Source organism: Tardiphaga sp. (assembly GCF_044340795.1).
Classification (GTDB): domain Bacteria; phylum Pseudomonadota; class Alphaproteobacteria; order Rhizobiales; family Xanthobacteraceae; genus Tardiphaga.
Window position 1 is genome coordinate 1 of the sequence record NZ_JBIISY010000012.1, and the last position, 52,180, is coordinate 52,180.

Annotated in this window: 39 protein-coding genes and 1 pseudogene; 30 read left to right on the forward strand and 10 right to left on the reverse strand. The window is 62.3% G+C overall.

Annotation, left to right across the window (positions count from 1 at the left end; translation table 11 throughout):
• Both ACIQ17_RS03470 and ACIQ17_RS03475 read right to left on the reverse strand, forming a co-directional pair.
• Nucleotides 1–1,299, reverse strand: a 1,299-nt coding sequence (locus tag ACIQ17_RS03470; protein WP_398465414.1) for a xanthine dehydrogenase family protein molybdopterin-binding subunit, incomplete at its 3' end; no start/stop codon positions are given.
• 39 nt (nucleotides 1,300–1,338) lie between these two features.
• On the reverse strand, nucleotides 1,339–2,616 hold the full coding sequence (locus ACIQ17_RS03475; protein ID WP_398465416.1) for an amidohydrolase/deacetylase family metallohydrolase: 1,278 nt from the start codon (nucleotides 2,614–2,616) through the stop codon (nucleotides 1,339–1,341).
• Nucleotides 2,617–2,769: 153 nt separating this feature from the next.
• Between ACIQ17_RS03475 and ACIQ17_RS03480 the strand changes: the two genes are divergently transcribed.
• The 5 genes from ACIQ17_RS03480 to paoC all read left to right on the forward strand — a co-directional run bounded on the left by ACIQ17_RS03480 (nucleotide 2,770) and on the right by paoC (nucleotide 8,815).
• On the forward strand, nucleotides 2,770–3,264 hold the full coding sequence (locus tag ACIQ17_RS03480) for a MarR family winged helix-turn-helix transcriptional regulator (RefSeq protein ID WP_398465418.1): 495 nt from the start codon (nucleotides 2,770–2,772) through the stop codon (nucleotides 3,262–3,264).
• Nucleotides 3,265–3,978: 714 nt separating this feature from the next.
• On the forward strand, nucleotides 3,979–4,875 hold the full coding sequence (locus ACIQ17_RS03485; protein ID WP_398465420.1) for a LysR family transcriptional regulator: 897 nt from the start codon (nucleotides 3,979–3,981) through the stop codon (nucleotides 4,873–4,875).
• 155 nt (nucleotides 4,876–5,030) lie between these two features.
• Nucleotides 5,031–5,675: an aldehyde dehydrogenase iron-sulfur subunit PaoA gene (gene paoA / locus ACIQ17_RS03490; protein ID WP_398465422.1), complete on the forward strand. Its 645-nt coding sequence runs from the start codon at nucleotides 5,031–5,033 to the stop codon at nucleotides 5,673–5,675.
• Nucleotides 5,672–6,622 carry an FAD binding domain-containing protein gene (locus ACIQ17_RS03495; RefSeq protein ID WP_398465424.1) on the forward strand — a complete coding sequence of 317 codons (951 nt, stop codon included), beginning with the start codon at nucleotides 5,672–5,674 and terminating at the stop codon, nucleotides 6,620–6,622. Before paoA ends, ACIQ17_RS03495 begins: the two co-directional genes overlap by 4 nt.
• Nucleotides 6,623–6,625: 3 nt before the next feature.
• On the forward strand, nucleotides 6,626–8,815 hold the full coding sequence (gene paoC / locus ACIQ17_RS03500) for an aldehyde oxidoreductase molybdenum-binding subunit PaoC (RefSeq protein WP_398465427.1): 2,190 nt from the start codon (nucleotides 6,626–6,628) through the stop codon (nucleotides 8,813–8,815).
• 509 nt (nucleotides 8,816–9,324) lie between these two features.
• On the opposite strand, the gene ACIQ17_RS03505 is transcribed toward paoC, so the two are convergent.
• On the reverse strand, nucleotides 9,325–10,131 hold the full coding sequence (locus ACIQ17_RS03505; RefSeq protein ID WP_398465429.1) for a GntR family transcriptional regulator: 807 nt from the start codon (nucleotides 10,129–10,131) through the stop codon (nucleotides 9,325–9,327).
• A 361-nt stretch (nucleotides 10,132–10,492) separates the two neighbouring features.
• Here ACIQ17_RS03505 and ACIQ17_RS03510 point away from each other — a divergent pair, with 361 nt between their 5' ends.
• The 8 genes from ACIQ17_RS03510 to ACIQ17_RS03545 are packed head-to-tail and all read left to right on the forward strand — an operon-like array spanning nucleotide 10,493 to nucleotide 22,073.
• Entirely contained in the window at nucleotides 10,493–11,542 is a 1,050-nt protein-coding gene (locus ACIQ17_RS03510; RefSeq protein ID WP_398465492.1) for an ABC transporter ATP-binding protein, read from the forward strand.
• The gene (locus ACIQ17_RS03515; protein WP_398465431.1) at nucleotides 11,542–12,588 is read left to right on the forward strand and encodes an ABC transporter ATP-binding protein; all 1,047 of its coding nucleotides are present in this window, start codon (nucleotides 11,542–11,544) and stop codon (nucleotides 12,586–12,588) included. Before ACIQ17_RS03510 ends, ACIQ17_RS03515 begins: the two co-directional genes overlap by 1 nt.
• Nucleotides 12,579–14,132 carry an ABC transporter substrate-binding protein gene (locus tag ACIQ17_RS03520; protein ID WP_398465433.1) on the forward strand — a complete coding sequence of 518 codons (1,554 nt, stop codon included), beginning with the start codon at nucleotides 12,579–12,581 and terminating at the stop codon, nucleotides 14,130–14,132. The genes ACIQ17_RS03515 and ACIQ17_RS03520 overlap by 10 nt, the downstream gene beginning before the upstream one ends.
• Before the next feature lie 52 nt (nucleotides 14,133–14,184).
• On the forward strand, nucleotides 14,185–15,138 hold the full coding sequence (locus tag ACIQ17_RS03525) for an ABC transporter permease (RefSeq protein ID WP_398465435.1): 954 nt from the start codon (nucleotides 14,185–14,187) through the stop codon (nucleotides 15,136–15,138).
• Nucleotides 15,138–16,019: an ABC transporter permease gene (locus tag ACIQ17_RS03530; RefSeq protein WP_398465437.1), complete on the forward strand. Its 882-nt coding sequence runs from the start codon at nucleotides 15,138–15,140 to the stop codon at nucleotides 16,017–16,019. The genes ACIQ17_RS03525 and ACIQ17_RS03530 overlap by 1 nt, the downstream gene beginning before the upstream one ends.
• Before the next feature lie 21 nt (nucleotides 16,020–16,040).
• Nucleotides 16,041–17,756 carry an AMP-binding protein gene (locus ACIQ17_RS03535; protein WP_398465439.1) on the forward strand — a complete coding sequence of 572 codons (1,716 nt, stop codon included), beginning with the start codon at nucleotides 16,041–16,043 and terminating at the stop codon, nucleotides 17,754–17,756.
• A 36-nt stretch (nucleotides 17,757–17,792) separates the two neighbouring features.
• The gene (locus ACIQ17_RS03540) at nucleotides 17,793–21,098 is read left to right on the forward strand and encodes a carboxyl transferase domain-containing protein (RefSeq protein WP_398465441.1); all 3,306 of its coding nucleotides are present in this window, start codon (nucleotides 17,793–17,795) and stop codon (nucleotides 21,096–21,098) included.
• 24 nt (nucleotides 21,099–21,122) lie between these two features.
• Entirely contained in the window at nucleotides 21,123–22,073 is a 951-nt protein-coding gene (locus ACIQ17_RS03545) for a hypothetical protein (protein ID WP_398465443.1), read from the forward strand.
• 63 nt (nucleotides 22,074–22,136) lie between these two features.
• On the opposite strand, the gene ACIQ17_RS03550 is transcribed toward ACIQ17_RS03545, so the two are convergent.
• Nucleotides 22,137–24,839, reverse strand: coding sequence for a LuxR C-terminal-related transcriptional regulator (locus ACIQ17_RS03550; protein WP_398465445.1), 2,703 nt, complete (start codon nucleotides 24,837–24,839; stop codon nucleotides 22,137–22,139).
• A 211-nt stretch (nucleotides 24,840–25,050) separates the two neighbouring features.
• Here ACIQ17_RS03550 and ACIQ17_RS03555 point away from each other — a divergent pair, with 211 nt between their 5' ends.
• Genes ACIQ17_RS03555 through ACIQ17_RS03580 form a run of 6 tightly spaced genes read left to right on the forward strand, consistent with a single transcriptional unit; the run spans nucleotide 25,051 to nucleotide 30,579 of the window.
• Nucleotides 25,051–25,902: an alpha/beta fold hydrolase gene (locus ACIQ17_RS03555; protein ID WP_398465447.1), complete on the forward strand. Its 852-nt coding sequence runs from the start codon at nucleotides 25,051–25,053 to the stop codon at nucleotides 25,900–25,902.
• Nucleotides 25,903–25,904: 2 nt separating this feature from the next.
• Nucleotides 25,905–27,197 (forward strand): MFS transporter, encoded by a 1,293-nt coding sequence (locus ACIQ17_RS03560; RefSeq protein ID WP_398465449.1) that lies wholly within the window; start codon nucleotides 25,905–25,907, stop codon nucleotides 27,195–27,197.
• Between the two features lie 49 nt (nucleotides 27,198–27,246).
• The gene (locus ACIQ17_RS03565; RefSeq protein ID WP_398465451.1) at nucleotides 27,247–28,431 is read left to right on the forward strand and encodes an LLM class flavin-dependent oxidoreductase; all 1,185 of its coding nucleotides are present in this window, start codon (nucleotides 27,247–27,249) and stop codon (nucleotides 28,429–28,431) included.
• Between the two features lie 27 nt (nucleotides 28,432–28,458).
• Nucleotides 28,459–28,902 carry a cupin domain-containing protein gene (locus tag ACIQ17_RS03570; protein ID WP_398465453.1) on the forward strand — a complete coding sequence of 148 codons (444 nt, stop codon included), beginning with the start codon at nucleotides 28,459–28,461 and terminating at the stop codon, nucleotides 28,900–28,902.
• A gap of 46 nt (nucleotides 28,903–28,948) precedes the next feature.
• Nucleotides 28,949–29,566, forward strand: coding sequence for an NADPH-dependent FMN reductase (locus ACIQ17_RS03575; protein WP_398465455.1), 618 nt, complete (start codon nucleotides 28,949–28,951; stop codon nucleotides 29,564–29,566).
• Nucleotides 29,563–30,579 carry an alpha/beta hydrolase gene (locus tag ACIQ17_RS03580; protein ID WP_398465457.1) on the forward strand — a complete coding sequence of 339 codons (1,017 nt, stop codon included), beginning with the start codon at nucleotides 29,563–29,565 and terminating at the stop codon, nucleotides 30,577–30,579. The genes ACIQ17_RS03575 and ACIQ17_RS03580 overlap by 4 nt, the downstream gene beginning before the upstream one ends.
• 97 nt (nucleotides 30,580–30,676) lie before the next feature.
• Here the strand turns inward: ACIQ17_RS03580 and ACIQ17_RS03585 are convergent, their stop codons facing one another.
• The 4 genes from ACIQ17_RS03585 to ACIQ17_RS03600 all read right to left on the reverse strand — a co-directional run bounded on the left by ACIQ17_RS03585 (nucleotide 30,677) and on the right by ACIQ17_RS03600 (nucleotide 35,014).
• Nucleotides 30,677–31,426, reverse strand: a complete 750-nt coding sequence (locus ACIQ17_RS03585; protein ID WP_398465459.1) for a LuxR C-terminal-related transcriptional regulator — start codon at nucleotides 31,424–31,426, stop codon at nucleotides 30,677–30,679.
• 299 nt (nucleotides 31,427–31,725) lie between these two features.
• On the reverse strand, nucleotides 31,726–32,400 hold the full coding sequence (locus tag ACIQ17_RS03590) for a LuxR C-terminal-related transcriptional regulator (RefSeq protein ID WP_398465461.1): 675 nt from the start codon (nucleotides 32,398–32,400) through the stop codon (nucleotides 31,726–31,728).
• Between the two features lie 586 nt (nucleotides 32,401–32,986).
• Nucleotides 32,987–33,994 carry a UDP-glucose 4-epimerase GalE gene (gene galE / locus ACIQ17_RS03595; protein ID WP_398465463.1) on the reverse strand — a complete coding sequence of 336 codons (1,008 nt, stop codon included), beginning with the start codon at nucleotides 33,992–33,994 and terminating at the stop codon, nucleotides 32,987–32,989.
• A 12-nt stretch (nucleotides 33,995–34,006) separates the two neighbouring features.
• A complete protein-coding gene (locus tag ACIQ17_RS03600; protein WP_398465465.1) occupies nucleotides 34,007–35,014 on the reverse strand; it encodes a glycosyltransferase family 2 protein in 1,008 nt (335 codons plus the stop codon).
• A gap of 597 nt (nucleotides 35,015–35,611) precedes the next feature.
• Here ACIQ17_RS03600 and ACIQ17_RS03605 point away from each other — a divergent pair.
• Nucleotides 35,612–37,036, forward strand: coding sequence for a hypothetical protein (locus ACIQ17_RS03605; RefSeq protein WP_398465467.1), 1,425 nt, complete (start codon nucleotides 35,612–35,614; stop codon nucleotides 37,034–37,036).
• An 8-nt stretch (nucleotides 37,037–37,044) separates the two neighbouring features.
• Here the strand turns inward: ACIQ17_RS03605 and ACIQ17_RS03610 are convergent, their stop codons facing one another.
• Nucleotides 37,045–38,259, reverse strand: a complete 1,215-nt coding sequence (locus ACIQ17_RS03610) for a GNAT family N-acetyltransferase (RefSeq protein ID WP_398465469.1) — start codon at nucleotides 38,257–38,259, stop codon at nucleotides 37,045–37,047.
• A gap of 388 nt (nucleotides 38,260–38,647) precedes the next feature.
• On the opposite strand from ACIQ17_RS03610, the gene ACIQ17_RS03615 reads away from it, so the two are divergent.
• The 8 genes from ACIQ17_RS03615 (at nucleotide 38,648) to ACIQ17_RS03650 (ending at nucleotide 48,132) form a co-directional block, all read left to right on the forward strand.
• Nucleotides 38,648–39,913: an NAD(P)-binding domain-containing protein gene (locus tag ACIQ17_RS03615; RefSeq protein WP_398465471.1), complete on the forward strand. Its 1,266-nt coding sequence runs from the start codon at nucleotides 38,648–38,650 to the stop codon at nucleotides 39,911–39,913.
• Nucleotides 39,910–40,710, forward strand: coding sequence for a glycosyltransferase family 2 protein (locus tag ACIQ17_RS03620; RefSeq protein ID WP_398465473.1), 801 nt, complete (start codon nucleotides 39,910–39,912; stop codon nucleotides 40,708–40,710). The genes ACIQ17_RS03615 and ACIQ17_RS03620 overlap by 4 nt, the downstream gene beginning before the upstream one ends.
• 87 nt (nucleotides 40,711–40,797) lie before the next feature.
• Complete coding sequence (locus tag ACIQ17_RS03625; RefSeq protein ID WP_398465475.1) at nucleotides 40,798–41,937, forward strand: glycosyltransferase family 4 protein; 1,140 nt, start codon at nucleotides 40,798–40,800, stop codon at nucleotides 41,935–41,937.
• Nucleotides 41,934–43,904, forward strand: coding sequence for a hypothetical protein (locus tag ACIQ17_RS03630; protein ID WP_398465477.1), 1,971 nt, complete (start codon nucleotides 41,934–41,936; stop codon nucleotides 43,902–43,904). Before ACIQ17_RS03625 ends, ACIQ17_RS03630 begins: the two co-directional genes overlap by 4 nt.
• Nucleotides 43,891–44,637, forward strand: a complete 747-nt coding sequence (locus tag ACIQ17_RS03635) for a hypothetical protein (RefSeq protein ID WP_398465479.1) — start codon at nucleotides 43,891–43,893, stop codon at nucleotides 44,635–44,637. The genes ACIQ17_RS03630 and ACIQ17_RS03635 overlap by 14 nt, the downstream gene beginning before the upstream one ends.
• Nucleotides 44,638–44,654: 17 nt before the next feature.
• Complete coding sequence (locus ACIQ17_RS03640) at nucleotides 44,655–45,926, forward strand: glycosyltransferase family 4 protein (protein WP_398465481.1); 1,272 nt, start codon at nucleotides 44,655–44,657, stop codon at nucleotides 45,924–45,926.
• On the forward strand, nucleotides 45,917–47,347 hold the full coding sequence (locus ACIQ17_RS03645) for a lipopolysaccharide biosynthesis protein (protein WP_398465483.1): 1,431 nt from the start codon (nucleotides 45,917–45,919) through the stop codon (nucleotides 47,345–47,347). The genes ACIQ17_RS03640 and ACIQ17_RS03645 overlap by 10 nt, the downstream gene beginning before the upstream one ends.
• Nucleotides 47,344–48,132, forward strand: coding sequence for a methyltransferase domain-containing protein (locus ACIQ17_RS03650; protein ID WP_398465485.1), 789 nt, complete (start codon nucleotides 47,344–47,346; stop codon nucleotides 48,130–48,132). The genes ACIQ17_RS03645 and ACIQ17_RS03650 overlap by 4 nt, the downstream gene beginning before the upstream one ends.
• A gap of 196 nt (nucleotides 48,133–48,328) precedes the next feature.
• Here the strand turns inward: ACIQ17_RS03650 and ACIQ17_RS03655 are convergent, their stop codons facing one another.
• Nucleotides 48,329–49,924 (reverse strand): polysaccharide biosynthesis/export family protein, encoded by a 1,596-nt coding sequence (locus tag ACIQ17_RS03655; RefSeq protein ID WP_398465488.1) that lies wholly within the window; start codon nucleotides 49,922–49,924, stop codon nucleotides 48,329–48,331.
• A gap of 430 nt (nucleotides 49,925–50,354) precedes the next feature.
• Between ACIQ17_RS03655 and ACIQ17_RS03660 the strand changes: the two genes are divergently transcribed.
• Nucleotides 50,355–51,737, forward strand: coding sequence for a hypothetical protein (locus tag ACIQ17_RS03660; RefSeq protein WP_398465490.1), 1,383 nt, complete (start codon nucleotides 50,355–50,357; stop codon nucleotides 51,735–51,737).
• 61 nt (nucleotides 51,738–51,798) lie between these two features.
• Nucleotides 51,799–52,180, forward strand: a pseudogene (locus ACIQ17_RS03665) (C4-dicarboxylate ABC transporter substrate-binding protein); the annotation flags it as partial.

The window sequence follows — 52,180 nt, forward strand, 5'->3', positions numbered from 1 at the left end:
CTTGAGCGCGCGGCGCATCGCTTCGGGATAATCGCCGCTGTCGAAGTGCTTCTTGGTGATGTTGTCGAACGGCATCTGCTCCGGACCGGGCAGATTGCGCAGGCGAACGTCGCCGGGCTCAAGGCCTGCTTCCGCAGCGACGAGATCGAGCATCAGTTCGAGTGCAAAGCAGACGCCGGTGCGCGCGACGCCGCGATAGGGCAGGATCGGGCATTTGTTGGTGGCAACCGAGAAGGTGCGGCACCGATAGGCCGGCATCTTGTAGGGGCCGGGCAGGATACTGACCACCTGCGCGGCTTCAAGGCAGGCGGAGAATGGGTAGGATGAGTAGGCGCCGGAATCCACCAGCGCCTCGCAATCGATGCCGCGCAGCGTGCCATCGCGATCGGCATAGACGGTGATCTTGTAGAAATGCTCGCGGCAGTTCGCTGCGGCGGTGAGGTGTTCGCGGCGATCCTCGATCCAGCGCACCGGGAAACCGCGCTTCATGGTCAGCCATGACAGGCAGACTTCTTCCGGAAGCAAAATGCCTTTATGCCCGAAGCCGCCGCCGACATCCGGCGAGACGATCCGGATCTGTCCTTGATCCATCTCAAGGCAATCGGACAGGCCGTTGCGCACGATGTGCGGCATCTGGCTTCCCGAATAGAGCGTGAGCTGATCGAGACGATGATCGTAAGTGGCGACGACACCCCGGCCTTCGAGCGGCGACATGCATTGCCGCGCGGTCGAGATTTCGCGCGTCACCTTGATCGGGGCGTCGAAAGCGGAGTCGATATTGGTCTCGAAGAAGCTTTCGAGAAAGACGTTGTCGCCCCAGTGCTCGTGCAGCAGCGGTGCGCCGGGCTCCAGCGCTTTGCGCATGTCATAGACAGCGGGCAGTTCCTCGAGATCGAGCGTGACGGAGGCCGCAATGTCTTCTGCCTCCGCACGCGTCGGCGCAACGCACATGGCGATCAGCTCGCCCACCTGGCGCACTTTTCCGGTGGCGAGGATCGGTTGATCGGAGACCTTGAAGCCATTGAGCGACGTCACCGCGCGGATCGGCTTGATGCCGACCAGATCCTCGGCCGTGAACACCACGTCGCGGTAGCGTTCCGGAACATGAATGCCCTTGATCCGCGCATGGGCGAGGGGACTGCGCACGAAAGCGACGTCCTGCAATCCGGCCAGCCGGATATCGCCGACGAACTGGCCGCGGCCGCGCATCAGGCGATCGTCCTCCTTACGGGGTACGCGTGCGCCCACACCCTGCCTTGAGGCAGGGCTGGCTGGCGCGATGTCACGCTCGTTGCGCATCGACGAACTCCCGGTATCTTCCGATCTGACTTGCAAGCCTCAGGCCGCGATGGCTTCGGGCAGGATCGGTGCAACGGCGTCGTAGCGGGTGCCGGCGCGCAGGCAGAAGGCTGGCTGCAACAGGCCGTCCGAGACGGTCTTGGTGTCCTCGTTGTCGCGCAGGATGAACTTGCCCGGCACCTGCGAGAGTACCGAGACGTCGGCGTCGAAGCCGACTTTGAGCGAGCCGATCTGGTCGGACATGCCGATCATCCGGGCCGGGTTCGCCGTGACCATCGGCACCACCTGCTCGAGCGTCAGGCCGAGCGCCATCATCGAGCTCATCGCCTGCACCAGGCTGAACTTCGCCTGGCCCTTGAACGGGTGGTTCTCGTCATCCTCATGCTCTTCCGGCGTGCCGGCAGGCGCGGGCATATGCGTGTTGTAGCCATGGATGTCGGCGCCGAGCGTGTTCGGCACGATGCCGGCGGCGATCGCCTTCTTCGCCAGACGATAGGAGAAGTGGCTGCCATGACCGACATCGACCTTGAGGCCGCGATCGATTGCCGCCTGGATGACCGGATGCACCTCGCCCTCGCGATTGACGAAGCCGCCGGGATGCCGCGTGAACGGATGCGCCAGCACATCGCCTTCCTTGAGCAGCGGGATCACGCGCTCGAGGATCGTGTCGACGTCCTCGCCATTGTTGCCGCTTTCGGGCAGGCCCCAGAGCTGGCCAAAATGCACATAGACCGGCAGCTTGGAGCGCTTGCCGATTTCCGCCGCCATCTCGATGACGCGGATGCCCCATCGCGCGAAGCCGCCGATTTCCGCATGGGCCTTGATGCCTTTCACGAGATCCGGATTGGCGACGGCAGACCTCACGGTCGCATCGATGTCGACGCAGTCCGGGCTGTAGAGATTGGGATAGAGGTGGCCTTCGAGGCCGCCGACGAGATAGGCGGAGAGAAATGCATAGACGCGCGACTTCGCCGGCTCTGCGATGAAATGACGGAAGCCCGGCAGCGTCATGCAGGACGGGCCGCCCTGATCGATCAGCGTGGTGACGCCGGACTGGACGCCCACCATGTCCGGATTCATGCCGAAGCGGCCGGAGACATATTGGAACACATGACCATGCGTATCGATCAGGCCCGGCAGAACAAGCTTGCCGGTGACGTCGATCACCTCACGCGCGCTGGTCGGTAGAATGTCGGACTGAACTGCAGCGATCTTGCCGTTGCGAATGGCGACATCCTTCATGCCGTCGATGCCGGCTGCGGGATCGATGACGCGGCCGCCGCGCAGCAGAGTGTCATATGAGGCAGTAACGGACATGATCAGTCTCCAAATTCCTGGCGCTTAGTTCGTCCCGTCCGGCATTTACGTACCGAAAATACGAAGCATGCTTCGTATTTGACTAAAGCAAGGGGTGTGCCAAGATTGATCAAACGCAATTTGCCGGCGCGAGTCGGCCATCGGAGATGCGAGTTGTCGGCTAAGAAAACGACGCGTGGTGCTGCCACGCACAAACCCTGGCCGCTGGAGCAACGGCCCGGTTACCTGATCCGCCGGTTGCATCAGATCCACGTCGCCCTTTTCCAGGAGGCGTGTGCAGGCTTCGACATGACGCCGCTACAATACAGCTTGCTGTCGGCGCTAGCGGTGCGCGGAACGGCCGATCAGACCAGCTTAGCTGCTGATATTGCTCTGGATCGTACGACCACGACCGGCGCGCTCAAGCGGCTGGAAGCGCGTCAGCTGGTGGAGCGGCCGGTGAGTGACGACGATCGCCGCGCGCGTGTCTGCAAGCTGACACCTGCCGGCGTTTCGTTGCTCAGCCGGATCGAAGGTGCAGCGCGTGAGGCCCATCGCCAGACGCTCGCTCCCCTCAGCCGACCGGAACAGGAGCACCTGGTCGCCATGATGCAGCGCATCGTGACCGTGCACGCGGAAGATCTGGGGGATTCTTTCTCACCAGAATGACGTAGATCTGCGTTTAGAATGACTAAAAAGTTGTCACCTCTGTCATCAATTCAGGCAGGGAGGCAGCAGCGAGATCGGGAGGCGGTCAATAGGTGCCGTACAATGCCATCAAGAAATTTGGCCGACGGTTGCATAAAGTTGTTCCGAACCAGCTATGGGGTCGTGACGAGGGGCGATGTCGTTACGTCGACCGCTCGCAATGGCGGCGGTTCAAGTAACGAGCCGTACGAGGAGAGGGAGAAAAGTCTGAACGTCGCGCCGAAACGGAGCGCCAGCAGGGTCCCGCGAGCCCGGTTCAACGGCTTGATCTGGCGACTTGTCACGCGCGCAACGCCAGAAATTCACGGCAACAGAACGCCGGAACTTCTACACTCGGTAGTCGCTCATTCCACTCTGCGCTCTCCAAGCAGGACGATCACGATGTCCGCTCATAGCGGAAAGCGGACGTTACTGCATCTCCACCAGCTGACGCTGCGACTGCAATCCGGTGGTCGGCGTCCTCAAAAATTGCAGCACACGCCGAACGTATCCGTCCCGGACGCGAGGTGCCGCATCGGCACCTCAGAGAGGACAGTTGTGCGACGCGCGGTGTCTGCCGTTCACTTCGTTGTCATTGTAATTCCGGCGGAAAGTACCGATAGCCTAAGAATAGTCCTGACCAGATTGAAGGGTTATTCGATATAATCGGCATGAGGTCATATTCGGAGTTCATGAGTGCGCCGAGAAGATCTGGTTGACCTGTACGCCTTCATGGTCGTTGCCGAGGAGCAATCCTTCACCCGCGCCGCCGTGAAGCTCGCAACCTCGCAGTCCGCGCTTAGCCACACAATCCGGCGCCTTGAGACCAGTCTCGGGGTGCGACTGCTTACGCGAACGACGCGCAGCGTTGCGCCGACCGACGCTGGTGAGCGTTTGCTCAAAACGTTGTCGCCTGCGCTAGAGAATATCTCCGCCGAGTTCTCAAGCGTGCGGGAGCTTCGCGAGAAGCCGGCTGGAAATATCCGCATCACAGCATCGGATCACGCGGTGAACACGATCCTGTGGCCTGCACTCGAAAAGTTTTTGCCGAAATATCCGGACATCCAACTCGAGATTGATGTCAATGCGGGTTTCAAGGACATCGTGACGGATCGTTTCGACGCGGGGGTGCGGCTGGGAGAATCAGTCGCCAAGGACATGGTCGCGGTGAAGATCGGGCCCGAGCTCCGCATGGTTGTTGTCGGCGCCCCTTCATATTTCGCTCGCTGTGCGAAGCCCCGTAATCCGCAGGACCTTTCTGATCACGCTTGCATCAATCTGCGACTTCCAACATCAGGCGGCCTGTATGCCTGGGAACTGCAGAAGGGAAGGCGTGAGACGAAGGTGCGGGTCGATGGCTCTCTCGTCTTCAGCAACACGGCGATGATTGCCAAGGCGGCCGCGGCCGGTTTTGGTCTCGGTTTCGTGATGGAGGACACGGTCAAGGATCATCTCTGCGACGGTAGTCTGGTTACGGTGCTCGACGAGTGGTGCGCGCCGTTCGATGGCTACTTTCTCTATTATCCCAGCCGACGACAGCCGACTGCAGCGTTTTCCTTGCTGGTTGAAGCATTGCGGTACCGCGGTCCATGAGTGTCCGCGACAGAAGCACGCAGTATTGATGAAATAACGATATAAGTTCATGCGGTGTACGGCGGCTATTCCGCTGCTGCACCGCGAAACTAATCTGGCCTTCAAACGGTTCTAATCCGGCGCCGTAAGCGCACCGTTCGATGAAAGGTCCAGATATGCAGAAATCCGTCCTGGAGATGTCCAGGCGCGATCTCATGATCGTAGCCGGCGCATCAGCCGTAGCCTCCACAGTACCGTCTCGCGCCGGCGCTCAGTCTTCCCAACCGATCCCGACCGAAGCGCTCGCTCCACCCACCAAAGTCACCTTCGAGGTGAACGGCCAGGCGCGGGATCTGGCGCTCGACAACCGGACCACGCTTCTCGACGCGTTGCGCGAGCATATCCACCTGACTGGCACGAAGAAGGGCTGCGACCACGGACAGTGCGGCGCGTGCACCGTCATGGTCGATGGTCAGCGCATCAACTCCTGCCTGACGCTCGCCGTCATGCATGAAGGCAGCAAGATCACCACCATCGAAGGGCTCGGCTCCCCGGAGAACCTGCATCCGATGCAGGCCGCCTTCATCAAGCACGACGGCTATCAGTGCGGCTACTGCACGCCCGGTCAGATCTGTTCGTCCGTTGCGGTGCTCGAGGAGATCAAGACCGGCATCCCGAGCCATGTCAGCGCCAGCCTGACCGACGCGCCCCAGTTCAGCGAGGTCGAACTGCGTGAGCGCATGAGCGGCAACATCTGTCGTTGCGGCGCCTATTCGAACATTGTCGAAGCTGTCACCGAAGTCGCCGGGAGGCGCGCATGAGATCCTTCACCTATGAAAAGGCCAAGGGCCCGGCCGAAGCCGCCCAGGCCGCGGCCACCAAGCCGAACGCAAAGTTCATCGCTGGCGGTACCAATCTTCTCGACCTGATGAAGCTCGAGATCGAGACGCCCGCCCACCTGGTCGATGTCAACGGGCTTGGTTTCGACACGGTCGAATCTACCACGGAAGGCGGCCTCCGGATCGGCGCTCTGGTCCGCAACACGGCGCTTGCCGCCGACGCGAGGGTGCGCCGCGACTATGGCCTGCTGTCGCGGGCATTGCTCGCTGGCGCGTCGGGCCAGTTACGAAACAAGGCAACGACCGCGGGCAATCTGCTGCAGCGGACGCGCTGTCCCTATTTCTACGACACCAACATGCCGTGCAACAAGCGCACGCCTGGCAGCGGATGCTCGGCGATCGGCGGGGTGACGCGCACGCTCGGTGTCATCGGCGTCAGCGATTCTTGCATCGCGACCCATCCGAGCGACATGGCAATCGCCATGCGGGCGCTCGACGCCACCGTTGAGACTATCGATCCCTCCGGAAAGACGCGTTCGATCCCGATTGCCGACTTCCATCGTCTGCCGGGCGACACGCCGCATATCGAAACGGCGCTCACGCCTAACGAACTCATCACATCGGTGACGTTGCCCAAGCCAGTTGGCGGCAAGCAGATCTATCGGAAGGTCCGCGACCGCGCGTCGTATGCATTTGCGCTGGTATCGATCGGCGCGATCGTGCAGCCGGACGGCACCGGACGTGTTGCGGTCGGCGGCGTTGCACACAAGCCCTGGCGCGTGGAAGCGGCAGAAGCCGAATTGCCGCGCGGTGCAAGGGCGACCGCGGCCCGGCTGATGGATGGTGCCAAGCCCGCTCACGACAACAAGTTCAAGCTGGCGCTCGTTGAACGCACGCTTGCGTCCGTCCTCGCCGAAGCGAAAGGCTGAGCCATGAAATTCGATACTCCCGCCACCACCAATCCCATCGACCAACTCAAGGTCGTCGGTCGCGCGACTGACCGCATCGATGGACCGCTCAAGACGACGGGACGGGCCCCATATGCCGCCGAGCGCCATGACGTCGCGCCAAATCAGGCCTACGGCCACGTCGTCGGCAGCGCGATCGCCAAAGGACGCATCGAGGCGATCGACGTTTCGGCAGCGAAGGCCGCGCCCGGCGTCGTCGCGGTGGTGACGACCCTCGATGCGTCTCCGCTCCCGAACGGACCGATGAACACTGCCAACCTGTTCGGTGGCGCTGACATTCAGCACTACCATCAGGCCGTCGCGCTGATCGTGGCGGAGACATTCGAACAGGCGCGTGCGGCGGCGGCACTGGTCCGGGTCAAATACAGCGCCGCGCCCGGCGAGTTCGATCTCGCCGAGGCAGCGCCTGGGGCGCCGATCGTCAAGGGAAGCGAGCAACGGATCGGCGAATTCGAAGGTGCCTTCGCCGCAGCGTCCGTTAAGCTCGACGAGACCTACACGACGGCCGACGAAAGCCACGCGATGATGGAGCCGTTCGCGTCGATCGTGTCCTGGCAGGGCGAGAAGCTGACGATCTGGACGAGCAACCAGATGATCGCTTGGGCCAAGCGCGACATTTCCAAGGCGCTCGGTCTGAAGCCGGAAAATGTCCGCGTGGACTCGCCGTATATCGGCGGAGGATTCGGCGGCAAGCTGTTCGTGCGCGCGGACATGGTTCTCGCGGCACTGGGTGCCCGCGCTGCCAGGAGGCCGGTAAAGGTCGTGTTCAGCCGTGCCCTGATCGCCAACAACACAACGCACCGCCCGGCTACCATCCAGCGCATCCGGATCGGCGCAACGCCGGACGGCAAGATCTCGGCGATCGCTCATGAAAGCACGTCGGGCAACTTGCCGAAAGGTAAGCCGGAGACCGCGGTCAATCAGACAAAACTCCTCTACGCCGGAGCGAACCGACTGACGGCCATGCGGCTTGCGGAAATCGATCTGCCGGAAGGCAACGCCATGCGCGCGCCGGGCGAGGCGCCCGGTCTCCTGGCGCTGGAAATCGCCATGGACGAGATGGCGGAAAAGCTGAAGATGGATCCGATCGAATTCCGGATCCTCAACGACACGCAGGAAGACCCGCAAAAGCCGGGGCGCAAGTTCTCGCAGCGTCAGCTCGTCGAGTGCCTGAGGCTCGGAGCCGAGCGTTTCGGCTGGAGCCAACGCAACCCGAAGCCGGGATCCGTGCGCGACGGACAGTGGCTGGTCGGCATCGGCATGGCGGCCGGATTCCGGAATAACCAGCTCACCAAATCCGGCGCGCGCGTGCGCCTCGACAAGCGGGGCATCGTGACGGTCGAGACCGACATGACCGACATCGGCACGGGCACCTACACCATCATCGCACAAACGGCCGCCGAGATGATGGGCGTCGGCCTCGATCGCGTCGTCGTCAAGCTCGGCGATTCCGATTTCCCCGTATCTGCCGGATCTGGTGGTCAGTGGGGGGCGAATAACTCAACTGCTGGCGTATACGCCGCCTGCGTTAAAATGAGGGAGGCCGTGGCGCAGAAGCTCGGCTTCAACTCGGCCGACGCGACGTTCTCGGACGGCCAAGTAGAAGCCGGCAATCGCAGCGCCGGTCTCGCCGACGCAGCACGGGACGGCGAGCTTTTGGCGGAAGATGCGATCGAATACGGTGATCTGTCCAAAACATACCAGCAGTCGACGTTCGCCGGTCATTTTGCCGAAGTAGCGGTGGACCGTTTCACCGGGGAGAGCCGCGTGAGGCGGATGCTCGCTGTCTGCGCGGCCGGCCGTATCCTGAATCCGAAATCGGCGCGTAGTCAGGTGATCGGTGCGATGACGATGGGCGTGGGCGCGGCGTTGACCGAGGAACTGGCCGTCGATACCCGACGCGGATTTTTCGTCAATCACGACCTTGCTGGCTATGAGGTTCCTGTCCATGCGGACATCCCGCATCAGGAAGTGATCTTCCTAGATGAAACCGATCCTATCTCCTCGCCGATGAAGGCCAGAGGAGTCGGAGAGCTCGGCATCTGCGGCGTCGGCGCGGCGCTGGCCAACGCGATTTACAACGCAACCGGCGTCCGTGTGAGGGACTATCCGATCACGCTGGACAAGCTGCTCGAGCACATGCCAGCGGCCTGACGCCATCGGCCAGAGCCACTGTCGTCCCGCGCGACGGTGGCTTCCGCGCTGCTCGTGGAGCCCATTAGTGAAACTCATGATGCTGTGCATGGCGGCTCGCTATGATCGTCAGCGAAGCTGCGGCGCAGTTCCGGAAGCGACAGCCTGCGGTTAAGTCGCCGCCCGATGTGCCGTAGTCATTGTCAAGGTGCTGAGCAATGGCGGCGATGAGGGATGATCCTAACTAGGAGGACAATCGCTGCCGCAAGAGGAGAACATCAATCCTGTGACACGGACAGGAATATGCGCGCGCTCGGCCACGCGAATTTCACGCCCTCGGAGATGGCGGATTTAACCGAAGCCGAGCGATCGGGAGTTAGGCGGAGCCGCGCAAGAACAGCGAAGGTTGGAAACGACGCACGTCTTGGTGCGTTGCCCGTCACTAGCTTGATGTCCAATCTGGTGCAAAGCGGACGTTCTCGCATCGTCTTCCCGGATGTCGAACGTGGAAGTCGCGGTGGGCGGCGCTCCTACGCCGATAATGGAGAGGCGAGGACATATTCTGTCGTCACGCTATTCTGTTGATCGTCACGCGATAGCGCATTCAGGATTAGGTTTTCGCCGCGAAGGCGCGATAGCGTGGCCAATGCGCGGTCGCGGTCGCCTTCCAGCAGTTGACCGAGATTGCTGACCGCGGCATTCGGCTTGCGTTGGCGGATCGCCCTCAGCGTGGCTGCAATGAAGTCCGAACTCATGCGGCGGAGGTCGCTGTTTTGGTAATCGAGCGGGGTTTTCCAGATCGTGGTCCAGACTGTGTGATTGGCGAGATCGGTTAGCAACTCCACCAGCAGCTCATTGCCCGAGCCGCGCGCGATCGTCTTGACGGCGCGGGTCATTGTGCGTGCGAAGGCGATGGGGTCGTCGACCTCGATCAGTGCTTTCAGTTCGTCGCTGCGGCGGGCGAAGGTGTCGATATAACTTTCGATCGGCGTGGTCGCCATGGTGCGCACGGCCAGCATCGACAATGCGGTACGCACATTGAACAGATCGGCCACCGATTTCAGCGACAGCGGTTTGATGTAAGCGCCGCGGCGCGGCCGCAATTCGACGAGGCGGCGGCGCTCAAGGATACGGATGGCTTCGCGGATGGGGCCGCGGCTGACGCCGAAATCGCGTGCCAGATCGAGTTCGACCAGACGCTCGCCGGCCTTGCGTCGGCCGGACACAATCTCGGCACCGAGTTCTTCGGCCACCTGGTCGGGCAATGTGCGCGGCGCAAATCTGCGTTCACTCCCGCGGTCTTGTTCAGTCGATGGCGTGCGAAGTACCGCGGCCATGACGTTCTCCTTCGCAAATCGTTCCGGATCGCGGAATGCCCGCGGGTCATGCGACAACAATCTCTTCGTACCGCGGAAGTCAATTGTTGACAATTGACAATCGGTGACCTTTCATCGGTGCATCGTCGCGCAAACGATACCGGCACGAAGCTGGATGCGCGACACGAAGTCCCGGCGACAGATCGGGACGTCAGGGAGGTAACGATGGCAGCAACGCCTGTGCTGGCTTTTATCCAGCCGATTACGCTTCAGCCGCATTGCGTTGGCGGTCTTTCATGTGCGCGCTACTGTCCTGCGGAAGGCGTGGCGCCCGTCGAAAGTCATCTTCATTCACACGCCGATTGATGTCGCGATGATGGGCATGGCCGACATCTCGACGGCAACTGATCCGGGTACGCGCCGAAGCGAGGCAGCCGCCGCGTCTGCTCAGCCTTTGCTGGATGTGCGCAATCTGTCGCTGTCCTTCGCCACGGCGCGCGGAGCACTGCCGATCACACGGAATGTGAATTTCACTATCGCGCCGGGCGAGCGTGTCGGTCTGGTCGGTGAGAGCGGTTGTGGCAAGACCGTGACGGGGCTGTCGTTGTTGCGGCTGCTGCCGCCGCAGTCCGCGCGCATCGAAGGCGAGATTATCTTCAACGGCGTTAACTTGTCCTCGCTGTCGCCGCGAAAACTGCGCGCCATTCGCGGCCGCGAGATCGCGATGATCTTTCAGGAGCCGATGAGTGCGCTTGATCCGGTGTTCACGGTGGGGGACCAGATCGCTGAAGCCTATCGCATTCACTTCCCTGTCAGCCAGGCGGAAGCGCGCGAGCGCGCGATCCAGGCGTTGCGCGATGTGGGCATTCCCGCGCCGGAGCGGCGCTGCGATGAATATCCGCATCAACTGTCCGGCGGCATGCGTCAGCGCGTGATGATCGCGATGGCACTGATCTGCGAGCCAAAACTTTTGATCGCCGATGAGCCGACCACGGCGCTCGACGTGACTGTCCAGGCGCAGATCACCGATCTGTTGCGCTCTCTCAGCGAGCGCACCGGAACCGCATTGATCTTCATCACCCATGATCTCGGCGTCGTCGCGGAGACATGCACGCGCATGATCACCATGTATGCCGGGGAGGTGGTCGAGGACGCGCCGGTGGACGACGCGCTGATGCGGCCGCGCCATCCTTATACGTCGGGCCTGCTGCGTTCGTTGCCGAGCCTCAGCGAGCGCCGTGGTGTTCTGGCGTCGATCCCTGGCCGCGTGCCGTCGCCCAATGCTATGCCCGCGGGCTGCCGGTTTCGCGCCCGCTGCAAGCATGCGGCCGCCGGCTGCGAACGCGAGCAGGCGATGGTCGAGACCAACGCGCTGCGCACTGCGCGCTGCTGGCGCGCACCCGAACTCGAACTGCCGGGAGCGGTGAACTGATGGCACCGCAGAGTAAAGATCACGGCGTGCTCGCGGTTCGCGATCTGCGTATCCTGTTCCCGACCCGCGACGGCCGCGACACGGTCAAGGCGATCGACGGCATGGATTTCGACGTGCAGGCCGGTGAGACCTTCGGCATTATCGGCGAATCCGGTTCTGGCAAGACCACGCTTGGCCGTGCGCTGGTGTCGCTGTTGCCGCCGACCGAAGGTCAGATACTGCATGACGGGACCGATACCGCGGGGCTCGGAACAGGTGCATTCCGCAAGCATCGACGCGACTATCAGATCATTTTCCAGGACCCCAATGCCGCCCTCAATCCGCGCATGACCATCATCGACAGCGTCGTCGAGCCGATGGAAATCATGCGGGAGGGCAATGCGGAATCGCGCCGTCGCCGGGGCATTGAGGTGCTGGAACGTGTCGGCTTGTCATCCGAAGCGGCGGATCGCTATCCGCACCAACTCTCGGGTGGCCAGAAGCAACGCGTCAACATCGCCCGCGTGCTGACGCTGCGGCCGAAAGTGATTGTCTGTGACGAGGTGGTGGCTGCGCTTGACGTCTCCATTCGCGGCGACGTGCTCAATCTGTTTGCCGACCTGCAGCGCGAATTCGGTCTGACTTACGTTTTCATTACCCACGATATTTCGGTGGTGTCACATATCTCCGATCGCATCGCAGTGACCTATCTCGGCAAGCTCATGGAACTCGGTCCGGCGGAAGACGTGGTCGAGCGTCCGCTGCATCCCTATACGCGCGCGCTGCTGTCGGCCGAGCCCGTCCCATTGCCGGCGCATCTGCGCGTCGATCGCCGCATCATTCTCGAAGGCGAAATTCCGAGCCCGGTCTCGCCACCTTCCGGCTGCCGCTTCCGCACGCGCTGCCCATCAGTTCAGCCGCGCTGTTCTGCAGAAATCCCCAAATGGCGCGAGGTCAAATCCGGGCATCGCGTTGCCTGCCACTTTGCCACGGCCGATGGGCCACCACCGAATAATCAGAAGACGCCAAACGCGTCATTGCCATTGGGAGAAACAGCATGCGTGTGATCGATCTCGGGAGTCGGCAATTGCGTCGTCGTGACATTCTGGCGCTGATGGGCGGCGTTGCTGCCGCCGGCGCGCTGGGCATGCCGGCTTTTGCGCAGGAAGCGAAGAAAGGCGGCGTGCTGAAGGTCGGCGCTCCCGCCAATCCGTCGTCGCTCGATCCCGCCACTGGCGGCGCCGGATCTGATCACAGCATCCTCTGGACCATGTATGACACGTTGGTGGAATGGGACTACGACACGCTGAAGCCGAAGCCCGGCATGGCGAAATGGGCATTCCCTGATCCCAAGACCATGGTGCTGGATATCACCGACGGCATCAAATTCCATGACGGCACGGCCATGGATGCCGAAGCGGTCAAGTTCAATCTCGAACGCAGTCGCTCGGACCAGCGCTCGAACGTCAAGCCCGATCTGTCGAGTGTGGACACGGTCGAGGTGACGGGCCCGCTGCAGGTGACGCTGAAACTGAAGAACCCAGATACCGCGCTGCCGGCGATCTTGTCCGACCGTGCCGGCATGATGGTGTCGCCGACCAATATCAAGGCGCTCGGCAACGACACCGATCGCAAGCCGGTCGGGGCAGGGCCGTGGAAGTTCGTGAAGTGGAATGACAACGAGATCATCGTCGTCACCCGCCATGAAAACTACTGGCGTAAGGGCCGCCCGTATCTGGACGGTATCGAGTTCAACATCATCACCGAGAATGCCACGGCATTGCGTTCGGTGGTCGCCGGCCAGAACGATATGGCGTTCCAGCTGCCGGCGCGCCTCAAGCCGGTGATCGAGCGCGCCAAGAATCTCGAGACGGTGACGTCTCCGACGCTGTATTGCGTGCAGCTCTACTTCAACTATGCCCGCGCACCGCTCGACAATGTGAAGGTCCGGCAGGCGATCAATTTCGCGCTGGATCGCGATGCCTTCGTCAAGGCAACGTTGAGCGGCCTCGGCGAGCCCGCCCGGATGACTCTGCCAAGTTCGCACTGGGCCTTCAACAAGGCTGTCGCCAATACCTATCCGCATGACCCCGAGAAGGCCAAGAAGCTGCTTGCGGAAGCCGGCTTCAAGGATGGGCTGGAGCTGACCATCGGTGGCTACACGGATCAGGACTCGGTGCGTCGCGGCGAGGTGATCCAGGAGCAACTCGGCAAGGCCGGCATCCGCCTGAAATTCACCCGCGGCACCATCGCCGAAATCAGCGCCCAGTTTTTTGCTACCGAGAAGAAGTTCGATCTGCTCGTCTCGGCCTGGACCGGTCGTCCCGATCCCAGCATGACTTATGCGCTCGGTTTCGATCAGGGGGCCTATTACAATGCCGGTCGCACTGCCGATCCCGAACTGTCAAAGCTCATCAAGGAGAGCCGCGAGAGCGAGGACTTGGCCAAGCGTGCGGAGGTCTTCGCCAAGATCCAGAAGATTACGGTGGAGACCGCACTATCGGCGCCGCTGGCGTTCCAGTTCGAGCTCGATGCGCTGTCCGCCAAGGTCAAGGGCTTCAAGCCCAATCTACTCGGCAAGCCGAAATTCGCAAACATCTCCCTCGGATAACGCGACGGGGCCGCGCCTTGGCGCGGCTCCATCCTCCGGAGTGATCTGCTCTATGAGACATTCAGCACGGCTCCGTATCGTCGGTCGTCGCCTGTTACAGGCGATTCCGGTGATCGTGTTGTCCACCTTCATCGTGTTCGGGCTGCTCAAGCTGGTGCCGGGCGATATCGCGGTCACGCTTGCGGGCGACAATGCGTCCGATCAGCGCATCGCCGAGATTCGCGAGATCTATGGGCTCAATCAGCCGTTCCTGGTGCAATACGGCGCGTGGCTGTTCAAGGCGCTGCATGGCGACCTCTCGAATTCGCTGATCTCCAACGAGGCCGTGCTGACCTCGATCCAGCGCTGTCTGCCGCACACGCTGCTGATCGTTACGTTGGCATTGATGATCGCGCTTATCGTCGGCATCCCGCTCGGCATTGCGGCAGCGACCAAGCCTGGCTCATGGATCGATAGCACCGTGATGGCGATTGCCTCGCTCGGGGTGGCTGTACCAAACTTCTGGCTCGGCATGCTGCTGGTGGCGTTCTTCGCGTTGCAGCTGAACTGGCTGCCAGCAACCGGCGCGGCATCGCTGCTGAAGGATCCGTGGGGTGCGCTCAGCCACGCCATTTTGCCGGCGGTTGCATTGGCCTCCGGCGGTATTGCCGAAGTGGCGAGGCAACTGCGATCGTCACTGGTCGAGATCCTGTCGTCGCAACAGGTGCGGACGCTGCATGCCAAGGGATTGCCGCCATCCTCTATTCTATGGCGACACGGCTTGAAGAATGTCAGCGTTAATTTGTTGACTGTGGTCAGCCTGCTGGCCAACCGCATGCTAGCGGCGACCGTCGTGGTCGAAGCGGTGTTCGCCATTCCCGGCATGGGTGGCTTGATCGTCAATGCCGCCATGAATCGCGATTTCCCGGTGGTGCAGGGCGTCGTCTTCACCATGGTGCTGATCGTCGTCAGCCTCAATCTGCTGACCGACATTCTCTACAGCGTCCTCGATCCGAGGATTTCATGATGACCGATGCCGCTTTGACCATGCCGCAGCCGCGGCGCCCGCGTCGTCTCGCCGGCTTCGGCCGCTGGCTCCTGACCGATATCCGTGGGGCGGTGAGCCTTGGCTTCCTTCTAGCGCTGATGCTGATCTCGGTGCTGGCACCATGGATCTCGCCCTATAAACCGACCGCGCAGGATCTCGATGCCTCGTTGGCCACCATGTCGGCGCAGCACTGGTTGGGCGCCGACGATCTCGGCCGCGATACGCTCAGCCGTTTGATCTATGGCGGCATGGCATCGCTCTATGCCAGCTTTCTTGCGGTCGCCATCGCAGTGCTGATCGGCGTGCCCGTGGGTGTAGTGGCCGGTTATCTCGGCGGTTGGGTGGATACGGTCATCAGCCGTATCATCGATAGTTTCCTCTCATTCCCGGCTATCGTGCTGGCAATTGCTGTGACCGGTGCGCTCGGCATCGGTCTGACTAATGGCATGATCTCGGTCGGCATCGTGTTCTCGCCGCAACTGGCGCGGCTCGTCCGCGCGCGCACGCTGGTGGTGCGAAACGAGCTCTATGTCGATGCTGCCCGCTGCTTTGGCGGCTCGACGACACGCATCCTGTGGCGACATGTCCTGCCCAATGCGATCCAGCCGGTCATCGTGCAGGTTACCTTGCTGCTGGCAGCTGCACTGCTCGCCGAAGCCAGCCTCAGCTTTCTTGGCCTCGGCATTCAGCCGCCGGATCCTAGCTGGGGGTCGATGCTGGCACGCGCCTATCAGAACATGGAGATCGCGCCGGAGCAGATGTATCCGCCCGGCCTTGCCATCCTGTTCACGGCTCTGGCCTTCAACACTCTGGGTGAATCGCTGCGCGTCGCCCTCGATCCAACAATGAAACGTAACTGACAAAAGCCGGGGAACACGGTGATGACCGCAAAGCTCAACGAAGCCGACTATCTCGCCAGATTGCATGACCTGTGGGCCAAGGCTTGGCCGAAGGGGACGCCGACCAAGCCGAATTACATTCATGGCGAAGTGGCGCTGACCGAGTATCTGCGCGCCTGGGCGAAGCGGCAGCCGGAAAAGCCTGCGGTGATCTTTTACGGCCATGTCACCACCTATGGCGATCTCGATCGCGAGAGCGATCGCTTCGCGGCGCTGTTGATGGAGAAGGGCGTACGAAAAGGCCACCGCGTCGCCGTGTTCATGCCGAATTGCCCGCAATTCCACATCGTGTTCTTCGGCATTCTGAAGTTGGGCGCCATTCATGTGCCGGTCAGCCCGCTCTCGCGCGCCTTCGAGCTGGCTTACGAGCTCAATGACACCGATGCCGAAGTCATCGTGGCGCTGGATCAGCTCGCGCCTGTGGTCGATCAGGTTCGCGGCGAGACCAAATTGCGCGAGGTGATCGTGACATCCTTCGCTGATGTCATTCCGGATCAGCCCACCATTCCGGTGCCGGAGTCCATCCGCGGCCCGCGCATCGCCGTTCCCGGCGCGACTGATCTGCTGCCGGCGCTGGCTGCGTTGCCCGAACCGAAGCGGCTGCCGCCGGCTGATCTCGATGACATTGCTGCGCTGAACTATACGGGCGGCACCACGGGCATGCCGAAGGGATGCGTGCATACCCAGCGCGACATGGTCTACACTGCCGCAGCCAATCACGGCATCTCCGTCGTGTCCCGCGAGGACAGCGTCTACCTGTCGTTCTTCCCGGAATTCTGGATCGCCGGCGAGAATTTTGGCCTGATTTTTCCGCTTTTCGCTGGTGCAACTCTGGTGCTGCTCGCGCGCTGGGATGCGGTCGGCGCACTGTCGGCGATCGATCGTTACAAGGTCAACATCACGGCGATGCCGGTCGATGGTGCTGTGGAGCTGATGGATCATCCGCGCTTCAAGGATTTCGACCTGTCCTCGCTCAATCAGGTCCGGGTCGTCTCCTTCGTGAAGAAGCTCAATCCGGACTACCGTAAGCGTTGGAAGGATCTCACCGGCATCATTCTGGCCGAAGCCTCCTGGGGTATGACCGAGACCCACACCTCGAATACATTCGTTGCGGGCTTCCAGGACAACGATTTCGATCTGTTGTCGCAGCCGATCTTTGTTGGGCTGCCGGTGCCCGGCGCCGAGTTCAAGATCACGGATTTCGAGACCGGCGAACTGGTCCCGCTCGGTGGCGAGGGCGAGATCCGCGTCCGCACGCCGTCGCTGCTCAAGAGCTACTGGAACAAGCCGCAGGCGACGGCAGAGTCGCTGGTTGATGGCTGGCTGCGCACCGGTGATATCGGCACCATCGACGAACAGGGCTTTTTACACTTCCTCGGTCGCCGCAAGGAGATGCTCAAGGTCAAGGGGATGAGTGTGTTCCCGCCGGAGATCGAGGCGCTGCTCGGCCAGCACCCGAAGGTGCTTGGCTCGGGCGTGGTGGGGCGCGACGATGCCGACAAGGGCCAGGTGCCTGTCGCCTATATCCAGCTTAAGCCGGAAGCCATCGGTAACACTACGCCGGGCGAAATCCAGGCGTGGTGCGCGGAACGTATGGCTGTCTATAAAGTGCCGGAGGTCCGCATCATCGACGCATTGCCGATGACCGCCACCGGCAAGGTCAAAAAACAAGAACTCAACGCCAACGCGCCGCTGTGAGCGGCGCGACCTTGGCGCAAAAAGTCGGAGACGCGTATGTCCTTTCGTAAGTTGCTGATCGCCAATCGCGGCGAGATCGCCATCCGTATCGCGCGCGCCGCCGCCGATGCGGGCCTCGCCACGGTCGCCATCTATCCGGCCGATGACGCGCAATCGCTGCATGTACGCATCGCCGACGAGGCGCAGGAGATCCCCGGCCGCGGTGCGCGCGCTTATCTCGATATCGAGGGTGTCATTGCTGCCGCCAAGGCAGCCGACTGCGACGCGCTGCACCCCGGTTATGGCTTTCTTAGCGAGAATGCCGATCTGGCGCAGCGCTGCGCGGAGGAGGGCATCACTTTTGTCGGCCCGTCGCCGGAAAACCTGAAGCTGTTCGGCGACAAGGTGGCTGCCAAGCAATTGGCCAAACGCTGCGGCGTACCGATCATCGCCGGCACCGCCGGGCCATCGACACTGGAAGAGATCAAGGCATTCTTCGCGTCGCTTGGCGATAGTGCCGCCGTCATGATCAAGGCGATGGCCGGCGGCGGCGGTCGTGGCATGCGCGTGGTCGAGCGCGCCGCCGATCTCGATGATGCCTATGCACGCTGCCAGTCTGAGGCCAAGGCGGCCTTCGGTTATGACGGCGTCTATGCCGAGCGGTTGATCCGCAATGCCCGGCATATCGAGGTGCAGATCATCGGCGATCGCCACGGCCATGTCAGCCATTTGTGGGAGCGTGAATGCACCATCCAGCGCCGCAACCAGAAGCTGGTGGAAATCGCGCCGAGCCCGTCGCTTACCGATGCGTTGCGCAATCGTATCGTCGAGGCGGCCAGGCAACTGGCCAGCGAGGCGAAATATGACAGCCTCGGCACGTTCGAATTCCTGGTCGATGGTGAGGCCGGGGAGGGCGATGGCGCCTTTGCTTTCATCGAAGCCAATCCGCGCCTGCAGGTCGAACATACGGTGACTGAGGAAGTGCTGGCGATCGATTTGGTGCGGTCGCAGCTCGCGGTGGCCGATGGTGCCACGCTGGCCTCACTGCATCTCGATCAGGCCGAAGTGCCGAAGCCGCGTGGCTTCGCCATGCAGCTTCGTATCAATATGGAGACCATGGATGCATCGGGCGCGACGCAACCGACCGGTGGCACGCTCGCGGTGTTCGAGCCGCCAGCAGGGCCGGGGGTGCGCGTCGATACATTCGGTTATGCCGGCTATCGCACCAGCGCGGCCTTTGACTCGCTGCTGGCGAAGGTGATCGTGCATACGCCGCTGGCTTTTGCCGATGTGGTGGCGAAGGGGACGCGGGCGCTGCGCGAATTCCGCATCGAGGGCGTCGCCACCAATGCTCCCTTTATCCAGGCGATCCTCGCGCATGGTGATTTCCGCGCCAATCGCGTCAGCACGAGTTTCATCGATCGCCATGTCGCCGATCTCGTCGGCGCTGCACAAGGGATGACTTCGTCGCTGTTCGAATCGAACGGCACCACGGCGCAGCACACGTCGACCACGGTCTCTGAACCGGTGCCAGAAGGCAGCATCGCTGTCGCCGCGCCGCTGCAAGGCACCATCGTGGCGATCCAGATCAAGGAGGGCGATATCGTGCGGCCGGGCCAGCAGCTCGCCGTGATCGAATCCATGAAGATGGAGCATCTCGTCACCGCCGGGCAGGGTGGCCGGGTCACGCACATCGCCGCGGCTGATGGCGTCACGCTGATGCAGAACGAAGCGATCCTCTATCTCGAACCGCAGGATGTCGCCGGCGACGCCGTCACCGAGGAAGCGGCGATCGATCTCGATCACATTCGGCCCGATCTTGCAGAACTGCTGGCACGGCAGGCCAACACTTATGACGAGAACCGTCCGGCCTCGGTGGAGCGGCGGCGCAAGACCAATCAGCGCACAGCGCGCGAAAATATCGCGCAGCTCGTCGATGACGGCTCCTTCATGGAATATGGCAGCCTCGCCATTGCGGGCCAGCGCCGTCGCCGGTCCATCGACGATCTCATCAAGAACACCCCGGCCGACGGCCTCATCGCCGGCACCGCCACCGTGAATGCCGCGCAATTCGGCGATCACGGGGCGCGCTGCATGGTGATCTCCTATGACTATACCGTGCTGGCCGGCACCCAAGGCCATATGAACCACAAGAAGATCGACCGCATGCTGACGCTGGTCGAGCAATGGCGGTTGCCGCTGGTGTTCTATGCCGAAGGCGGCGGCGGTCGGCCCGGCGATACCGATCGCCTCGGCCTCACCGGCCTCGATGGTCCGTCCTTCGTGCAATTCGCGAAACTCTCCGGACTTGTGCCGGTGATCGGCGTGGTGTCGGGTTATTGCTTTGCCGGCAATGCGGCGATGCTCGGCTGCTGCGACGTCATCATCGCCACCAAGAACGCCTCCATCGGAATGGGGGGCCCGGCCATGATCGAAGGCGGCGGCCTCGGCGTCTATCATCCGGCCGAAGTCGGCCCGGTCTCATTCCAGTCGCCAAATGGCGTCGTCGATATTCTGGTCGAGGACGAGGAAGAGGCGACAACCGTCGCGCAAAAATACCTGTCCTATTTCCAGGGAGCGGTGACCGAGTGGAAAGCCGCCGATCAGCGCCTGCTGCGCCGTGCAATTCCGGAAAACCGGTTGCGCGTTTATGACATCCGCAATGTCATCGATCTGATCGCGGATGAAGACTCCGTGCTGGAAATCCGTCACGATTTCGGCATCGGCATGATCACTGCCTTTATCCGGATCGAGGGCAAGCCGTTCGGCTTGATCGCCAATAATCCAAAACATCTCGGCGGCGCCATCGATGCGGAAGCCGGCGACAAGGCGGCGCGGTTCATCCAGCTGTGCGATGCCTTCGACATTCCCATCGTCTCGCTCTGCGACACGCCAGGCTTCATGGTGGGGCCGGAGGCGGAGAAGACCGCGATCGTGCGGCATGTGGCGCGCATGTTCGTTACCGGTGCCAGCATCACGGTGCCCCTATTCGGCATTGTGCTGCGCAAGGGTTATGGGCTCGGTGCACAATCCATGATCGGTGGCGGTTTCCACGCCTCCTTCTTCACGGCGGCCTGGCCGACCGGCGAATTCGGTGGCATGGGGCTGGAAGGCTATGTGCGGCTTGGCTTCCGCAAGGAGATGGAGGCGATCGCCGATCCCGTGGAGCGCGAGACCTATTACAAGAACAAGGTCGCCGAGCTCTATGCCAATGGCAAAGCCACTTCGATCGCCTCGGTCATGGAGATCGACAATGTGATCGATCCCGCGGAAACGCGGCGCTGGATCATGGCTGGCCTGCGGTCGGTGCCAGTGCCACCGGCGCGCGGTACGCGCAAGCGTCCCTGTGTCGATACCTGGTGACCAATCTCTATTTGGAGTGATGCGATGACGACTGCATTCGAGACCGATATCCAGGACAGCGACGGCGCGCTGCATGGCCCGTGGCGTCAGCCGCGGCAAATGCTGAACGCACAGACCTATGACTCGCATGCCTCGATCCATGACGATGCCACGGCACAGAAACTTGGCTTCAAAGGCGGGACCATCGAGGGCCCGACCCATTTCAGCCAGTTCGCGCCGCTCGGCGCACGCCTATGGGGCGATGCGTGGTTCGAGAGCGGCTGCATCTCCGCGCATTATCGCAATGCCGCCTATGAAGGCGACGAGGTGCAGGCGATCATCGAGAAGCCCGCGGATGGCGCGCGCCATGCGGCGATCCGCATGATCAACCGCGACGGCACCGAGATTTTGCGCGGCAGCGCATCGGTCGGCGGCGATGCGTCGCCGTCCGCGCTCGATCTGCGACTGACCGAGTTGAAGCCGCTGGCCGATCCGGTCATCCTCCGCGATGTCACTATCGGCATGACCACGGCGCCGCAGACAGTGCGGATGAATCTCGACCAGCATATGGGTGACCTTTATCCATTTTCGCTGGCGCAGAAGTTGAAAGTCATCACCGAACCGTCGCGCTATTACAGCGGCAGCGACACGCCATGGCGACGCGCCATCATCCCAATGGAAATGCTGAGCGTGCTGTTCCAGCACACGAGCAAGCAGGACGGCCTGCCGGTGAAGGGACCGGCTGTCGGCCTATTCGCGGATCAGGAGATCCGTGTGATCGCGGGGCCACTCTTCGTCGGCGAGGATTATCGCGTTCAGCGCAAGGTGGTGGCGCTATCCGGTAGCAAGCGCACCGAAAGCCTCTGGGTCCGCACCGAGGTGCGCGACGCCAGCGAGCGGCTTGTGGCAACGATGCTGCTGAATCTCGCGACGTTGAAAGAGTCATACGGACCGTATCGGACAGAGCACGCGGCGCTATACGAAACGGCAATCTGACCAATTCGGCCTGTGCTTGACATCCGCTCATGGCGCCAAGCGGACTGAGCGTGTTCAACCGTCTCAAATCAGTCCGAGCGATCGCGCGCGTTCCAGCGAGCCGGCCCGCTTGCGGATGCCGATCTTGTTGAAGATCTGCTGCATGTACCATTTGACCGAGCCTTCAGTCATGCCGACGCGCTGCGCGATCTCGCGGTTCTGCAAGCCTGCGCTGGCCATCTGCAGGATTTCGGTCTGGATCTTGGTCAGCCGATTGCCGTCCGCGGCTTTCAGATCCGGATGGGCGGCAGTATCGCTGACCTTGCTGCGGCAATCGGCGCTGGATTCCTGCAGCAGCAAGGCGACAAAGCCGTCGATCGTCCCGGTCTGAATCTGCGACGCGTTGAGCTGCTCCTTGAGCAGCCGGACGACCTGCTCGCCTTCGTCCAGGAAGCTGCGGATGAAGTTTCCGGCGACCGCACGCGCCAGCGCGCTGCGCAATTCACGCTGGGCCCTCGGGGTCTGTCCCTGGGCTGAATAGGCGCGTGCGAGCAGGATTTCCCACCGCATCGCGCAGCGCACCGCGCCGGCTTTCGCAGTAAAACGCTTCCAGACCTGTCCAAGCTCGATCGCGCCCGCGAGTTCGCCGCGGGCAATGGCGAGCCTCACCCATGACATCGCCCGCATGGCGTCGCGGGTGGTGCTGTCACCGCGCGGATGCATGCCCGCGCCCGAGCCGAGCAATGCTTCCTGACGGCCGATCTCAAGCGCGCGCTCCGGATCGCCGCTGGCCAGCAGCAGCCTTGTCCGTTCGCCGATCATGCTCTGGCGCAGGCGTTCCAGCGAACGGCTCTCAGCCAGCGCCAGTCCCTCGTCGATCCTGCGATGGGCCCCGGCGATGTCGCCGGCCAGCCAGAGCAGTTTTGCACCGACGACGAAACCCGCGACATATTGATCGATGAAGCCGACCAGCGGAGCAGGGTGATGCCGCTCGATCAGCTTTCGTGCGGTACCGAGATCGTTGCTCTCGTAACAGATCTCGGCCCGCAGCAAGGCCGGCACCGATGCGATCCATTCCGCTTCGACGAGCCCGGCTGCGATCGCCGAGGCTTCATCGAGGCGGCGCGCCGCGCTCGCCTGGTCGCCGCGCATCGCATAGGTCGGGCCCACTACCGAGAGGTGCCACACCATGCCGAGCGGACGCTCACTCAGATTGAATTCGCGGATCGCCGCCGATTCCAGGTGAGCGCCGTCGGTGAAATCGAACTGCTCGCGCCGGGCATAGAGCAACGAACCATAGATGGTTCCGCGGGTATAGTGATCGAACGTATCGATGCGGGCCAGCAGAGCGAGGCACTTCTGCCCGGCGGCGATCTGGTTGTCTTCGTACTGGGCAGACAGCATCCTGCTGTGCAGAACGAGACCTTCCACTTCGGCCGATCCGTCGGGCAATGTGGTTTCGTCGGCGAGGCGCAGGAAATCCTCGACCAGGCCGAAGCGCCAGCCGGTCGAGGCGCCGCGGGCGGCGAATACGGCCGCGCGTGGATGCTGGCGCAGCACGTCCTTTGGCAGGCGCAGCGCCATCGCGGTGACGAGGGCGCCTTGCCCGGTCAGGCATCCGCGCATGCCGAACACGTCGAGCAGCGCAGCCGCCTTGTCCCAGGCTTCGGCATGGACCGCGCAATCGAAGGCTTCGGGCAGCCGGTTGTGGCGCTCGAACCACGCGGCTGCGGCGAGCGCAATGGCATCGTGGCGTGCGCGTCCGGATCGCAGCAGTTGCGCGCGGAGAAAATCGGCGAATAACGGCAGCAGCCGGAAATCCGTTCGGCAGCCATCCACGGGGGTGATGAACAGGTTGGCACGGATCGCCCGTTCGATCATGTCGCCGCCGTCATGGATGCCCAAAGCCGCGTTGCAGGCATCGGCGGTCAATGTGCCGAGGGCTGACGCGTCGATCAGAAAATCCCTGAGGCGCACAGGCAGCGGCTGCAGAATCTCTTCTGCGAAGAAATCGTCCATCAACCGCGAGCCTCGCCGCAGTTCGCGCAACACGCCGGTAAGGCCGATCTCGCCGGCCCGCTGAAGGCAGGCATCGGCGGCGGCAGGCCAGCCCGCGGTAGCGCTCAAGATCTCCTGTGCACCATTCGCACCAAGTGTGATGCCGTAAGCGCGCTCAGCATGATCGGACAGTTCGTCCGACGTCAGCTTCAACGTGCCTGTGCCGATATCACGCACCAGTCGTTGCGCGCGTGCGCGCGCCAGCGGGACGGGCAGGGGAGCTCGGGTGGCGAGGATGAGCGAATGGCTTCGTAGCGCCATTTGCAGAAAGAACGCGCAGATCGCCTGAGCCGTCGCCTCAGGCAGCAGATGAGCATCGTCGATGAGGACAATGCCGCGTCCACGGGTATCGAGCCAGCAGCGAATGAGAGCCATGAGTGCGTGATGGTCATGCGACGGGACTGATTGTCGCTCGCCGGATGCACCATCGATCATCAGCGTTTGATCGCGGTCCGCCGTAATCTTGAGCGGCCGATGTCCTGCGCGTGTCAGCTCGCGGGCCCATTGTTGCAGCAGGCGGGATTTTCCATAGCCCGCGGGGGCGCTGATCAACGTCAATGGCAAGGGGCGAATGTCGCTCAACCTGAGCGATGCGCGATCCAGTGTCAGGTCGGTGCCGAATCCATCGACACTGTCGCCGCCTTTGGCGGGCCAGCCATCCATGCGCAGTGGCGGCGCCGGCGACGGAGATTGGAATTCCCAAATATCCTCAACGATATAGTCGGTCATCGCTTCCACCCGCAGAGATCTGGCGCTTTGCAAGGATGATGCCAGCAGGCACAGTCGCGCGCTCTTGTCGCCCATGATGACATGTGCCGCTGGCACGGCAAGCGCATTGCCGTCGCAGAAATGTCATTCGCTATCTTTCGATAGGTGACGCTCCGGTCCCGTCACCCCAAGCTTCGCATCAGGTTTCACATTGAGGCGGATGAGGGGTTCTATGGCATCGGTACTTGATCGAACGAAAACGGCGCTCGACGGCTTCGAGCGGCAGGAGATCGAGATCAACGGCATCAAGACCGTGGTCTACAGTGCAGGCTCCGGCGAGCCGCTGGTTTACCTGCACGGTTCCGGCACTTTCGCGGGCTTCGGCTTTGCGCAGCAGTGGGTCAAAACTCACCGCGTCATTCTTCCCTACCATCCTGGTTTCGGCGAATCCGCCGATGACGCGCGCATCGAGTCGATCAACGACCATGTGCTGCATTATCTCGACCTGTTCGACGCGCTCGGCCTCGATCAGATCAACCTGGTCGGATCCTCCCTCGGCGGCTGGATCGCTTCGGAGATCGCGATCGTGCAGCCGGCGCGCATCGCGCGGCTGGTGCTGATCTCGCCGGGCGGGCTCGTGATCAAGGACGTGCCATCCACCGACCTGTTCACCGTGGCTCCGAAGGACGTGCCGGCCTATCTGGTCGCCGATCCCGCCGTGCTCGCGCCGTTCATGCCGGAAGGCCACGACCTCGAATTCATGACGCTGCGCTATCGCGAGACCATCTCCTCGGCACGGCTGGTGTGGGAACGCCCCGGCAATCCCAGGCTCGATCAGTGGCTGCACCGCATTTCCGCCAGCACGCTGCTGCTGTGGGGTGAGGGCGATCGCATCAAGCCGCTCGCGCAGGCCGATACCTGGCTCAAGCTGCTACCCAATGCACGTCTCGAAGTGATGAAGGACGTTGGACATCTTCCTCTCGACGAACGGCCGACGGCTGCCGCCGGGATCATTGCGAATTTTCTGAAGGAGACATCGGGCGCGGCCACTCCGGCCGCGCGCATCACCAAGAAGGCGTCCTGATCATGCAGCCGACGAGCCCGTGGAAATCCTGGTATATCGTGTTCATGCTGACGCTGTTCATGGTGTTGGCTTTTGCTGATCGTGCGGTTCTCGGCTTTGCCGCCGTGCCGATCATGCGCGACCTCAACATGTCGCCGAGCGAGTTCGGTCTCGCGGCCGGCGCCATGTATTGGCTCTATCCCGTGGCTGGCATCGCGGGCGGTTTTGCGCTCAACCGTTATCCCGCCAAATGGGTGCTGACGGTGCTCGCCGTGATCTGGGCGGTGTCCCAGCTCCCGATGCTGTGGGCCACGACCCATACCGAAGTCGTCATTGCCCGTGCATTGCTGGGCGTCGGCGAAGGTCCCGCCTTCGCAGTGGCCTTGCATGCGTGCTTCAAATGGTTCGAGGACAAGGACCGGGCGATGCCGACCAGCATCGTCTCCGAAGGCGCAGCCTTCGGCATCATCTTCGCAAGTCCGGTGGTTGCCTATCTCATTGCCGGCTATGGCTGGCGGACCGGCTTCGCCGTGCTCGCGGCGCTGACCATGCTCTGGGTGGTGGTCTGGATCGTCACCGGCAGCGAAGGCAAGGTGCAGACAGCGACGCCCCGCGTGGCCGAGATCAAGCGCGTGCCTTATCTGAAACTGCTGCTCGACCGCACTTTCCTCGGCAACACCATTGCCGGCTTTTCGGTCGCTTGCGGCATCACCATTTTCCTGGCCTGGCTGCCGCCTTATCTGCTGAAAGGTCTGGGCTATTCGACCACTCAGGCAGGCTGGCTGACCACGCTGCCGTGGCTGACCAGCATCGTGCTGGTGCTGATCGGCAGCTTTCTGTCGCAGCGACTGATGAAGAACGGCGTGTCGAGCCGATTGTCGCGCGGCTGGATGCTCACCGGTGCGCTTGGCCTTGGCGGTCTATCGACCATCGCGATGACCCAGCTTCAGCCCGGCGCGCTGCAATTGCTGCTGCTGTCCATCGGCTTCGGCCTGCCGACGCTGGTCTGGACGCTGAGCCCGGCCATTATTGCCGAGGTGACGCCGGTGAGCCAGCGCGGCGGCATGCTCGCGGTGTTCTCGACGGTGGCCAACACCGCCGCCGGATCCTTCGCGCCGTATTTCATGGGCATTCTGGTCGAGCGCGGCGCCACCCAGGCGCAGGGCTATGCCACTGGCTTCATGATCCTCGGCGCGCTGCAATTCGGCGTCGCGCTGGTCGCCTGGCTGCTGATCAATCCGGAAGCCACGACAGCATCCTTCGCGAGGACCACCACGACGGAGCCATCTGCGGAGCCTGCGCCCGCACAGGCCTGATCAACGTTCAAATCCTGACAGCAACACCGACCAATCTCACGAGGTCACCATGCCGATCCTACCTGATACCGAATTCATGGCCTGGCATTTCATGCCGTACTATGATCTGCCGGAGAACATCGACGACTATGAATCGCTGTGGGTCGATTTCCCCAACAAGTATTTTGATCCCAAGAAGGGTCACGAATATTACGAGCGCTACCTGTCGGAGCTGGTGCTCGCCGACAAGCTCGGCTTCGACGGCGTCTGCATCAACGAGCATCACAATACGCCCTACAGCCTGATGCCGGTGCCGAGCATTCTTGCAGGCGCGCTGATCCCGCAGACCAAGGGCAAGATCTGTGTGATGGGCACGCCGGCCGGCCTCGACCATCCGCATCGGCTGGCGGAATCCTATGCCATGCTCGACGTGATGTCGGGCGGCCGCCTGGAATTCGCATTCCCGCTGGGCACGCCGATGGAATACTGGTCCAGTAACGTCAATCCGGTCACCGCACGCGAGCGCCAGCGAGAGGCGCTGGAAGTGATCATGAAGATGTGGACCCAGGAAGGCCCGATCAGCCATTCCGGACGGTTCTACAATTACCGCTATCTCAATATGTGGCCGCGGCCGTATCAGCAGCCGCATCCGCCGGTCTATCTGGTGGGATCGGGCAGCCCCGGCACCATCGAACTCGCTGCCGAAATGGGCTTTGGCTATTCGTCCACCTTCAGCCCGATCACCGCGCAGCTCGCGGCGCAGAAGACGTTGAAGGAGCGCGCCGCGCATTACGGCCACACGATCCGTCCCGCACAGGTACCGATCGTCTGCATGTGCTATATCGGCGACGACGACGAGAGCGCGCTGGCGGAGATGGAGCCGCATGTGCGCTATTTCTTCACGACATTGACCCGCGCGGGTCGCTTCATCGATGCACCCGGCTATCTGTCGATGGAGGAATTCCAGAAGCGCAACGGCCGCATGCTGCCGTCCAGCCATGGCGGCGCCTTCGACTGGACCCAGATCCGTCAGCAGTTCCGCGTTGTCGCGGGCACCGCGAAGACAGTGGCGGATAAAATCGAGCAATGGGCTGAAGAGGCCCAGACCAGCCGCATCATCTTCCAGATCCACCGCGGAAACATGCCGCACTGGAAGGTCGTGCGCACCATAACCGGTCTCGCCAATGAGGTGATCCCGATGCTCAAGGAACGGCGCCGGCTGGCCGACGCCGAACTCTCCGTCGCCGCGGAATAATATCGCTCACAGCAGAGGATCGCAGCCATGATCATGACCCCCGGCGTCACCAGCGCCACGTCGAGCGTCCAGGACATCACCTGGAATATTCTCGGCCAGACCTATGTGCCAAAGCAGCTCTCGGAAAACTCGCTCTCCTGGCACGCCACTTTCCCGCCGGACACGTTCGTGCCGCCGCACATCCATCCGACACAGGACGAGTTCATCTATATGCTGGAGGGCACGCTCGACTTCTGGCTCGACGGGACCGATGCGCAAGCGAAGCCCGGAGATCTCGCCCGGCTGCCGATGGGCATTCCGCACGGCATCTTCAACAAATCCGGCCAGACCGTGAAGTGCCTATTCTGGGTATCGCCCACGCGAAAACTGTTCGACCTGTTCAAGGCGATCCACAACGTGCCGGATCCGGCCGAGGTGGTGCGGCTCGCCGCATTGCACGAAGTCGATTTCCTGCCGCCTCCCGGCGCTTGAGACCTGACGTACGCGCCTCCCGAAAACGCTCTGGCGGAAAGACATGATGAACGCTCTCTTCAACAAACCACGGACGCCCCTGATCGTCGGGATCGGGGGCACGCATCGCCCTCATTCGTCGTCCGAACTGGCGGTGCGCTATGCGCTGCGGATCGCGGAAAAGGCGGGCGCGCGGGTGCAGATGTTCGATGGCCCGTCGCTGTCGTGTCCGCTCTACAATCCCGCCGATCCGGCGCGCGACGAGCGTGCCACGTCATTGGTGTCGGCTTTTCGCGCGGCAGATGGCATTATCATCGCGGCACCGGCCTATCACGGTGGGATCTCGGGCCTCATCAAGAACGCGCTCGACTATACCGAGGACATGAACCGCGACACCCGCGTCTATTTCGACGAGCGCGCGGTCGGAAGCATTGCCTGCGCCGGCGGCTGGCAGGCGGCAGGGGCTACGCTTGCGGCCCTGCGTTCGGTGGTGCACGCCTTGCGCGGCTGGAACACGCCGCTCGGCGTGAGCATCAACACGGCCAACAAGATTTTTGACGGCGACAGCTGTCTTGATCCCGATGTCGCGCGCAATCTCGAAGTCATGGCGCGACAGGTCGTCAGCTTCGCGCAGGCGATGAGTGCGCAGCGTGTGGACGGCGTGGCCGCAGCAGGACTGCGATGACAGGGCAGGGCGCGCCACATCCGTCCAGGGGGCCAAGCGTCACCTTTCTGCCCGACGGCACCACGCATATCGTCGATCTGCATGTGCCGCTCCCCACCAGCATCAGCGCCGCCGCTGCCGACATGATCCGGCTGCGCAACCGCATGCCCGATCCGACCAATGGGTTGACTGCGCCGATCGAGATCGAGCGCAAATTCTATGACGAGGCGCAGGCGATCCTCGAGGCGCAGTTGCTCGCCATATATGCGGTCTCGGTCGAAGACGTTGTTGTCGGCGGTGTGCCGGGGCGGCTGGTCACGCCACACGGTCATACAGCCAGGCCAACGGGTCCGATGCTGATCAATCTTCATGGCGGTGCGTTCAAGCTCGGCAGCCGCTCGATCGCCGAAGCCGTTCCGATCGCTGCGCGAACAGGCGTTCCTGTCCTTGCAGTCGATTACCGGCTCGCGCCGGAACATGCCTATCCGGCTGCCGTCGATGACGCGATCGCGGTCTATCGCTCATTGCTCGAAACCCGCACCGCGCAAGGCATCGCTATCTATGGTTCCTCGGCAGGCGCCGTTCTGGCCGCGGAGACCGTCATAGCCGCGCGACAACTCGGCTTGCCGATGCCGGCCGCGATTGGCTTCTTCTCGGGAACGGCTGATTTCGCGCGCACTGGCGATACCGAAGCCCTGTTCGGAGTGATTGGATTTGCCCCACGCGTTACCGCTGTGCTGGATCAGGCTTACGGATATCTTGCCGCGGCCATGCTGACCGATTCCGTTGTGTCGCCGACCTATGCCGATTTACGCGGCTTCCCGCCGACGCTGTGCATGTCGGGCACGCGCGATTTCTTTCTCAGCGGGACGTGTAACTTTCATCGCTCACTGTTGCACGCCGGTGTCGATGCCCGGCTGGTCGTGTTCGACGCCATGCCGCATGTGCATTGGACCAAATATCCTGATCTGCCGGAAACCGTTGAAGCGCTTGACCTGCAAGCAGCATTCTTGATGAACTACATAGAGGTCTAACGTCTCACGATGTACACCTCTGAACTGGCGAAGTGTGCGCAACGCGCGAAGGCTCTTAACTATTGGCGCAATGGCGTATCGGCGTTGATGGCCCGCGTTAGGTCGTCATGATCGCTGTTTTGGGCTGCGAGTTGCCATTGATCCCCGTGAGAGAGTCGTTGTTTACGCCCCAAATTGCCGCCTGGGTGCGGTTCTGTACCCCGATCTTTCTCAAGATCGCCTTGACGTGAACTTTCACAGTCGCCTCGGCGATGTCCATCTTTCGCGCGATCGTTTTGTTGGAGGCGCCTTCAATCAAACAGCGCAGAATGGAGCGCTCGCGCGGTGATAGATGCGGCGCAATGGCATCTTCCACCGGAAAGAAAATCGTCCGCTCAGTTTTTGGAGGCGGAGAAATAGCAATGAGACGAGAGTCGCCTGTTTCGGCCTCGTGAGCGGGCGATAGGAACTCAGGTGGGAAGATCGTCTCGCCCATCATGATGAGCTCAATGGATTTGATGAAAACTGGGCACGATGTCACGTTAACAAAATATCCGCTGACACCGGCACGGAACGCCATCAGAGGTTCGCCAGGCCGATAGCGATCGGCCACGATCGCGATGCGCGAAGCCGGAGCCCAACTCTTTAAGAATTCGATTTGCTCGAGAGAAAAATCGCGATCGCCATCAGTATGGACAAGGAGAAACAAAAGTGGAGATTTTCCTGGTCTGCGCAACCGCACCTCTTCGATCGAGGAAATAGATGCCAGCGTTCGTGAGTGTGCCGCGGCAAGGATCCTGGAGATCCCTTCTCGAATTAAACCGCTTTTCCCAATGACAATTGTGGCAAATGATAATGGCCTCGACATTGCAAATCTCCAATATCTACGCAACGGAAACGCGCTGAGCGGGCCTTAAGAACAGGAGTCGCGCAACGGTATTGCCTCCTTCGTCCGCAGTTTGGTCGCGTTCTCTTTTGAACAGGCCCGCTAAATCTAAACGCAGATTTTATATATCCATATATATCGTTGGGTATATGCATCCTCGAAATGTACGTTGGATGACACTCCACATTAGGGGAGGCGTGATAAGGCTGGATACTGAACGTGACGCTCTGAATACAATCAATGGCGTCGTGCGAGCGTTTCGTTGCTGTACCGTTTGGAACTCATTCCGGCGACGTAGGGGAAGACGCTGTCTTGGCGACGTCTCCGATGCGTTGTCTGGAGATGGCAAGGGCCGCGAGCACGGTACGATTGTTGATTTCGAGTTTTTGAAAGATGCGATGTAGGTGAACCTTGATGGTTCCGTCGGTGATGCTCAATCGTCGTCCTACTTCTTTATTCGACAGTCCTTCAGATACCAGGTGAACGATCTGGCGTTCGCGCTCTGTTAGCGTTGCCAACGCATTTCCGGTGATTGCGTTCTGCGCTCGGATGCCTTCGTCGGAGGACTGCCGCGGGATGGTACGTTGAGTATTCGCCACTTGCCGTAGCGTCTGCAGGAGCGTCTCCGGTGAAAGGTGTTTTGAAACGACGATGTAGTGTCCCGTCGTTCCGGAAATCATGTATGCGTCGGACTCATCGGATGAGACGAACAGCACAAGCCGCGTCGATAGTTTTTCAGAGTTTATAATTGAAAGAAGTTCGAGTGCGGTGACACCCGGCATCAAGACATCGAATATCAGGATGTCCGGCGCAAACTCGCGAAGTGAGTCAATGCAACTCGCGCCATCACTACAAGATGCAACTATCTTGAAGTCGCGTTGCCCTCCCAGCAGCCTACCCAATCCTTCGAGAATTACCGGGTAGCGATCAGCAATCGCGATCTTGGCGTACCTCATTGCGCAATCCTCGGCCTGACGTTCCCCAATCGCAATTGCATCAGTCGCGGGCGACGTCGCCTTCATCTCGGTCGCAATATACGAGCTCAAAGATCAAGCGGTAAAATGAATGCGGTGACTGCAATACATAAGTCCTGAGATCGATAAAATGGTTCGACCTCGCATGGTGTAAATCGTACTGCGCACGTGTCTCCAACTCAATAAAATGTGAGGGGCGTACAGGCCTGAGTTAGCAGATTTGCTATCCGATATCGGCCTTACGACGGAGCATGCCGAGATGGTTCCCGTCGCTATCGGCGCTCGTTCTTGCGTTGCGCAATCCGACCTATGCGTAAGGATTCCCAAGCGATGGCGTTGCAGCATCGAACTGAAATTCATCGTCCCGCGGTGAGGATGGCGGGCCGTAGTTCCAGTCAGATCGGAAAAAGGACGTCAGACCGTTCTCTTGCAAGTGCGCCCTGCCTCCTCGCGAATAATCCCGGGCGCGCGCGCTGACGAATCCGCGGTTGATCGCAGAGTATACCTCTGCGTCACGGGTTCCACGCTTCGTAGCTCGTCGACCAAGCCCAGGCCGCAAGGTCCAAGGTCAGGCGCTGTAGCCGGTGGGATTTCTGGATTGCCAACGCCAGTGGTCGGCGCACATCTGCATTAACGAGCGGGTCGATTTCCAGCCCATCACATTCTTGGCCAAGATCGGGTCGGCATAGCAAACGGCCACGTCACCATTGCGGCGTTCGCCCATCTCGTAAGGAACGGCTCGACCGCTGACCGCCTCAAAGGTTTGAATCACCTGCAGTACGCTGCTGCCCTCGCCAGTCCCGAGGTTGACGGTGAGAAGCCCAGGCGCCTTCAAATGCTTGAGGATACGCAGATGGCCAGCCGCAAGGTCGCAAACGTGGACAAAGTCGCGCACGCCGGTGCCGTCCGGCGTGGGATAGTCGCAGCCCCATACGGTCAGCTTTTCGCGCCTGCCGACCGCCACCTGAGCAATGAACGGTAGCAGGTTGTTCGGGATCCCAAGCGGATTCTCGCCAATGTAGCCGCTCTCATGTGCCCCGACTGGATTGAAATAGCGTAGAACGCCGATCCGCCAGTCTCCGTCGGCCGCGTGCAGGTCTCTAAGCATCTCTTCGATGAAGAGCTTGGTACGTCCGTACGGGTTGGTCGGGGCCAGGGCGTGTTCTTCGTTGAGCGGGAGATAAGAGGGGGCGCCGTAAACAGTCGCTGAGGAGCTGAAAACGATGGTTTTGACGGCAGCCCGTTGCATGGCCGACAGCAGCCGCATCGATCCGAGCACATTATTGTCGTAATAGTTGAGCGGCTGCTGGTTGGATTCACCGACCGCCTTGAGCCCGGCAAGGTGGATGACCGCGGTGACACCGTAGGTTTTCAAGGCGTCGTAGACGGCCTCCTCGTCGCGGATGTCGACCTGCCGGAATGCTACCGGCCTGCCGCAAATCGATTGTACCCTTCGGAGTGAAGCCGGACTACTGTTGGATAGATTGTCGAGCACGACCACGTCGAGCCCGGCATCGAGTAGGGCGACGGCGACGTGAGATCCGATATAGCCAGCGCCTCCGGTCAACAAGATCATTGGTTTCTCATCCTATCCAACGGTTTCCGCTTCGGCGTGAGGGGTGGGACCTACGCTCCGGGCGTGGGCCACTCCGCCGAGGCGGGTTCCCGCATAGGCGAGGGCGGTCAGTGCGAAGCCTGCCAAGATGGCGCCCGCCCGCCCAAGAGCGCCGGCATCTCCGCGGATCGCCGAGAACAGATTTCGAGCCAGGGCGCGGGGCAGCACCACGCGGACATAGCGGCCCTCCGCGCCGAGCCCGTCCCGAGGGCCGGTCAGTGTCGTTAGCACTGCTTTAGCAGTGCCTTCGACGAGACAGCGGTGGACGAAGTACTTCCAGGTGGTCCGTTGGACCGGTACGCAATGGCGGACGCGCGCTTCGCTTCGATAGGCCCAGTATCCTCCGGGATGAAGCCTTGCGGTGCGGATGCAGAATTCGGTTTCCTCGCAGCTTTCGGCTTTGCCGCCTATTCGGGCCTTGGCGCTTACGGAGAAGCCAAGCTTGCGGCGTCCGAGGTCCGAGGTAAACCCGCCCACGTTGCGCAGCACTTCGGCCCGTACAGACATATTAGCGCCGACAGGATTGCGGATGCGGCCCTCGTGGACGTGCATGCCGGAATAGGTGCAGCCGACCACCCAGAGGAATTCATCGGGAAACCAGGTGGGTGGCGGGGCCCGCCAAAGCGGCTCGACCGGACCTCCGGCACCGAGTACGGCCGGGTCGCGGTAAGCATCCAGCAGCGCAGCAAGCCAGCCGGGTTCGGCGGTGGCGTCGTCGTCGAGGAACGCAACGATGGTGCCTTCCGCATGCATTGCACCGGTCATGCGGGCGCCAGACAGGCCGGCTGGTCCCTCGCTGGCGAGCACCGTTGCCCCGACGATCTCGCGCGTCGCGCGCTCTCGCAGGTCTTCGTTGTTGTCGATGACCACGATGATCTCGCGCGGCGGCGGCATCTGACTGCGCACTGAGGCGACGGCCAGATTCAGATCATCCCAGCGGTCGATAGTATGTGCGCAAATCACGATGGAGGCGTCGATCATTGGATTAGTTCCTGGCCAATTGACCCGAGGCGGTGCGCCGCGATGTCGAACGCCTGCCGTTGAGCGTTAAGGCGATACCCGGGCCTGAAGATGCGCTCGGCACCTGTCGGTGCTTCACGCCGACAGGTGCCGATTTCTGGATCAAAGCTGACTACAGCAGGACGCGCCCGGCCAGCTGACTAGAAGGGGTACTCCGGCAGTCCTCCTCCCGGTGCCTCGCACTTCGGCGAACAAAGTGGGGAATGACCAGCAGAAAAGGCAATCTCGGCTGGACCGCCGCTCCAGCACCTCTCATGGCAGTTCACCGAATGTCAGTAAGCGAAATGAAGATGCGATCAGCCACCGCAGAATGGATTACTCCCTACGAGCTTTCGACGGGCTGAGGGTCCTCTTTAGATTGTTAGCTGCGCGCGCGTTTGTGTTACAGAATGTTTCCAGCCGAACGGTACATCCAAAATGCAAATCTGCTTTCATTTGGATCGATCGAGATTGTTTCGTTGGCACGTATGGCTAGCGGAGGCGGTTGCCGCTGTGCCGGGCCAGGAGATATCGCGGACATTCGCTGCGCAGTCCCATCCACTCCCGCGCGGAGTGTGCTTGCTGCTCGACCTTGAAAGAATGATCTACTGTCGGGAACGAGGCGGTGCCACGGATTCGGCGCAGCTCGCCATGCTCTCGCTCACGCCGCAACGAGGCGACGTGCCGGACTTGGTGATTGATCTCGGTGGCGACGGGGCGCTCCCGGCGGGACGGCGAGTTCTGACTCCGCTTTTCAACGGCATTCCCGGCGAGATCGGCGTCATGGCGGCGCTGACGGAGGAGCGGGATATACTCATCGAACTCCACGACACCGCGCGTCCGGATCGGCCGTGGACTGCTCGGCCTGCGAGCCAGGACCACGAGGTGTTTGCCATCACGCTCGACGGCGCTCTGTCCTGCACTGTTGCGCTGATCCTCAAGGCGATGCGCGAGGAGTGCGGCTTGAACGCCGCCGCCGCGGCGCCGACTGCAGCCTATGCCCGGTTCGGGACCGCAGCCTCGTTGGCTTGGGCGAGCACGATGGTTGCGGTCAAAGCTCTGCGGCTGCTCGGGATCCTGGCGAAGGGGAGGAGGGCATGGAGCATTGGTTGGCGCGTCGACGGCAGAGCCAGTCTACTCGATCGCGGAGAGGCAAAGTTTCGTGTTCTCAGCGGCGGAGTCGACAGCTATCTCGCCGACCCGTTTCCTTTCCAGCACCGGGGACGCCGCTTCATCTTTGTCGAACAGTACCTGTACTCCCAGAATAAAGGCTGCATCGCCGTGTTGCCCATGGACGAACGCGGTGCAGCTGGGCCTCCAAAAATCGTCATCGAGGAGCCGCACCATCTGTCGTATCCGATGGTGTTCGAGCAAGCCGGGCAAATCTGGATGATCCCGGAAGCGGGCGCGTCAGGGAAAGTCACGCTCTACCGCGCGGAGGAGTTTCCGTACCGCTGGAAGCGGGAGGCCGACTTGGCCACCGGCGTCGAACACTACGACGTCACTCCTTTGCCGGACGGCTCTGGCGTCTGGTTCTTTGCGGCCCAGCGATTTTGGCAGTCCTCCTCGTGGGACATTCTGAGCATCTACCGTGCCGACGGCCTGACCGGCAATTGGACGCCGCACGGCGCTGGGCCGGTGCTATTTGACGCGGCCATGAGCCGTCCGGCTGGCAACTTCATTCGCCGAGATGGACAGATACTGCGTCCGGTCCAGGATTGCGCTCGCGGCTACGGCCGCGCTGTCACGTTCTGCAGGATCGACAATCTGGACGACGTCCAGTTCGCTCAAACGGCCGTCGGCCGCATTCGTGCCGGGTCGTATGGCTGCCATACCTACAACCGCTGCGACGGCATCGAGGTGGTCGATCTTTTCGGTAGGACAGTCGATTCTGAAGAAGTAGCGGTCTCCTATGTTTCGCTACCGGCAGACCGGGCGGTTGGTCGGCCGGCCGGCGCCGTCTTGCAGGAAGAGTCCCATATCGAACTGACCGCGCCGGTCTAGATTCCCGTCTAAACCGATCTGGCGTCGCTCGCCGGTTTCATGAATTTAGCGAGCACACGCTTTGCATGACGACCCCTTGTTTCGATGCGGCGCTCGATCGTGTCGCGGCCGAACACAATCCACTTCAGGGAACGCTCTGTATTGGCGAGGCGCGATTTGTGGCCGGCCGATCCCGCCATGAAGTCGTAGCCGAGTTCACCGCGCGCAAAGCCGTCCTCGATGGCCAAGACGTGGCTCAGCAAGCCTGGCTTCAGCTTGGCGTCCTCTTCATAAAGAAAGCCGCTCTGGTAGTGCAGAACTTCGCCGCCGTGCACAAAATTGTAAAGCACACCGATGGTCCGGCCGGCGACGGTCGTGCGCGAAATCCGGACCGCGCCGGTGGGGACACCGCGTGCGATGAGGTCCTCGTGGAATGGGCGGAACGCAGGATTGGCGAATGCGCCCTTGCCGCCCCAGCGTGCGCGATGCAGTTCGGCAAGCTCGGCAAAGGCGGCGAGTGCTTCCGGGACCGTTTCCATAACCCGATATTCAACGAGGCCGCGCTCGCCATAGAGCCGCAGCGTGCGGCTAACGGCCTGACGAGTATTGCGACCAAGCGAGGCGCGGTAGTCCATACGGAGACGCCGTATTTCAGCGAAATCAACCCAATGCGCGGTTTGAACTTCTCTGACCTCTTCCAGCAGCCCGGCACCGGCGGCGGCCCTGCGTGCGACGGCTTCCACATCCGCCGTGATACCCGACAATACGAGCTGGTCGGACTTGCCGAGATAGCGGATGGCGCTGTCGAGACACGCCCTGATGATTGCTTCAGCCGCTGAGCTGTCGGCGAGGATGCCGTTATATTCGATGCAGAGCCGGTCGAATTGGGCAGCGCCGGTTTCGTGGAGTAACCATTTTGCTCGCGGACGGAGCCCTAGGCGCCATGTCTTGCGTCGACAGACAACGGCCATGCCGACTATGAGGTCGCACGTCCTTGCAGTCAGAATATGCGGTTCTGCGTCCTTCGGTAGATGAGCCAGCCACGTTCCAATCCACAGCCAGGACAGGAAGAAGGACGGGCTCGCGCGTGTCTCGAGGGTTATCCATGCGTCTTGGGTCGCAACGAGGTCCCTTAGCGGCTCGATATGCACCTTCACGGCGTCGGAGCCGCCGGCGGAAATCCATCGCGACGGCACTTGCAGCAAGCGACGGGCGGAAGCCTGGGGCAGCGACGTTTGCGTCATCGGGACAGTCCTCGGATTTTTGCGGCCGGAGTCAGGGCGTCGCTGCTCGTGATCGGGCGACAGCCTGACGACCTTCGGCTCCGATGGGCCTTAAGTGAAGGTCGCAGTGAGCTATCCAGCGGCAGGTAGCGCGGTTCATCGTGATTACTCCTTCGAGCCGCGGCATCGTGCGCCTTCGACTGGTTTGGCCACGGCGACGACCCCCGAAGGGCTACCCACCCATCGTGCTTTCAATGCCATGAGGCTTCGATGAAGCTTCTTCCATCCGCGAATGATCCGCAGACAGGATGACGAGAGCCACAGTTGCTCAGCGCCTCCACTCCTTCAAGCTCTCGCGTCGCCACCGCAAGAGCGTCCCGTTCGTTGGCGTAGAGGCTGGAGTTTTCAAATGACTTTGAGCAGCAAACCGACCGCCTCCGTGGACGTCGCCATCGTTGGAGCCGGTCCGTACGGGCTGTCGCTGGCGGCACATCTCGGAGCACGCGGCATCGAACACCGGATTTTCGGTGAGCCGATGGGAGCGTGGAAGGCCAACATGCTACCGGGAATGCTGCTCAAATCCTATCCCTGGGCGACCAACCTGTCCGACGCCGCGTCCGCCTTCACCATCAAGAATTTCTGCATCGAACGCGCGCTGCCCTATCATGACGAGCTCACGCCGCTGCCGATCGAGCGATTCCTGCAATACGCTGAAGCTTTCCACGCGCGCTACGCGCCGCATGTCGAACGGAAGCTGCTGGCCACGCTGCAGCCAGCTCCGGCCGGCTTCCATGCCCGCTTCTCCGACGGGGAGACGATCTTTGCCCGGCGCGTCGTTGTTGCGATCGGACTGCAGGCGTTCCGCCGGCTGCCGCAGGAAGCTGCGCAGCTTTCTGCCGAGATCCACTCGCACAGTGGCGACTATGGTCCGCTCGACGCGCTCGACGGCCAGGATGTGGTCGTGGTCGGCTCCGGTTCCTCGGCGACGGATCTTGCAGCGATGCTCAACGACCGCGGAATTTCCGTATCGTTGGTGGCACGCGCCTCACAGCTGGATTTTGCCGCCCGTCCGCGGACCAGGAGCCTGCTGGAGCGGACGATCGCGCCGACGAGCGGCATCGGCCAAGGTTGGACCGCAGGTGCTTGCGCTAGGTATCCGCAACTGATCCGACTGCTGCCCGACGACCAAAGGGTGCAGATCGCCAACGGCAAGGCTTGGGGCCCGGTCGGAAGCGCGTTCGCGAGAGAGCGGGTGATCGGCAAGGTGCCGTTGTGGCTCGGCAGGAGCCTGCGAAAGATCGGGACGCAGGGCGACAAGGTCGCGCTTGACCTGACGGACCAGGCTGGAGCGAGCCACACGTTGCGCTGTGACCACGTGATCTTCGCGACCGGATACGGCATCGACGCGAACCGGCTCGACTTTCTGGACCACAAGATACTGAGCCAGATGCGCCTGATCGAAAAATCTCCGGAGCTGTCGTCGCACTACGAGACCTCGGTCCCCGGACTGCATTTCATCGGTCCGGCAGCGGCCAACAGCTTCGGTCCGGTATGCCGCTTCGTGTACGGCGCGCAGCATGCCGCCGTTCACCTGACCCGGCATCTGTCGGGTGAGACGCGCCGCCAACAGACAACTTCCATTGTTCAACCTCTCTACAGCTCGGTGAATCCATGAACGCTCCTATCCCGCATCCCCTGCAGTCGGCCCAAGGCCAATCAGCCAGCTTGTACTTCCCGCCGGGCGACTACGGTCTGCCGCACACGCTGGCGCTGCCACGCGTAAGCTTCATCATCCCGACGCTCAACGAGGCGAAGAACCTGCCGCATCTGCTGCCGCGTATCCCAGCCTGGGCGCATGAGGTGGTGATCATCGACGGCAGATCGACCGACGACACGGTCGCCGTCGCCCGCGCCCTCCGCTCCGACGTCAAGATTGTCATGGAGCCACGCCGCGGCAAGGGAGCTGCACTGAAAGCCGGATTTGACGCTGCCACCGGCGATATCGTCGTGATGCTCGACGCCGACGGTTCGATGGAGCCCGACGAGGCCATCCTGTTCGTTGGTGGGCTGATGGCAGGTGCCGACATGGTCAAAGGCTCCCGCTTTCTGCAGGGGGCCGGTACCGACGACATGTCGCTGTTCCGCATGCTCGGCAATTGGGGACTGACAATGACCGTGCGGTTGCTCTACGGCGGCACGTTCTCCGACCTCTGCTACGGCTACATGGCCTTCTGGAAGCGGCACGTCGAAACGCTCAAATGCGACTGCGACGGCTTCGAGATCGAGACCCTGATCAATGTGCGGGCCCTGAAGAACCGTCTCAAGATCGTGGAGGTGGCGAGTTTCGAGGCGCCGCGCATCAGCGGGCTTAGTAATCTGCGTGCGATCCCCGACGGTTGGCGGGTTCTCAAGACCATCCTGCGCGAACGTGTTCTTACCCAGGTTTCGCCTGTCGGCTACGGGGTGCCGTAGCCACGAAAGGAGTCTAGCTCAGCATGCACGCCGTGGGGCGGCAGTTGAATCAAGATGATCTGGAGTGGAAGCTCGATGCGAATTCTGATGGTTGCCGCACGCTGTCACCCGCTCATGGGCGGCATTGAAACCCACATCCAGGAGGTCGGTCCGCGTCTGGTGGCGCGCGGCCATGCCGTAGACGTCCTCACCACCGACCCCACCGGTGAACTGCCCGTCGAAGAGGATGTCTCGGGCATGCGCGTGCGCCGGGTCCGGGCATGGCCCAAGGATCTCGATCTCTATCTTGCGCCCGGCATTTACAAGGCCATACGGGAGGGATCCTGGGACCTCATCCATTTCCAAGGCTATAGCACCTTCGTGGTGCCTATCGGCCTGTTCGCCACCGTCCAGGGCGAACTGCCATTCGTGCTGACCTTTCACAGCGGCGGACATTCGTCACGGTTGCGCAACGCCGTGCGCGGCACACAACAGGCCATGCTGCGCCCGCTGGTCTCGCGGGCCGATCGCCTGATCGGTGTCTCCGAATTCGAGGCTGAATTCTTCAGCGCCAAGATGGCCGTGCCGCGGGATCGCTTCGTCGTGATTCCGAACGGGGCGGCGATGCCTGTGCCTAGCCCAAGCGTTGAGGCCGATCCCAACCTGATCGTCTCGAGCGGCCGGCTGGAGCGCTACAAGGGGCACCACAAGGCGATTGCGGCCATGCCCGAGGTGATCCGACAGCTCCCGCAGGCACGGCTGCACATCGCAGGCGCCGGTCCTTACGAGAACGAATTACGCGGGCAGGTGCGCAGGCTTCATCTCGAGGAGCGCGTGACGATCGCAGCCATTCCCGGCGGCGATCGCCAGCAAATGGCGGACCTGCTGGCGAGCGCCGGCCTTTTCGTCCTGTTTAGTGAGTACGAGGCGCATCCGGTCGCGGTGATGGAGGCACTGGCGCTGCGGCGCCCGGTGCTGGTCAGCGATACTTCCGGACTGGCCGAGCTGGCCAGCAAGGATCTGTGCCGCGCGATCCCCTGCAATGCCACCCCGGCGGAGACCGCTGCCGCGATCGTCACCGAACTCCGCACTCGCCGTCCAATTCCCGAGCTGAGGCTGCCGGACTGGGAGGATTGCGCCGAAGCGCTGATCAACGTCTATCGCGGCGTGATGGCCGACCGCGTTGCGGCCAAGCGGGGCTCGGGAAGCGGCAGGCCGCTTCTGGTCCGTGCGGGACATCGCCCATGACGCCGGGCGACATCGCGTGGACATCCGGGCGTCCGGTCAGGAACGGCATCCGGCAGGTCCTCGCCGTGATCGGCCCGGAGCGGCGCGACGGAATGATGGCCGAGACGTCCCAGCCGTCGGCGAACCCCGGCGCTGTGGCCTTGCTTTCCCTGACCGTCGCTGCGGCTCTGCTGTTGGTGGTGCTGGGGCAGGGAGCAGGACGACGCGGAGAAGCGCAGGCGTCGTTGCTGTTCTGGGTCGGCATGGCGCTCACGGTCTTGCCGCTCAGCTTCCGCATCGCATGGCCCCAGGTCGCCCGCGGCGAACGGCTGCTGTTGCTCTCGCTGCTTGTCGTTGCGCTGTTCTATTGCCGGACGATCTATTCTCCAACGAGCTTCACGCCGTATGATGAACTTCTGCACTGGATCGCGGCCGAAGATCTGATGACGGCCCGGCGGCTGTTCCTGTCCAATCCGCTGCTTGAAGTCGGATCGACCTATCTTGCTCTGGAAATACTGGCGACCGCGCTGACCGACCTTAGTCGGCTGCCGCTGTTCGTCGCGGCGACAATGCTCCTCGCGGTGCTGAAAGTCACCTTTATCGTTGCTCTGTTCCTGCTCTACGAGAAGATCACCGGCTCGGCGCGGATCGCGGCGCTCGGCTGCCTCGCTTATATGGGCTGTTCGACCTTTTTTCTCTTCGAAGCAATGTTCTCCTACGAGAGCCTTGGCATCGTACTCTGCACGCTCGTCTTCGCGATCGAGGCGGGATCGCGGAACCTGCCCACATGGCAGAGGAGCAGGGCGCTGGTGCTGATCGGCGTGCTTCTGGGGGGCATCGCGGCTACGCATCACCTCTCGGCGGTCTATGCGGCGATCTATCTCGGCGCGGTGACGATGCTCGAATTGCTGCGACGGGGCGGGCCTCCGCGCGAAACCAAGATGGTCGTTGGTGCCGTCATCGCGGTGCTGCTGCCGCTATTGTGGATCGAGCTGCATGGCACACATCTCACGGCCTATCTTGGGCCAGTGGTCGAGAGCGGGATCAGGATACTTCTCGCCAAACTGCACGGCACACCGGCGCAGCTGCCAGACGCAGTCGCCGCCGTGGCGGCACCCTCGCAACCGTTCCTCATGCGTGTGACGACCTTGCTTGGAGTGCTGTTGACAGCGCTCGGATTGGCCACGGGTTTTTTCCGATCGCTGGCGCTCTCGACAGCCGGCCCCGGCCAGTCCGGCTGGTCGTCGATCCGCGATGTTCTCGGACGGCGCTGGAACGACAGCCGCATCGTCTTTCTCTCCTTGCTGGCTTTCGGCTTTCCGCTTTCGGTCGCGTTCCGGCTCAGCATCGGCGGCTGGGAAGTCGGAAACCGGATGGGGACGCTTGCATTCTTCGGCGTTGGACTGGTGGTTGCGATCGGTATCGTCCATTTCTGGCAGGGCCGTGCGCCGCGCGGATGGCGTCTCGTCGCGCCGCCGCTCGCGCTCGGCGTAATCGTGCTTGGCGGCGTTACCAGCGCCTCGCTCGATCCGGTACGGGGGGCCTACCGAGTGGCCGCGGATGCGCAGTCGGTCGAGGCGATGGCTGTCGAAACCGCGCGCTGGACCAAGGAATGGATGGGCGCCGGAAACCGGTTCGCCGCCGATCGGGTCAACAGCCTGTTGCTTGCCGGTTACGGGCGCCAGGACGTGAGACTCAATATCACCGAAGGGGTGAACTCAGCCCGCGTGTTCAAGAGCGAGACATTGTCGGGCGACGATTTCTGGGCGCTGGCGAACAGTCCCGTGGACTTTCTCTTGGTCGACATGCGCCTGACAACCGCGCCGCCTGTGCTCGGCTTCTATTTCGAGCCATGGGAATCCAGGACCGGCAAGCCGATCCAGCCTGCCGCGCTGCGCAAGTTCGAGGACATCGAAGGCGTCGGGCGCGTCTATGACAACGGTTTTATCAAGATCTACGACATGAGGGGAATGCATGTTCGCCCTTAACAACCGAGACCTTCTGATCGCCTGTCTGTGGTCGAGCCTCGCCGTGTTCGTGGTCGCCACCACGGACAATGCGATCCTGCGCACGGTTCTGTGCTTTCCGCTCGCGATCCTGATCTGCGGCCACACGGTGTTGCGGGCGCTTGAGATCGGCACAGCATCGACGGCCGAGCATCTCGCCTATGCGGTCGGTGCCAGCCTCGTGGTCGGGATCGCCGGCGGCATGGCGCTCAACGTGGCGGGCATGCTCTCTCCGTCCGGCTGGGCGATCTGGTTCTGGCTCGTCGTGGTCGGGTCGTCGTTGACCGCGGTTCGTCATGGCGGACTCACACGGACGTCATCCGCGTTGCCGCACGTCCGATGGTGGCATGTCGGCGCGATGGTCCTTTCGGTGCTGGTTGCTACCGGGGCCTACGCCTTGGCGATCCGAGACGAAACCGCGCAACGAGAGTTCAAATACACCGAGTTCTGGTTGCTGCCTGCCGATGACGGTAGTGAGTTGAGGGTCGGCGTGCGCAGCGGCGAGGAGAAGGAAGAGCGTTTCGACCTCGACGTCATTCTGGACGGCCGCCCACTCGCGACATTTGGATCGGTCAAGGTGACACCGGGAGAGACCTGGAAGCGAGAGCTGCCGGTCGCTCCCGCGGCGCTGCCGCGACGAGCAATCGCGAGACTTTACCGGCCGCACGACAACAGGCTGTATCGCAGCGCTTCGGCTTTGCTCACCGGGCGCTGAAGACAACGGAGCCATCGATGCGCATTCTTCTGCTGTCGCAGTTTTACCCTCCGGTGATCGGCGGCGAGGAACGCCATGTTCGAAATCTCGGTGCCGCGCTGGCGCAACGCGGGCACCATGTCGCCGTCGGGACGTCAGTGCATCCTGGTTCGCCCGACACGGAGATGGACGGCCAAGTCCGCGTCCACCGTCTGCGCGGCACGTTGCAGCGGTTGAGCGGTCTGCACGCCGATGCGGAGCGGCCGCATGCTCCGCCGTTTCCCGATCCTGAACTCGCGCTGGCGCTGAGGCGGCTGATCGTCGCGGAACAGCCCGACGTCGTTCATGCCCACAACTGGATCTACGCCTCGCTGCTGCCTCTCAAGGCGTTGGGCGGTCCACCACTGGTGATCACGATGCATGACTACGGACTGTCCTGCGCCAAAAAGAACTTCATGCATTTGGGCCAGCAACTATGCGGCGGCCCTATACCGGCAAAGTGCCTTACTTGCGCGGGCAGACATTACGGTGCCGTGAAGGCTGCTGCGACCACGCTCGGAAACTGGGCGACCGGCTTCGCGGCTCGGCGCATGGTCGACCGCTTCATCCCTGTGAGCCACGCCGTAGCTCGCCATACCGGCTTGGTCGAAGGAAGCGCGCCCTACGAGGTAATTCCGAACTTCGTGCCCGACGACGTCGGCGTTCTCGCCGCCGAGGAAGCCTGTGTGCGGGAGTTGCCGGAAGGAGAGTTCATTCTGTTCGTGGGCGACATGATGCGATTGAAGGGAATTCACGTGCTGGCGGAGGCCCATAGCCAATTGGAGCGGGCGCCGCCCCTGGTGCTCATCGGGCGCCGGGCTCCGGACACTCCTGCGGTCTTCGCGTCAAACGTCCGGGTCATGGGCACATGGCCGCATTCGGCCATTATGCACGCGTGGCGCCGCTCGCTGTTTGGCGTATTGCCTTCGGTTGGGCCCGAGGCTTGCGCGACGGTGGTGATGGAGGCGATGGCCTCGGGCAAAACCGTTGTCGCCAGCGACATCGGCGGCATGCCGGACCTGATCGATCCCGACGAGACCGGACTGCTGGTGCCGCCGGGCAATGCAGCGGCGTTGGCGGCGGCCTTGCAGCGGTTGATCGACGACCGCGCGCTGCTAGGCCGGCTTGCAGCGGCGGCAACGGCGCGAGTCAAAGGCCTCAAGGCCACCGCCGTGGTGAGCAGGATTGAGCAGGTCTACCAAGAGGTGGCGCGGCCATCGGTGAACGGGATGCGGGCGTTGGAAGCCGCAGGGGAGGTGCCTTGTCCCTAGCCCCCACCAGCACCATCGCCGGCCGGCTGCTCAAGGCGGCGCGCAAGAGCGCAGGGCTGCTCCGGAATTCTGGTGCGCTGACAATCGCAGCCATCGTGAGCGCCTGCCTTGGCTTCTGCTACTGGTGGCTGGCCGCCAGGCTGTTCCCGCCCGAGGCCATCGGCCGGGCATCTGCGCTGTTGTCTGTCATGGGTCTTCTGGGACTGCTGGGAGATGCTGGACTGGGCACGCTCCTGGTTGGAGAAATCTGCCGTTCGCCGGGCAAGGTCCGGGGACTTGTCGGCGCGGCAGCTGTGGTCGCGTTTGGACTCGCGGTCACATTGGCGCTGGCATTCGTCCTTGCGGCGCCGCTGTTCAGCCATGCCGCTCTGGTCACGGGATGGCCATCGGAACTCCTGTTCGTATTCGGCTGCGGCCTCACTGCGGTCACGATGGTGGGCGGTCAGGCGTTCCTCGGCACTCTCAACGGCACTGCGAGGATGATCCAGCAGGTGCTCTTCTCGACCTTCAAGCTGGTTATGATCGGCATGGCAGCCGCCGTCGGCGCCGCCGATGACACCGCCATCCTGTTGACCTGGGTGGCGGGGCTTGTGGTCTCGTGGGTCGGTGTCGACATCGCGACCCGAGGCAGTGCGCGTAGTCTGCTCGGCCGTCCGGACTTCGGCCTGCTCCACACGCTTCGCCACAAGGTCGTCGATCACTACGCACTGGACGTCGCTCTGCAGGCTCCGAGTCTCGTCGTGCCTTTTCTCGTGGTGGTGCTGCTCACGCCGACGACCAATGCGGCGTTCGCGGCGGTGTGGATGCTGATCACGACCGCCGCAGTGATCCCGGCGGTGCTTGCGACTGTGCTGTTTCCGGTGGCGCGCGCCGGCCCGAAGCAGTACCGGGATAATTTCGCGATGTCTCTGGGCCTGTCGCTGCTGTTCTCAACGGCCTGTGCCCTATTCGTCCTGATCTACTCGCGACAGATACTCGCATTGTTCAACCCGGCCTATCCTGACATCGCCGGGACCAGCCTACGGTTCCTAGGCTTCAGTCTGGTGGGGCTAACGCTCAAATTCCATGCCTGCGCGCTGGCGCGGCTCGATGACGCCATGCGCCGGGCATCGCTATGGTTCGCGCTCGGCGGGGTGATGGAGCTAAGTTTCGCGGTGATAGGCGCCAAGCTCGGCGGCCTCGAAGGGCTGGTGCTGGGCTGGACCTCCTCCGTGAGCATTGAGGGCATGTGCATGCTCTACGCGGGCTATGCCGGCCATACCCGAACGGCTTCCGATCGGACCTATCCAGATCCCGATCCGCAATCGACGACACGATCAATGTTCGACCTCCCCGAGGCGCAGAACTCCGCTGCCCCCAGCCGAAGGCACGACGGTTCTTGTGTCGACTTCTATTTCGTAGCGAAAGGAGCCGATAGATGACCACCAGCCAGATATCGATGCCGCACGTCAGAACCACGCCGCGCTATCGCCACCCGGGTGGTTCGACGGCTTTTGGAACCAATCTTGCTTACCGACTCGGCAAGCTGAAAGATCTCGGACTACTGACCGGTGTTTGGCTCGACTGCGGTTGCGCGGACGGTGGCTACACCGAAGCGCTAGTAGCCTGGGGAGCCCAGAAGGCCATCGGCGTCGATCCCGAACAATCGAGAATTGACGCAGCGCAGGTCCGCCAGCGGGCTGCCATCGAGAGCGGCGAGGGCTCGGCGCAGAGGCTAGAATATCACTGCTGCACCGATCGCTTCCCGCTGCCGGGTTGTTCAGTCGATGCGGCTCTGATGAATGAGGTGCTCGAGCACGTCGCGGACGAGGGGGCGACCTTACGCGAAATACGCCGGGTGTTGCGGCCGGGCGGTCGGCTGGTGGTGATCAGCCCGAACCGCTGGTTTCCGTTCGAGGGTCACGGCATGCGGTTCATGGGGCGCGATTTCGGTTTTCCAATTCCGCTGCTTCCCTGGCTGCCTTATTCCCTCGCGACGCGAGTGATGTCTGCGCGCAATTATTGGCCTCACGAATTGCGAGATACCGTGGCCGCTGCGGGGTTCGAGATCGAGAAGGTGGATTACGTGCTGCCGGTGTTCGATCTCTATAAATGGATGCCGTCCTCTGCCATCGCGGCCTACCGCCGCTTGATGCCGGCAATTGAGCGGACGCCGCTGCGCAGATTTGGCGTCTCCACGCTCGTCCTTGCGAGGCGGCCCGGCTGAGGCGTCCGCCAGTGCCTTCCACGCTGGCGCACGCGAACGGGTCGTTCAGAACTGAAGCGCCAGCTTCGGGACGCAGGCCTGTGGGCATGATGCGAAACTCTGGAAGCGCAGGCTGAACAGAAGAAAGGGCTTCCGGGCGGCACCGGAAGCCCTTCTTCGCCAGCCGCGGGCAGCGAAGACTGCCCGCGATATGAGCCTAGTCTTGCGCGAGCGAGCGTCCGGTGGTGCGCATGACGGAGCGTCCGGTCTGCGACTTCTCCTCCTGCAAAGCCGGTGGCGGTTGCTGCGCGGGCATCGCCGGTTGCTGTTCGATGGCATCGTCTGCGCCGAGCATGACGTTGACGAGGTCGCCGGGCTGGAGCGAGGTCAGGCCGTCAGATTCGATGTTGACCGGCCCTTTCGAAGTCTGACGAACGATGCTGTAGCCGATCCTGTTGGTCTGCTTTGCGGAGGGGAACTGAGATCGGGTAGCAGGCAGACTGCTCAGCACGCCTTCGCTGGTACGGAATTCGCGCTCGTTGTCGGCCAGCTGGCGTTCGATCATGTCGATCTCGACCACCAGTTCGTTCTTCAGGTCGGATTGGACCTTGATCCCGTCAGCCTGCATACTCGCAAGGCGCTGTTTGGCCATGCCGTATTGATTGAGCGCATCCTGCCGGCGTTGCTCGGCATCGGACAATTCACCTTGGACCTGGCTCAGTACCGCCTTGCCAAGAACGTTGCGTTCCACCAGTGCACGAGTACTGTCGACGCGTTCCTGGCGGGTCTTCACCAACTGGTCGAGCGAATCCGTGCGTCCGTAAGCCTGGATGTCCTGCTTGGCAGCATCCAGGGCGCCAGCAATGGCGCGCTGGCGCTCCTGGCGGGCCAGCAGCATCGGCTTGCGGCGTTCGCTCTGTTCGTCGAGCAAAGATTTGGCTTCCGAGGCACCGACCATCTCCATGAGTTGCACCGGGATCTTGGGAGCCACGCCGTCCCGCTCTGCCTTGAGCACCGCCACTCTCGCGAGCAACTTGAGCATGGAGTTGGCCGCGCCGCTGCGCTTCTGGATCTCGCGTACGGTTTCGACCTTCATGTATGAATCGCCGGACCCGCGGTCGAGCCCGCCCGCCAGTGCAACGGCGTGGAGCACTGTCATGCCCGAGGCGTATTTGAACGACCCCGAGTTCTTGACCGGACCAAGGACGAAGATCGGTGAACGTTCCAGCGAAACGATATTCACCATCCCCTTGTGGCCCAAAGTTTGTTCGAAGTTCTCGACGACGGACGCTGTGAACTGCTGAGGCGATTTGCCCGCGGCGGTAACGGTGCCAAGAAGGGGGAGCGATATGGTGCCGTCCTCCTGGACGGCGTATTCGCCGCTCATCTCCGGGCGCTGGACGATGCCGCGCATTGCCGACGAATTGCGACCCCACTTATCGTCCTCGACCGCGATGCGCTCGTAGAAGGCCAGCTTGATGCGGTCGCCGATTGCGAAGCGCGTGCCGACCGACGGCTCATCCACCGGCGCTGCATTCGGCGGATCGGCGGTTGGAACGTCCGGCGTCAATGCCGCTCCCAAGGTTTCGCGCACCGCGTCGGTGGCGAGCATGTTCGGCTTCGCCGGCACAGGGGGAAGAATCGACGCCGCGACGACGTCATTGATATTCGTTCGTACCGCTTCCACCCCCAGCACTGCCAGCCCGGACACCCCCAAAGCGAGCAGGACCGGCTTCATCTTCGGACGCGACGAGGTCCCTTGCGGAGTCGCAGCGCGGGTCGGGACGCGCTTTTCTTGGTCGTTGATACGCATAGCGTGCCGCCTCCGTTGATGCAGTCCATCTCAAGGTGCAGAATGCAAAATGGCATCGTCGTCCTTCGCGGGAGAAGTCACAACTTCCCAAATGGAGCACCCCTTTTGCGCAGTGGTCGCTGATGAACGTCTGACTTTTCCTAACGTGTTTTTTGCAGCGCCCCCTTCGTGTTGTTGCGCGACCGGCGAACAGCCTGCGACGCGGCAGGACAACGAGAGCGCAAGAACGCGGAATTCAACGAGAGGGCCCGAAGGTCCACCTGCCTGGTTGGACCGCGCGCGCCGCGCGCATTGACCCATTATGCGGTGCGACGGATTCCCGGAGCGCTTGAGATCCGACCCTATCGGGGCAACTGCGGGTTACTCCATGTTGGTTATAGGACTCGCGAAAGCGCGGGACGCATAATGGCGTCTCGAGGGAGGGCCCTCCATGGTTCGTGCCAACAAGAAAAATCTGATCGTCCCCGACCCGCGTCGGTCGTCGTGGTACGTCGGCCTTGTGCTGTTCACGGCAGCATGGATGTCCGTCGCAGCGTTTGCCGAAGAGTTGACGTCACCTCCGGCCTCCGCTGCGAGCAAGGCGGCTCCGCGGATTCCATCGGGGCAGGCGCAGGAAAACGACCTGTCCACGCCGCTGGCGCAGGAGCTTGCCGGCGCGCAGCGCGAAGTCGAGCTACTTCAGCATCTTGCAAAGGCGCACGAGCGGGCTGAACGCCTGGACCAAGACCTCGCTTCGGCGCGACGCAACCTCGACACACAGGCTGCTCTCGTCATCAAGGCCAAAGATGAGGCCGCCCAGATTGCAAAAGCCTCCGAAGCAGTGGCGACTGATCTCAGGCAAGCGGTGGAGAAGGAGCGCGGTCGGGCCGAAGCGCTTGCCGCCTCTCTGACCAAGATCCGGCACGAGCTCGCTGTCAATCAGGCGCAGATGTCCAGAACGGCCGATGAGGCGGCGGAACTGCGACGCCAGATCGCCAGCTCAGGTCCGGCACGTCAGGCACCTGAGGATAAGGATCGCATCGCGGCACTTGAGCGAGATCTGGCGACGGCACGGCGCGAAACCGCTGAACAAAACACGCTCCTTGCAAGCGCCCGCGAGGAAACCGCTCAGTTGAAAAAGTTCGTTGAGGCCGAAAACGTCAAGGTCACACAGGCAGCGCAGAAAGCGCGCGAACGGTCTGACACGCTCGCCGGAGAACTTGCGCGCGATCTTGGCGCTGCGCGTCGCGATGTCGATGCACAGATCTCGCTTGCCACAAGATTGCGCAATGACGCCGAGCGTTTGCGAGTGGATTCCGCGCGGGACACGGCCTCTCTCCGAGAACAGCTGCGGTCGGAGCGCCTCAAGACCGAAACGCTGGAGCGCGCACTTGCCACCGCCGGTCGACGAACAAATCTCCCGCTGAGCGAGTCCGTCAGAGTTGCGGTGACGCCAGCGGCGGTGTTGCCGTCAGTTCCGGACGTGCCGATGGATGTCGCACCAGGCGCCGGTTTGGCGACTGCGGTTGACGCGTCTGTCGCCAAGCCCACTCCAGAGATGGCAGCGGCTTCCGCCAGCCTCGTCGCCCGCGCCAATTCGCTGCTTGGACAGGGCGACATCATTGCGGCGCGAACTGTGCTGGAGCGGGCAGCGATGATGGGCAACGCCAAGGCAAATTTCGCGCTCGCGGAAACCTACGATCCTGCGGTGCTGGCCAGATGGGGGACCTATGGCACGCGTGGTGACCCAGACATGGCGCGCAAGCTCTACACAAAGGCGGTCGCCGACGGAATCGAAGAAGCGAAGGAGCGCGCCGAAGCGCTGCGCCGTTAGATCGCCCAGCTCGGCGCCAAAAATTGTGTGACATCCGCTGCGTGGGACAGGAGTTCGACCGATGCGCAAATTTACGGAATTCCATATCCTGCTGGTCACGTTCGCAGCAGCATGTGCGTTGACGGTCGGCAGTGCTGCAGCTCAGGACTACACACATCCATCGTTCCGCAGAATCACTCCTTCGGTCCTGCGGTCTCCGCAGCCCTCTCCGCAGAAGCTGAAGATGAACGCATGGACCGTCGGCCTCGCTGGCGGTCTCATCGAGGGGGCGCCACTGCGCCTGGCTGCGGAAATGGCTCGCGTTGCCGACGATGGCGACGAACTCCGCGTGCTGCCAGTTGTGACCCGCGGCGCGGCGGAGAATGTCAATTCGCTGCTCTATCTGCGCGGAATCGATGCGGCCATCATCAATTCGGATGCGCTCGAAGAATACAAGGGACAGG

What these genes read in the sequence shown, in the direction of transcription:
- ACIQ17_RS03475 (WP_398465416.1), bottom strand. Translation starts at nt 2,616, where the DNA reads ATGTCCGTTACTGCCTCATATGACACTCTGCTGCGCGGCGGCCGCGTC.
- paoA (WP_398465422.1), top strand. Translation starts at nt 5,031, where the DNA reads ATGCAGAAATCCGTCCTGGAGATGTCCAGGCGCGATCTCATGATCGTA.
- ACIQ17_RS03495 (WP_398465424.1), top strand. Translation starts at nt 5,672, where the DNA reads ATGAGATCCTTCACCTATGAAAAGGCCAAGGGCCCGGCCGAAGCCGCC.
- paoC (WP_398465427.1), top strand. Translation starts at nt 6,626, where the DNA reads ATGAAATTCGATACTCCCGCCACCACCAATCCCATCGACCAACTCAAG.
- ACIQ17_RS03505 (WP_398465429.1), bottom strand. Translation starts at nt 10,131, where the DNA reads ATGGCCGCGGTACTTCGCACGCCATCGACTGAACAAGACCGCGGGAGT.
- ACIQ17_RS03510 (WP_398465492.1), top strand. Translation starts at nt 10,493, where the DNA reads ATGGCCGACATCTCGACGGCAACTGATCCGGGTACGCGCCGAAGCGAG.
- ACIQ17_RS03515 (WP_398465431.1), top strand. Translation starts at nt 11,542, where the DNA reads ATGGCACCGCAGAGTAAAGATCACGGCGTGCTCGCGGTTCGCGATCTG.
- ACIQ17_RS03520 (WP_398465433.1), top strand. Translation starts at nt 12,579, where the DNA reads ATGCGTGTGATCGATCTCGGGAGTCGGCAATTGCGTCGTCGTGACATT.
- ACIQ17_RS03525 (WP_398465435.1), top strand. Translation starts at nt 14,185, where the DNA reads ATGAGACATTCAGCACGGCTCCGTATCGTCGGTCGTCGCCTGTTACAG.
- ACIQ17_RS03530 (WP_398465437.1), top strand. Translation starts at nt 15,138, where the DNA reads ATGACCGATGCCGCTTTGACCATGCCGCAGCCGCGGCGCCCGCGTCGT.
- ACIQ17_RS03535 (WP_398465439.1), top strand. Translation starts at nt 16,041, where the DNA reads ATGACCGCAAAGCTCAACGAAGCCGACTATCTCGCCAGATTGCATGAC.
- ACIQ17_RS03540 (WP_398465441.1), top strand. Translation starts at nt 17,793, where the DNA reads ATGTCCTTTCGTAAGTTGCTGATCGCCAATCGCGGCGAGATCGCCATC.
- ACIQ17_RS03545 (WP_398465443.1), top strand. Translation starts at nt 21,123, where the DNA reads ATGACGACTGCATTCGAGACCGATATCCAGGACAGCGACGGCGCGCTG.
- ACIQ17_RS03550 (WP_398465445.1), bottom strand. Translation starts at nt 24,839, where the DNA reads ATGACCGACTATATCGTTGAGGATATTTGGGAATTCCAATCTCCGTCG.
- ACIQ17_RS03555 (WP_398465447.1), top strand. Translation starts at nt 25,051, where the DNA reads ATGGCATCGGTACTTGATCGAACGAAAACGGCGCTCGACGGCTTCGAG.
- ACIQ17_RS03560 (WP_398465449.1), top strand. Translation starts at nt 25,905, where the DNA reads ATGCAGCCGACGAGCCCGTGGAAATCCTGGTATATCGTGTTCATGCTG.
- ACIQ17_RS03565 (WP_398465451.1), top strand. Translation starts at nt 27,247, where the DNA reads ATGCCGATCCTACCTGATACCGAATTCATGGCCTGGCATTTCATGCCG.
- ACIQ17_RS03570 (WP_398465453.1), top strand. Translation starts at nt 28,459, where the DNA reads ATGATCATGACCCCCGGCGTCACCAGCGCCACGTCGAGCGTCCAGGAC.
- ACIQ17_RS03575 (WP_398465455.1), top strand. Translation starts at nt 28,949, where the DNA reads ATGAACGCTCTCTTCAACAAACCACGGACGCCCCTGATCGTCGGGATC.
- ACIQ17_RS03580 (WP_398465457.1), top strand. Translation starts at nt 29,563, where the DNA reads ATGACAGGGCAGGGCGCGCCACATCCGTCCAGGGGGCCAAGCGTCACC.
- ACIQ17_RS03585 (WP_398465459.1), bottom strand. Translation starts at nt 31,426, where the DNA reads ATGTCGAGGCCATTATCATTTGCCACAATTGTCATTGGGAAAAGCGGT.
- ACIQ17_RS03590 (WP_398465461.1), bottom strand. Translation starts at nt 32,400, where the DNA reads ATGAGGTACGCCAAGATCGCGATTGCTGATCGCTACCCGGTAATTCTC.
- galE (WP_398465463.1), bottom strand. Translation starts at nt 33,994, where the DNA reads ATGATCTTGTTGACCGGAGGCGCTGGCTATATCGGATCTCACGTCGCC.
- ACIQ17_RS03600 (WP_398465465.1), bottom strand. Translation starts at nt 35,014, where the DNA reads ATGATCGACGCCTCCATCGTGATTTGCGCACATACTATCGACCGCTGG.
- ACIQ17_RS03610 (WP_398465469.1), bottom strand. Translation starts at nt 38,259, where the DNA reads ATGACGCAAACGTCGCTGCCCCAGGCTTCCGCCCGTCGCTTGCTGCAA.
- ACIQ17_RS03615 (WP_398465471.1), top strand. Translation starts at nt 38,648, where the DNA reads ATGACTTTGAGCAGCAAACCGACCGCCTCCGTGGACGTCGCCATCGTT.
- ACIQ17_RS03620 (WP_398465473.1), top strand. Translation starts at nt 39,910, where the DNA reads ATGAACGCTCCTATCCCGCATCCCCTGCAGTCGGCCCAAGGCCAATCA.
- ACIQ17_RS03625 (WP_398465475.1), top strand. Translation starts at nt 40,798, where the DNA reads ATGGTTGCCGCACGCTGTCACCCGCTCATGGGCGGCATTGAAACCCAC.
- ACIQ17_RS03630 (WP_398465477.1), top strand. Translation starts at nt 41,934, where the DNA reads ATGACGCCGGGCGACATCGCGTGGACATCCGGGCGTCCGGTCAGGAAC.
- ACIQ17_RS03635 (WP_398465479.1), top strand. Translation starts at nt 43,891, where the DNA reads ATGTTCGCCCTTAACAACCGAGACCTTCTGATCGCCTGTCTGTGGTCG.
- ACIQ17_RS03640 (WP_398465481.1), top strand. Translation starts at nt 44,655, where the DNA reads ATGCGCATTCTTCTGCTGTCGCAGTTTTACCCTCCGGTGATCGGCGGC.
- ACIQ17_RS03650 (WP_398465485.1), top strand. Translation starts at nt 47,344, where the DNA reads ATGACCACCAGCCAGATATCGATGCCGCACGTCAGAACCACGCCGCGC.
- ACIQ17_RS03655 (WP_398465488.1), bottom strand. Translation starts at nt 49,924, where the DNA reads ATGCGTATCAACGACCAAGAAAAGCGCGTCCCGACCCGCGCTGCGACT.
- ACIQ17_RS03660 (WP_398465490.1), top strand. Translation starts at nt 50,355, where the DNA reads ATGGTTCGTGCCAACAAGAAAAATCTGATCGTCCCCGACCCGCGTCGG.